43 protein-coding genes are annotated in these 53,553 nt (G+C 57.0%); 23 read left to right on the top strand and 20 right to left on the bottom strand.

Going from position 1 to position 53,553, the window contains the following annotated elements; translation table 11 throughout:
* Nucleotides 1–607: thiamine pyrophosphate-binding protein (locus PFH44_RS06180; protein WP_283824577.1), on the bottom strand; the 607-nt coding region annotated here is incomplete at its 3' end.
* 152 nt (nucleotides 608–759) lie between these two features.
* Between PFH44_RS06180 and PFH44_RS06185 the strand changes: the two genes are divergently transcribed.
* A complete protein-coding gene (locus PFH44_RS06185; RefSeq protein WP_045854626.1) occupies nucleotides 760–1,194 on the top strand; it encodes a DoxX family protein in 435 nt (144 codons plus the stop codon).
* Nucleotides 1,195–1,240: 46 nt separating this feature from the next.
* On the opposite strand, the gene hcr is transcribed toward PFH44_RS06185, so the two are convergent.
* The 4 genes from hcr to aqpZ form a co-directional block, all read right to left on the bottom strand.
* A complete protein-coding gene (gene hcr, locus PFH44_RS06190; protein WP_283824578.1) occupies nucleotides 1,241–2,209 on the bottom strand; it encodes an NADH oxidoreductase in 969 nt (322 codons plus the stop codon).
* Between the two features lie 11 nt (nucleotides 2,210–2,220).
* On the bottom strand, nucleotides 2,221–3,873 hold the full coding sequence (hcp, locus tag PFH44_RS06195; protein ID WP_045855434.1) for a hydroxylamine reductase: 1,653 nt from the start codon (nucleotides 3,871–3,873) through the stop codon (nucleotides 2,221–2,223).
* A 145-nt stretch (nucleotides 3,874–4,018) separates the two neighbouring features.
* Nucleotides 4,019–4,918, bottom strand: coding sequence for a LysO family transporter (locus PFH44_RS06200; RefSeq protein ID WP_283824579.1), 900 nt, complete (start codon nucleotides 4,916–4,918; stop codon nucleotides 4,019–4,021).
* 127 nt (nucleotides 4,919–5,045) lie between these two features.
* On the bottom strand, nucleotides 5,046–5,741 hold the full coding sequence (aqpZ, locus tag PFH44_RS06205; RefSeq protein ID WP_041144770.1) for an aquaporin Z: 696 nt from the start codon (nucleotides 5,739–5,741) through the stop codon (nucleotides 5,046–5,048).
* 392 nt (nucleotides 5,742–6,133) lie between these two features.
* On the opposite strand from aqpZ, the gene PFH44_RS06210 reads away from it, so the two are divergent.
* The 3 genes from PFH44_RS06210 (at nucleotide 6,134) to macB (ending at nucleotide 10,952) form a co-directional block, all read left to right on the top strand.
* Nucleotides 6,134–7,792 (top strand): ATP-dependent endonuclease, encoded by a 1,659-nt coding sequence (locus tag PFH44_RS06210; RefSeq protein ID WP_045854630.1) that lies wholly within the window; start codon nucleotides 6,134–6,136, stop codon nucleotides 7,790–7,792.
* Nucleotides 7,793–7,893: 101 nt separating this feature from the next.
* On the top strand, nucleotides 7,894–9,009 hold the full coding sequence (macA, locus tag PFH44_RS06215) for a macrolide transporter subunit MacA (RefSeq protein ID WP_283824580.1): 1,116 nt from the start codon (nucleotides 7,894–7,896) through the stop codon (nucleotides 9,007–9,009).
* Nucleotides 9,006–10,952, top strand: coding sequence for a macrolide ABC transporter ATP-binding protein/permease MacB (gene macB, locus PFH44_RS06220; RefSeq protein ID WP_283824581.1), 1,947 nt, complete (start codon nucleotides 9,006–9,008; stop codon nucleotides 10,950–10,952). Before macA ends, macB begins: the two co-directional genes overlap by 4 nt.
* Nucleotides 10,953–11,020: 68 nt before the next feature.
* Here macB and cspD read toward each other — a convergent pair whose 3' ends face one another.
* On the bottom strand, nucleotides 11,021–11,242 hold the full coding sequence (gene cspD, locus PFH44_RS06225; RefSeq protein WP_004860015.1) for a cold shock-like protein CspD: 222 nt from the start codon (nucleotides 11,240–11,242) through the stop codon (nucleotides 11,021–11,023).
* 325 nt (nucleotides 11,243–11,567) lie between these two features.
* Here cspD and clpS point away from each other — a divergent pair, with 325 nt between their 5' ends.
* A complete protein-coding gene (clpS, locus tag PFH44_RS06230; RefSeq protein WP_041144775.1) occupies nucleotides 11,568–11,885 on the top strand; it encodes an ATP-dependent Clp protease adapter ClpS in 318 nt (105 codons plus the stop codon).
* Nucleotides 11,886–11,915: 30 nt separating this feature from the next.
* Complete coding sequence (clpA, locus tag PFH44_RS06235; RefSeq protein ID WP_283824582.1) at nucleotides 11,916–14,195, top strand: ATP-dependent Clp protease ATP-binding subunit ClpA; 2,280 nt, start codon at nucleotides 11,916–11,918, stop codon at nucleotides 14,193–14,195.
* 136 nt (nucleotides 14,196–14,331) lie between these two features.
* Here clpA and infA read toward each other — a convergent pair whose 3' ends face one another.
* The 5 genes from infA to trxB form a co-directional block, all read right to left on the bottom strand.
* Entirely contained in the window at nucleotides 14,332–14,550 is a 219-nt protein-coding gene (gene infA, locus PFH44_RS06240) for a translation initiation factor IF-1 (RefSeq protein ID WP_002211347.1), read from the bottom strand.
* 512 nt (nucleotides 14,551–15,062) lie between these two features.
* Complete coding sequence (aat, locus tag PFH44_RS06245) at nucleotides 15,063–15,767, bottom strand: leucyl/phenylalanyl-tRNA--protein transferase (protein ID WP_283824596.1); 705 nt, start codon at nucleotides 15,765–15,767, stop codon at nucleotides 15,063–15,065.
* Between the two features lie 144 nt (nucleotides 15,768–15,911).
* Nucleotides 15,912–17,633, bottom strand: a complete 1,722-nt coding sequence (gene cydC, locus PFH44_RS06250; RefSeq protein ID WP_283824583.1) for a heme ABC transporter ATP-binding protein/permease CydC — start codon at nucleotides 17,631–17,633, stop codon at nucleotides 15,912–15,914.
* On the bottom strand, nucleotides 17,634–19,400 hold the full coding sequence (gene cydD, locus PFH44_RS06255; protein WP_045854635.1) for a heme ABC transporter permease/ATP-binding protein CydD: 1,767 nt from the start codon (nucleotides 19,398–19,400) through the stop codon (nucleotides 17,634–17,636). It lies immediately after the preceding gene.
* A 113-nt stretch (nucleotides 19,401–19,513) separates the two neighbouring features.
* Complete coding sequence (gene trxB / locus PFH44_RS06260; RefSeq protein ID WP_045854636.1) at nucleotides 19,514–20,482, bottom strand: thioredoxin-disulfide reductase; 969 nt, start codon at nucleotides 20,480–20,482, stop codon at nucleotides 19,514–19,516.
* 531 nt (nucleotides 20,483–21,013) lie between these two features.
* On the opposite strand from trxB, the gene lrp reads away from it, so the two are divergent.
* The 9 genes from lrp to PFH44_RS06305 all read left to right on the top strand — a co-directional run bounded on the left by lrp (nucleotide 21,014) and on the right by PFH44_RS06305 (nucleotide 34,651).
* Complete coding sequence (gene lrp, locus PFH44_RS06265) at nucleotides 21,014–21,508, top strand: leucine-responsive transcriptional regulator Lrp (RefSeq protein WP_000228469.1); 495 nt, start codon at nucleotides 21,014–21,016, stop codon at nucleotides 21,506–21,508.
* A gap of 135 nt (nucleotides 21,509–21,643) precedes the next feature.
* Nucleotides 21,644–25,615 carry a DNA translocase FtsK gene (gene ftsK, locus PFH44_RS06270; RefSeq protein WP_283824584.1) on the top strand — a complete coding sequence of 1,324 codons (3,972 nt, stop codon included), beginning with the start codon at nucleotides 21,644–21,646 and terminating at the stop codon, nucleotides 25,613–25,615.
* 132 nt (nucleotides 25,616–25,747) lie between these two features.
* A complete protein-coding gene (gene lolA / locus PFH44_RS06275; RefSeq protein ID WP_041144781.1) occupies nucleotides 25,748–26,359 on the top strand; it encodes an outer membrane lipoprotein periplasmic chaperone LolA in 612 nt (203 codons plus the stop codon).
* Between the two features lie 8 nt (nucleotides 26,360–26,367).
* The gene (gene rarA / locus PFH44_RS06280) at nucleotides 26,368–27,711 is read left to right on the top strand and encodes a replication-associated recombination protein RarA (RefSeq protein ID WP_045854638.1); all 1,344 of its coding nucleotides are present in this window, start codon (nucleotides 26,368–26,370) and stop codon (nucleotides 27,709–27,711) included.
* A 92-nt stretch (nucleotides 27,712–27,803) separates the two neighbouring features.
* Entirely contained in the window at nucleotides 27,804–29,096 is a 1,293-nt protein-coding gene (gene serS / locus PFH44_RS06285) for a serine--tRNA ligase (RefSeq protein ID WP_283824585.1), read from the top strand.
* A 201-nt stretch (nucleotides 29,097–29,297) separates the two neighbouring features.
* Entirely contained in the window at nucleotides 29,298–31,736 is a 2,439-nt protein-coding gene (dmsA, locus tag PFH44_RS06290; RefSeq protein ID WP_283824586.1) for a dimethylsulfoxide reductase subunit A, read from the top strand.
* Between the two features lie 10 nt (nucleotides 31,737–31,746).
* Nucleotides 31,747–32,364 (top strand): DMSO/selenate family reductase complex B subunit, encoded by a 618-nt coding sequence (locus PFH44_RS06295; protein ID WP_041144785.1) that lies wholly within the window; start codon nucleotides 31,747–31,749, stop codon nucleotides 32,362–32,364.
* A gap of 1 nt (nucleotide 32,365) precedes the next feature.
* A complete protein-coding gene (locus PFH44_RS06300; RefSeq protein WP_283824587.1) occupies nucleotides 32,366–33,229 on the top strand; it encodes a dimethyl sulfoxide reductase anchor subunit family protein in 864 nt (287 codons plus the stop codon).
* Between the two features lie 273 nt (nucleotides 33,230–33,502).
* A complete protein-coding gene (locus tag PFH44_RS06305) occupies nucleotides 33,503–34,651 on the top strand; it encodes an MFS transporter (protein ID WP_045854642.1) in 1,149 nt (382 codons plus the stop codon).
* A gap of 37 nt (nucleotides 34,652–34,688) precedes the next feature.
* Here the strand turns inward: PFH44_RS06305 and PFH44_RS06310 are convergent, their stop codons facing one another.
* From PFH44_RS06310 to PFH44_RS06330, 5 genes are read right to left on the bottom strand one after another with little or no spacing between them, the layout of a single operon-like run.
* Nucleotides 34,689–35,129, bottom strand: coding sequence for a PTS sugar transporter subunit IIA (locus PFH44_RS06310; RefSeq protein ID WP_283824588.1), 441 nt, complete (start codon nucleotides 35,127–35,129; stop codon nucleotides 34,689–34,691).
* 48 nt (nucleotides 35,130–35,177) lie between these two features.
* Entirely contained in the window at nucleotides 35,178–36,089 is a 912-nt protein-coding gene (locus tag PFH44_RS06315) for a transketolase family protein (RefSeq protein WP_283824589.1), read from the bottom strand.
* Nucleotides 36,089–36,886, bottom strand: coding sequence for a transketolase (locus PFH44_RS06320; RefSeq protein ID WP_283824590.1), 798 nt, complete (start codon nucleotides 36,884–36,886; stop codon nucleotides 36,089–36,091). The genes PFH44_RS06315 and PFH44_RS06320 overlap by 1 nt, the downstream gene beginning before the upstream one ends.
* Before the next feature lie 11 nt (nucleotides 36,887–36,897).
* A complete protein-coding gene (locus PFH44_RS06325; RefSeq protein WP_045854645.1) occupies nucleotides 36,898–38,163 on the bottom strand; it encodes a PTS ascorbate transporter subunit IIC in 1,266 nt (421 codons plus the stop codon).
* Nucleotides 38,164–38,180: 17 nt separating this feature from the next.
* Entirely contained in the window at nucleotides 38,181–38,456 is a 276-nt protein-coding gene (locus tag PFH44_RS06330; protein ID WP_045854646.1) for a PTS sugar transporter subunit IIB, read from the bottom strand.
* 122 nt (nucleotides 38,457–38,578) lie between these two features.
* Between PFH44_RS06330 and PFH44_RS06335 the strand changes: the two genes are divergently transcribed.
* Entirely contained in the window at nucleotides 38,579–39,427 is an 849-nt protein-coding gene (locus PFH44_RS06335; protein ID WP_283824591.1) for a MurR/RpiR family transcriptional regulator, read from the top strand.
* 73 nt (nucleotides 39,428–39,500) lie between these two features.
* Here PFH44_RS06335 and pflA read toward each other — a convergent pair whose 3' ends face one another.
* From pflA to ycaO, 4 genes are all read right to left on the bottom strand, one after another.
* A complete protein-coding gene (gene pflA, locus PFH44_RS06340) occupies nucleotides 39,501–40,241 on the bottom strand; it encodes a pyruvate formate lyase 1-activating protein (protein WP_283824592.1) in 741 nt (246 codons plus the stop codon).
* Nucleotides 40,242–40,593: 352 nt separating this feature from the next.
* The gene (gene pflB, locus PFH44_RS06345; RefSeq protein WP_045854649.1) at nucleotides 40,594–42,876 is read right to left on the bottom strand and encodes a formate C-acetyltransferase; all 2,283 of its coding nucleotides are present in this window, start codon (nucleotides 42,874–42,876) and stop codon (nucleotides 40,594–40,596) included.
* 51 nt (nucleotides 42,877–42,927) lie between these two features.
* The gene (gene focA, locus PFH44_RS06350; protein ID WP_283824593.1) at nucleotides 42,928–43,785 is read right to left on the bottom strand and encodes a formate transporter FocA; all 858 of its coding nucleotides are present in this window, start codon (nucleotides 43,783–43,785) and stop codon (nucleotides 42,928–42,930) included.
* A gap of 383 nt (nucleotides 43,786–44,168) precedes the next feature.
* Entirely contained in the window at nucleotides 44,169–45,929 is a 1,761-nt protein-coding gene (gene ycaO, locus PFH44_RS06355; RefSeq protein ID WP_133597072.1) for a 30S ribosomal protein S12 methylthiotransferase accessory factor YcaO, read from the bottom strand.
* A 138-nt stretch (nucleotides 45,930–46,067) separates the two neighbouring features.
* Here ycaO and PFH44_RS06360 point away from each other — a divergent pair, with 138 nt between their 5' ends.
* From PFH44_RS06360 to PFH44_RS06390, 7 genes are all read left to right on the top strand, one after another.
* On the top strand, nucleotides 46,068–46,760 hold the full coding sequence (locus PFH44_RS06360; protein WP_045854651.1) for a DUF421 domain-containing protein: 693 nt from the start codon (nucleotides 46,068–46,070) through the stop codon (nucleotides 46,758–46,760).
* 310 nt (nucleotides 46,761–47,070) lie between these two features.
* Nucleotides 47,071–48,159, top strand: a complete 1,089-nt coding sequence (gene serC, locus PFH44_RS06365) for a 3-phosphoserine/phosphohydroxythreonine transaminase (RefSeq protein WP_041144793.1) — start codon at nucleotides 47,071–47,073, stop codon at nucleotides 48,157–48,159.
* A gap of 71 nt (nucleotides 48,160–48,230) precedes the next feature.
* The gene (gene aroA / locus PFH44_RS06370) at nucleotides 48,231–49,514 is read left to right on the top strand and encodes a 3-phosphoshikimate 1-carboxyvinyltransferase (RefSeq protein ID WP_283824594.1); all 1,284 of its coding nucleotides are present in this window, start codon (nucleotides 48,231–48,233) and stop codon (nucleotides 49,512–49,514) included.
* A gap of 193 nt (nucleotides 49,515–49,707) precedes the next feature.
* Nucleotides 49,708–50,391: a (d)CMP kinase gene (gene cmk, locus PFH44_RS06375; RefSeq protein ID WP_283824597.1), complete on the top strand. Its 684-nt coding sequence runs from the start codon at nucleotides 49,708–49,710 to the stop codon at nucleotides 50,389–50,391.
* Nucleotides 50,392–50,526: 135 nt separating this feature from the next.
* Entirely contained in the window at nucleotides 50,527–52,200 is a 1,674-nt protein-coding gene (rpsA, locus tag PFH44_RS06380; RefSeq protein WP_004860074.1) for a 30S ribosomal protein S1, read from the top strand.
* A 151-nt stretch (nucleotides 52,201–52,351) separates the two neighbouring features.
* On the top strand, nucleotides 52,352–52,639 hold the full coding sequence (gene ihfB / locus PFH44_RS06385) for an integration host factor subunit beta (RefSeq protein ID WP_004100704.1): 288 nt from the start codon (nucleotides 52,352–52,354) through the stop codon (nucleotides 52,637–52,639).
* A gap of 209 nt (nucleotides 52,640–52,848) precedes the next feature.
* A partial coding sequence (locus PFH44_RS06390; RefSeq protein ID WP_283824595.1) for a ComEC/Rec2 family competence protein occupies nucleotides 52,849–53,553 on the top strand: 705 nt, incomplete at its 3' end.

Below are 53,553 nucleotides of genomic sequence, written 5' to 3' on the forward strand. Positions count from 1 at the left end.
TGCTGGAGTAGCGCAGCAGCTGCGCCAGGCGGGCGATCTCTTCCGCCGGCGGCGTCACCTCCGGCAGCGGGGCGGAGTACCAGTGGCTGCTGGCACCTTCCGGGGCGGCCTTCAGCGCCACGTCTCCCGGCAGCACCACCACCGAAACGCCGCGGTTGAGGACCGCTTTGCGCATGGCGATGGCCAGCACCTGCGGGATCTGTTCCGGGGTGGAGACCAGCTCACAATAGTGGCTGCATTCGCGGAACAGCTCCTGGGGATGGGTTTCCTGAAAATAGCCGCTGCCGATTTCGCTGGAGGGAATGTGGGCGGCGATGGCCAGCACCGGGACGTGGTTGCGGTGACAGTCAAAAAGGCCGTTGATCAGATGAAGGTTGCCCGGGCCGCAGGAGCCCGCGCATACCGCCAGCTCGCCGGTAAGCTGGGCTTCGGCACCGGCGGCAAAGGCGGCAACTTCTTCATGGCGCGTCGGCATCCAGTCAATGGTGCCCATGCGGTTCAGGCTGTCGCTCAATCCGTTGAGTGAGTCGCCGGTGACGCCCCAGATGCGCTTCACGCCGGCCTGTTCAAGAGTTTTCGCTACGTATGCGGCCACGGTCTGTTTCATGGTTCTCCATCTCCTTTATGTGATAACGCTTACAAGCTTAGATGAAACTCATCGTTACGCCCGCATCACCCTCCCATTTTCAGCTGGTATTTTTGTGCGAAAATTCCGCATAATCTGTTTACCACTAAAAGGGTAAACAGGAATCATTTCAGATGGTTAAATCACTGTTAAATGCTGTTAATAAAATGCTAACTCACGACGATTTTGGCAAACTCTTGTTACGACTTGCCGTGGGTGGGCTGATGTTGTTCCACGGGCTGCATAAGCTGTTTGACGGCGTGGCGGGCATCAGCGGGATGCTGGTGGCTAAGGGGCTACCGGGGTTTATTGCCTACGGCGTGCTGGTGGGTGAAGTGCTGGCGCCGTGCCTGCTGATTCTGGGGATCCTCACCCGGCCGGCGGCGCTGGTGCTGGCGTTTACCATGGTGGTGGCGTGGCTGATGGTCGGTACGGGAGAAACCTGGCAGCTGGACAAAACCGGCGCCTGGGCGATTGAGAGCCTGGTCTATTTCTTTATTGGCGCGCTGGCGATTGCCTTTATGGGCGCCGGCCGCTATTCGCTGGTAAAAGACCCGGCGTGGAAATAAAAAAAGCCCCGCCGGGGCGGGGCTTGTCGTTGAGGATGATTCTCCGCTAGGCCAGAACCAGATCGCCCTGCGGATGGCAGGAGCAGGCCAGCACGTAGCCGTCGGCGATCTCCTGCCCGGTCAGCGTCATGGTGCTGCTGACCGTATAGTCGCCGGCAACGACTTTGGTTTTGCAGCAGCCGCAGACGCCGGCACGGCAGGCGACGGTAACCGGAACCTTGTTGCTTTCCAGCGCCTCCAGCAGGGTGGTGCCTACCGGCGCATAGAACTCCTGCGCCGGCTGCAGTTTGGTAAACTTCAGCCCGCTGGTGGCCGCCTGGGCAACCGGCGTAAAGAACTTCTCTTTAAAGAAGCGCGTGACGCCCAGCGCGCTGACCTCCCGCTCAACCATTTCCATATAAGGCGCAGGCCCGCAGGTCATCACGGTACGCGAGGCCAGGTCCGGCACGCTTTTCAGCAGATCGGCGGTCAGGCGGCCGGCAACAAAGCCGTGGGTGGCGTTGTTTTCCGCCACCAGGGTTACCGCATACTGGCGCCACTCTTCGGCGAAAATGACGTCCTCAGGCGAACGCACGTTGAAAATGACCTGCACATCCGCCTCGGGGCGGTACTTCGCCAACCAGCGACGCATCGACATAATCGGCGTCACGCCGCAGCCGGCTGCCAGCATCAGGAAACGGTCCGCCGGCTTATCTGCACAGGTAAAATCACCCATCGCATCGGACAGCCAGATGTAGTCACCGCGCTTGACGTCACGGGTTAACCACTGAGAGCCGGCACCGTCATCAATACGACGCACGGTCAGCGTAATGTACTCGCTGATGCCCGGCGTAGAGGAGATCGTGTAGGCGCGCAGCGTATCCGCCGAGTTGCGTACGCTGACCAGTGCATACTGCCCGGCCTGATAGGGATAGTAGTCGTGGCACAGCAGCGATACCGTCCAGACGTCCGGGGTTTCCTGATGGATGTGGTGTACCTGCATCCGCCATGGGCACTGCTGGGTTGGCATAGTCATTCGATCGCTCCTTACGCGCTCAACAGTTGCTGCATGTCTTGTTCAACGGTAGTCACGGAGCGCAGGCCAAATTTCTCGTTGAGGATTGCCAGCAGATCCGGGGTGAAGAAGCCCGGAGCGGTTGGGCCGGTGACGATGTTTTTCACGCCGAGTGAGAGCAGGGTCAGCAGGATAACGATCGCTTTCTGTTCGAACCAGGAGAGCACCAGCGACAGCGGCAGGTCGTTCACGCCGCAGCCCAGTTTTTCCGCCAGGGTGACGGCCAGAATAATCGCCGAGTAGGCGTCGTTACATTGGCCGGCATCCACCAGGCGCGGCAGGCCTTCGATGTCGCCGAAGTCCAGCTTGTTGAAGCGATATTTACCGCAGGCCAGGGTCAGGATCAGGCAGTCGTCCGGAACGCTGGTCGCGAAGTCGGTGAAGTAGTTGCGCTCGCCGCGCGCGCCGTCGCAGCCGCCGACCAGGAAGATATGGCGCAGTTTTTCACGGCTGACCAGGTCGATCAGCGTATCCGCCGCGCCCAGCAGGGTCTGACGGCCGAAGCCAACGGTGATCAGGTGCGGAATTTCGCTATACGGGAAGCCGGCCATCTGCTGCGCCTGGGCGATCACCGGCGCGAAGTTTTCGCCTTCAAGGTGGCTCACGCCCGGCCAGCCGACGATGCTGCGGGTCCAGATACGGTCGTCATAGGCGCCAACGGTCGGATCGATGATGCAGTTAGAGGTCATCACGATAGGGCCAGGGAAGCGGGCAAATTCAACCTGCTGATTCTGCCAGCCGCTGCCGTAGTTACCGACCAGGTGTTTGAATTTACGCAGCTCAGGGTAGCCGTGCGCCGGCAGCATTTCACCGTGGGTATAGACGTTAACGCCGGTGCCTTCGGTTTGTTCGAGCAGGCTATACAGATCTTTCAGGTCGTGGCCGGAGATCAGGATGCACTTACCTTCAACGGACTTCACGTTGACCTGTGTCGGGGTCGGGTGACCGTATTTGGTGGTTTCACCGGCGTCCAGAATGCTCATCACTTTGAAGTTCATCTGGCCGATTTCCATTGAGCACTCCAGCAGAGCGTTCAGGTCGGCAGGCCAGGTGCCCAGCCACGCCATAATTTTGTGGTACTGAGCGTAGATGTCGTTGTCGTACTGACCCAGAACGTGAGCGTGCTCCATATAGGCCGCGGCGCCTTTCAGGCCGTACAGGCACAGCAGACGCAGGCCGAGGATGTTCTCGCCGATGTCCGGTTTGTCTTTATTCGGGGTAAATTCAGCCGCCTGACGCTGCAGGTCGCCCAAATCGTCGCTAACCAGCTGCAGGCTGGCCATCGGGTTGTCTACCGCCGCGCCGGCGTCAATGTTCAGGCACTGGGCCTTCAGCGCATCGCGCATCGCGATGGCCTCACGCGCGTAGCCAACGATGCGCGGAGAGTCGAAGTTAACGTTGGTCAGCGTGGAGAAGAAGGCACGCGGCGCAAAGTTATCAATTTCATGGTCAACGATGCCATATTCACGAGCCTTAACGGCCCAGGCGGAGAGGCCCTGCAGGGAGGCAATCAGCAGATCCTGCAGGTCGGAGGTTTCGGCCGTTTTACCGCACATACCCTGCGCGTAAGAGCAGCCGTTCCCTGCGGGGGTACGGATGGTTTGTTCACATTGCACACAAAACATGGTCACACCTTTTTTAAAGTTATATTTAATATACATGTTTAAGGTTATGCCCGGGCGCGCAGGGATTAAAGGTATTTCTAATACAATTTACAGGGAGATTGATTTAGCGCAATTTTGGCGGTAGATGACTACCGCCACAGGGGTATTAAGCGGAGAAAAAGGCCATCAGTATGGGCACCAGCAGGCTGAGAATAAAGCCATGAACAATCGCCGCCGGCACGATTTCAACGCCGCCGGAGCGCTGTAATACCGGCAGCGTAAAGTCCATCGAGGTCGCGCCGCAGAGGCCTAAAGCCGTTGAGCGGCTGCGGCGAACCAGGCCGGGAATAAGCATAATCGCCAGCAACTCACGGGCAAGATCGTTAAAGAACGCGGCGCTGCCAATAACCGGCCCGTAGGATTCGGTCAGCAGGATCCCTGAGAGCGAATACCAGCCAAATCCTGAAGCCATTGCCAGCCCGGTTTTTAGCGGCAGGTCGAGAATAAAGGCGTTGATCATCCCGCCGAGTAATGAGCTGACCATGACGACGACCGCCACAATCATTCCCCGGCGATTAAGCACTATTTGCCGCAGGGTCATGCCGTTATTGCGCAGCTGAATACCAATCAGGAACAGCAGGAAGATCAGCGTATATTCGCTGGCTTCGGTGGCGTGCTGCAGAAATGACAGACCGCTTAAGCCAATCAGAAAACCAATAAGCACCACGCCGCACAGCTGCAGTGATTCCATTGCCATCGCCACGCGCGAAGGTAATTTCTCCTGCCGATGCTGGCTGCGCCACGGCATCTTCTGCTCGAGCCACATTAATGCCGCAATATTACACAGCATAATAACGACGACGCTTACCGCGGCGTAATGAAGAATGGAAAGCAGGTTGCTGGCTAAATTGTCGAGGAAGGCGAGGCTGATCCCCATGAAAAAGAGGATAACGTAGACAATCCAACTTAAAAGTCGCGCGATGACTTTAAGCGCTACCGGCTGACGAAGTGGAACGATATAGCCGATAATCAACGGCAGCAGAATGATTAATAATCCCGAAAACATGAACGGCCTGGTCCTTGCAGAATGAAAATAGCGGCACTGACACTACCCAAATCATTGTACCGAGTAAAGCCGTCACCAAAAAGAAAGGCCCGGCATAGCCGGGCCTGAGCGCGAGTCTACGGTGAGACTAGCTGCGTTTTTCCAGCAGCGTGCGGTAGAGCACGCCGCCGAGGATCCCGCCGATGATTGGCATAACCCAGAACAGCCACAGCTGCTGCAGCGCCCAGCCGCCCTGGAAGATAGCGACTGCGGTGCTACGCGCCGGGTTGACGGAGGTATTGGTTACCGGAATGCTGATGAGATGAATTAAGGTCAGCGCGAGGCCGATAGCGATCGGTGCAAAGCCCGCCGGGGCGTTTTTATCCGTTGCGCCGTGAATAACCAGCAGGAAGCCGCAGGTCAGCACAATTTCGATGACAATCGCCGAAAGCATTGAGTAGCCGCCCGGAGAGTGTTCGCCAAAGCCGTTGGACGCAAAGCCGCTGGCCGCTGCGTCAAAGCCCGCTTTACCGCTGGCAACCACGTACAGAACGCCGGCCGCAATAATACCGCCAACCACCTGGGCGATAATATAGCCGATCACGTCTTTGGCCGGGAAACGGCCGCCGGCCCACAGGCCTAAGGTCACCGCCGGGTTAAAGTGCCCGCCGGAAATATGCCCCACGGCAAACGCCATCGTTAATACGGTTAAACCAAAGGCCAGAGCGACCCCGGCAAACCCTATTCCCAGCTCCGGGAAGGCTGCTGCAAGAACTGCGCTACCGCAGCCACCGAACACAAGCCAGAATGTACCAAAACATTCCGCTGCTAATTTTCTAAACATAACCACCTCAAATAATAATGTTAATGAGCACGATTTAACGTGCCGATCTTTATTTATCAACTAAAGGATGAAGATAAAAATAAAGCGTCGCTATTCTATGGACGATCGCCATCCCGTAACTAGTTAAATAAATAGATGTAGTTTGATTTAGGGCAAGGTGATGTTAATCCTTATACCATTCATTGCGCAAGAAAAGAGTAGTACAAAAATAATAGATGTAACCGCTGCAGTGAATGAATTATTTTTTAAACAAATACCCTTATCAATAATCATATTGAAAACGTTATTTTTCGCCTCTGCTGATATTGGCGTTTACGGCAGTGTCATGTTCCAGCATGTGTCGCTATACTGCTGATAACTGAAGGAGAAAGTGGTGACTGAGCGGAGGGGATATGCTTCTTGAACGCGTGGAGATCGTCGGTTTTCGCGGTATCAATCGTTTATCATTGATGCTGGAGCAAAATAACGTGCTGATCGGCGAGAATGCGTGGGGAAAATCCAGCCTTCTGGATGCCCTGACGCTGCTCTTGTCGCCAGAGTTCGAGCTTTATCATTTTGTCCGGGATGATTTCTGGTTCCCGCCCGGCGACGTGCAGGGACGCGAGCACCATCTGCACATCATTCTGACCTTCCGCGAGAGCGAGCCTGGCCACCATCGGGTGCGGCGCTTTCGCCCGCTCAGCGACGGCTGGGTCCCCTGTGATGACGGCTATCAGCGAATTTTCTATCGTCTGGAGGGCGAGCTGGCTGATGATGGCAGCGTCATGACGCTGCGCAGCTTTATTGACGGCAAAGGGGAAGCGCTGGAGCTGGAGGATATTGACGAGCTCGTGCGCCATCTGGTGCGCCTGATGCCGGTCCTGCGCCTGCGCGACGCCCGCTTTATGCGGCGCATCCATAACGACAGCGTGCCGCACTCTCCGCAAATTGAAATCACCGCCCGCCAGCTGGATTATCTCTCCCGGGAGCTGGTGAGCCATCCGCAAAATTTAACCGACGGTCAGATTCGTCAGGGGCTGTCGGCCATGGTGCAGCTCCTTGAACACTATTTTGCTGAGCAGAGCAGCGTGCAGTCCCGCAACCGCCTGATGCGCCGCCATTCCCACGATGAACAGCGCAGCTGGCGCTATCTGGATATCATCAACCGGATGATTGATAAGCCCGGCGGGCGAAGCCACCGGGTCATCCTGCTCGGGCTGTTCTCTACTCTGCTGCAGGCCAAGGGCACGGTCCGGCTCGACCGCGACGCGCGGCCGCTGCTGCTGATTGAAGATCCGGAAACCCGGCTGCACCCGATTATGCTCTCCGTCGCCTGGCATCTGCTCAACCTACTGCCGCTGCAGCGCGTGACCACCACCAACTCCGGCGAGCTGCTGTCGCTGACCCCCGTTGAGCACGTCTGCCGCCTGGTGCGCGAATCGTCGCGCGTCTCGGCCTGGCGGCTTGGGCCGGGAGGAATGAATGCCGAAGACAGCCGGCGCATCGCCTTCCACATTCGCTTCAATCGCGCCTCGTCGCTGTTTGCCCGCTGCTGGCTGCTGGTGGAAGGGGAGACCGAAACCTGGGTTATCAACGAACTGGCCAGACAGTGCGGGCATCACTTTGATGCGGAAGGGGTGAAGGTGATTGAGTTTGCCCAGTCGGGACTAAAGCCGTTGATTAAGTTCGCCCGCCGGATGGGCATTCAATGGCACGTCCTGGTCGATGGCGACGAGGCGGGGAAGAAATACGCCGCGACGGTGCGCAGCCTGCTTAACGACGATCGCGACCTGGAGCGCGACCATTTAACGACGCTGCCGGCGCTGGACATGGAACACTTTATGTATCGCCAGGGCTTCAACGATGTTTATCATCGGGTGGCGCAGCTGCCGCCAAACGTGCCGATGAATATGCGGCGGGTGATCACCAAAGCTATTCATCGCTCATCAAAGCCGGACCTGGCGATTGAAGTGGCGATGGAAGCCGGAAGGCGCGGGATTGAATCCGTGCCGACGCTGCTGAAGAAAATGTTCTCCCGCGTGCTGTGGCTGGCGCGTGGCCGGGCGGATTAAGTGCGCTTGCGGTAAGGATGCAGCAAATTCAGGGTTATGTTTTCGCTATCTCCAGATAGAATCATCGGCTTGCGCTGCGGTTTAAAACATCAGGAATTTTTATGAAGCTCAATGGAAAACGCAGGAAAGTCTGGTGGCTACTGGCCATTATCGTACTGGCTCTGGCCATCTGGGGATGGCGGGTGCTGAATGCGCCGCTGCCGCAGTATCAGACTCTGGTGGTGCGTAAAGGCGATCTCCAGCAGAGCGTGCTGGCGACCGGTAAGCTGGACGCGGTACGTAAAGTCGACGTTGGCGCGCAGGTGAGCGGGCAGCTGAAAACGCTGCGCGTGAGTATCGGCGACAAGGTACAGAAGGATCAGCTGCTGGGGGTTATCGATCCCGAACAGGCGGAGAACCAGATTAAAGAAGTTGAGGCGACGCTGATGGAGCTGCGCGCGCAGCTGAATCAGGCCCGCGCCGAGCGTCAGCTGGCCGCCGTGACCTTAGCGCGTCAGCAGCAGCTGGCGCAGCGCCAGCTGGTTTCGCGTCAGGAGCTGGATACTGCGGCCACCGATTTAGCGGTCAAAGAGGCGCAGATTGGCACCATCGAGGCGCAGGTTAAGCGCAACCAGGCCACGCTGGATACCGCGAAAACTAACCTAGATTACACTAAAATTGTGGCCCCGATGTCCGGGGAAGTGACGCAAATCACCACCCTGCAGGGGCAGACGGTGATTGCCGCCCAGCAGGCGCCGAATATTCTGACCCTCGCCGATCTCAGCACCATGCTGGTGAAGGCGCAGGTCTCTGAGGCGGACGTGATCCACCTTCGCGCCGGGCAAAAGGCGTGGTTCACCGTGCTTGGCGACCCGCTTACCCGCTACGAAGGGAGCCTGAAGGATATTTTACCCACTCCGGAAAAGGTGAACGACGCTATCTTCTACTACGCCCGCTTTGAGGTCCCGAACCCGCAGGGGATCCTGCGCCTCGACATGACGGCTCAGGTCCATATCCAGATGGCGGAAGTGAAAAATGTGATCACCATTCCGCTGAGCGCGCTGGGGGATGCCATCGGCGAAAACCGCTATCGCGTGCGGCTGCTGCGCACCGGCGAGGTTAAAGAGCGCGAGGTCACCATCGGCGCGCGCAACGATATCTATGTGGCGATAGTCAAGGGCCTGGACGAAGGCGATGAGGTCATCGTCGGGGAAAGCGCGCCCGGGACGGCTAAATGACGGCGCTGCTCGAACTGCGTGATATACGCCGCAGCTATCTTTCCGGCGACGGGAGCGTTGATGTCCTGAAGGGGGTCACGCTGAGCATCAACGCCGGAGAGATGGTCGCTATTGTCGGCGCTTCCGGCTCCGGTAAATCGACCCTGATGAACATCCTCGGCTGTCTCGATAAGCCGAGCAGCGGCACCTATCGGGTGGCGGGCACCGACGTATCGCGGCTCAACGGTGACGAGCTGGCCCGGCTGCGGCGAGAGCATTTTGGCTTTATCTTCCAGCGCTACCATCTGCTGTCGCACCTGACGGCGGTACAGAACGTCGAGGTGCCGGCGGTCTACGCCGGCACTGAGCGACGGGCTCGCCTGGAGCGCGCGCGTGAGCTGCTGGTGCGGCTGGGGCTTGGCGATCGGGCGGAGTATCAGCCTTCGCAGCTCTCCGGCGGCCAGCAGCAGCGGGTGAGCATTGCCCGTGCGCTAATGAACGGCGGGGAAGTTATTCTGGCGGATGAGCCGACCGGCGCGCTGGACAGCCATTCCGGCGAAGAGGTGATGGCTATCCTGCATCAGCTGAAATCGCAGGGGCATACGGTAATTATCGTCACCCACGATCCGCTGGTGGCGGCGCAGGCCGAGCGGATCGTTGAGATCCATGACGGCGAGATCGTGCGTAATCCGCCGCCTAAGGGCGCGAGCAGCGCCGGCGTTATTCGCCAGAGCCCTGCGGCCGAACCCTCCGCGTGGCGTCAGTTCAGCAGCGGCTTTCGCGAAGCGCTGGTGATGGCCTGGCGGGCAATGACCGCCAACAAAATGCGCACCCTGCTCACCATGCTCGGTATTATTATCGGCATCGCTTCGGTGGTGTCGATTGTGGTGGTGGGCGATGCGGCGAAGCAGATGGTGCTGGCGGATATTCGCGCCATCGGCACTAACACGATTGATGTCTATCCCGGGAAGGATTTCGGCGATGACGATCCCCGCTATCAGCAGGCGCTGAAGTATGACGATCTGCTGGCTATTCAGAAGCAGCCCTGGGTCAGCTCGGCGACGCCTGCGGTATCGAAAAACCTGCGCCTGCGCGCCGATAATATCGACGTTGCCGCCAGCGCCGAGGGCGTCGGGGCGCAGTATTTTAACGTCTACGGCATGACCTTTAGCGAAGGCAATACCTTCAATGAGCTGCAGCTAAGCAGCCGGGCGCAGGTGGTGGTGCTGGACAGCAATACCCGACGCCAGCTCTTTCCGCACAAGGCGCGGGTGGTGGGCGAAGTTATTCTGGTTGGCAATATGCCCGCGACGGTGATTGGCGTGGCGGATGAGAAGCAGTCGATGTTCGGCAGCAGCAAAATCCTCCGGGTCTGGCTGCCTTATACCACTATGGCCGGGAGGGTGATGGGGCAGTCGTGGCTGAACTCAATCACCGTGCGGGTGCATGAAGGATACGATAGCTCAACCGCCGAACAGCAGCTGTTACGTCTGTTCGAGCTGCGGCACGGCAAAAAAGATGTTTTCACCTGGAACATGGACAGCATCTTGAAAACGGCGGAACGGACCACACATACACTACAGCTGTTTCTGACTTTGGTGGCGGTTATCGCGCTGGTGGTTGGCGGTATTGGCGTGATGAATATTATGCTGGTATCGGTCACCGAACGGACCCGCGAGATAGGCATCCGCATGGCGGTCGGGGCGCGGGCCAGCGACGTGCTGCAGCAGTTTCTGATTGAGGCTGTTTTAGTCTGTCTGGTGGGCGGCGCGCTCGGCGTGACCCTATCGCTGATGATTGCCTTTGTGCTGCAGCTCTTTTTACCCGGCTGGGAGATTGGCTTCTCACCGCTGGCGCTGCTGACGGCGTTTTTATGTTCGACTCTAACCGGCGTGCTGTTTGGCTGGCTTCCTGCGCGAAACGCCGCACGCCTTGACCCGGTGGATGCGCTGGCTCGCGAGTAGCGCTAAAAAAATGCCAGTCAGAAGGACTGGCATTTTACTGGCGGGATGTACACAATGAAGCGAAAGAGTTATGCAGCCGCTTCCGCTTCTACAGGAACAATCACGCTGGCGTGATTACCTTTCGGTCCCTGGTGAACATCAAACCGAACGGCTTGTCCGGCTTTTAGCGTTCTGTAACCATCCATCTGGATGGTGGAGTAATGGGCGAAAATGTCTTCGCCTCCGCCCTCAGGGCAAATAAAACCAAACCCTTTGGCATTGTTGAACCACTTAACAGTACCCATTTCCATACTTCGACATCCTTCGTAATTCTTTATAAGTAAGATGGAATGAACCGGTAGTGGAGTGACGAGTTGTTCAAATGCTCGCCAACTCTCGCCAGTACAATTTAGAGAAATAGGAAAAGGCGTCAAGCGATTGACGCCAGGGGAAGGCGAAAAATGCGTCAAAATTTGAAGCAGTTAACGCTATTGCCGGGGAATGTGACGGACATCGCGGATGGAAGTAATAGATGATAGTTATCTATGATCTATTGTAGATTTGTGATGAGCATAACTTTTGGTCATCGACAGGCCACCGCCTGTTGGCAACAGCAACCGATGATGAATACTGACGATGAGTAAGAGAGATTGGCTGGACTTCGATCAGCTGGTAGAAGACGAAGTGCGTAATGAGCTTAAACCACCATCGATGTATAAAGTGATATTGCTCAATGATGACTACACTCCAATGGAGTTTGTTATTGACGTGTTACAAAAATTCTTTTCTTATGATGTAGAACGTGCAACGCAGCTGATGTTGACGGTTCACTATCAAGGTAAAGCGATTTGTGGTGTATTTACCGCAGAGGTTGCGGAAACCAAAGTTGCGATGGTGAGCCAGTATGCGAAGGAGAACGAGCATCCATTGCTGTGTACGCTAGAGAAAGCCTGAAGACAGGCAAGAAAATTGGGGGAGGTGCCTATGCTCAATCAAGAACTGGAACTCAGTTTAAACATGGCTTTCGCCAGAGCGCGCGAGCACCGTCATGAGTTCATGACCGTCGAGCACTTGCTGCTGGCGCTGCTCAGCAACCCTTCGGCCCGCGACGCGCTGGAAGCGTGTTCCGTGGACCTGGTGGCGCTGCGTCAGGAACTTGAAGCCTTCATCGAACAGACCACGCCTGTTCTACCCGCTACGGAAGAAGAGCGCGACACTCAGCCGACGCTGAGCTTCCAGCGCGTACTGCAGCGTGCCGTCTTCCACGTACAATCCTCTGGCCGCAGCGAAGTGACCGGTGCCAACGTTTTGGTCGCTATTTTTAGCGAGCAGGAGTCGCAGGCGGCCTATCTGCTGCGTAAACATGAAGTCAGCCGCCTTGATGTGGTGAACTTCATCTCTCACGGTACGCGTAAAGACGAGCCGAGCCAGCCTTCCGATAACAGCGGAAGCCAGCCCAGCAATGAAGAGCAAGCAGGCGGGGAGGATCGTATGGAAAACTTCACCACCAATCTCAATCAGCTTGCTCGCGTTGGCGGAATCGATCCGCTGATTGGTCGCGAAAAAGAGCTGGAGCGTGCCATTCAGGTTCTGTGCCGCCGTCGTAAGAATAACCCGCTGCTGGTGGGTGAGTCCGGCGTGGGTAAAACCGCGATTGCCGAAGGGCTGGCATGGCGAATCGTGCAGGGCGACGTGCCGGAAATCATGGCCGATTGCACGATCTATTCGCTGGATATCGGCTCCCTGCTGGCAGGGACAAAATACCGCGGCGATTTTGAAAAACGTTTCAAAGCGCTGCTGAAACAGCTGGAGCAGGATACCAACAGCATTCTGTTCATCGATGAAATCCACACCATCATCGGTGCGGGCGCCGCATCCGGCGGCCAGGTCGACGCCGCCAACCTGATTAAACCGCTGCTCTCCAGCGGCAAGATTCGGGTGATGGGGTCGACGACCTACCAGGAGTTCAGCAATATCTTCGAAAAAGACCGCGCGTTAGCCCGGCGTTTCCAGAAGATAGACATTACTGAACCTTCGGTAGAAGAGACGGTACAGATTATTAACGGCCTGAAGCCGAAGTACGAAGCGCATCACGACGTGCGCTACACGGCGAAAGCGGTGCGTGCGGCGGTTGAACTGGCGGTGAAATACATTAACGATCGTCATCTGCCGGACAAGGCGATAGATGTTATCGACGAAGCGGGCGCTCGGGCGCGGCTGATGCCGGCCAGCAAGCGTAAGAAAACGGTTAACGTGGCGGATATCGAATCGGTGGTGGCGCGCATTGCCCGCATCCCTGAGAAGAGCGTCTCCCAAAGCGACCGCGATACGCTGAGAAATCTTGGCGATCGGCTGAAAATGCTGGTCTTTGGTCAGGGCAAGGCGATCGAGGCTTTAACCGAAGCCATCAAGATGGCGCGTGCCGGACTGGGCCACGAGCATAAGCCGGTGGGCTCCTTCCTGTTCGCCGGACCAACCGGCGTCGGGAAAACCGAGGTCACCGTACAGCTGGCCAAGGCGCTGGGTATCGAGCTGCTGCGCTTTGATATGTCCGAATATATGGAGCGTCACACCGTGAGCCGTTTGATCGGTGCGCCTCCGGGCTACGTTGGTTTCGATCAGGGCGGGCTGCTGACCGATGCGGTCATTAAACATCCGCACGCGGTGCTGCTGCTTGATGAGATTGAAAAAGCGCACCCTGATGTCTTTAACCTGCTGCTGCAGGTGATGGACAACGGGACGCTGACCGACAACAACGGCCGCAAGGCGGACTTCCGCAACGTGGTGCTGGTGATGACCACCAACGCCGGCGTGCGCGAAACCGAGCGTAAGTCGATTGGCCTTATTCATCAGGATAACAGTCCGGATGCGATGGATGAGATCAAGAAGATCTTTACGCCGGAGTTCCGTAACCGCCTCGACAACATTATCTGGTTCGATCACCTGTCAACGACGGTAATCCATCAGGTGGTGGATAAGTTTATCGTCGAGCTGCAGGTTCAGCTGGATCAGAAAGGCGTGTCGCTGGAAGTGAGTCAGGAAGCGCGAGACTGGCTGGCAGAGAAAGGCTATGACCGGGCAATGGGCGCGCGTCCAATGGCGCGGGTGATTCAGGATAACCTGAAGAAACCTCTGGCCAACGAGCTGCTGTTTGGTTCGTTAGTTGACGGCGGCCAGGTGACCGTTGCGCTGGATAAAGAGAAGAGTTCGCTGACCTATGATTTCCAGAGTGCGCAGAAGCACAAACCGGAAACGGCGCATTAATTCTTACTCTGAAACGTCAAAAACCGGCCTGCGGGCCGGTTTTTTTATATCCGCAGTCGCTTAGCGGAGCGGGGATGTAAAAAGACCGGGAATTATCCCGGCCTTTTGCATCTGACGCCACGAGGGCGGAAAACTATCAGCGACTACGGAAGACAATGCGGCCTTTGCTCAGGTCGTACGGGGTCAGCTCAACAGTCACTTTGTCGCCCGTCAGAATGCGGATGTAGTTCTTACGCATTTTACCGGAAATATGCGCAGTTACCACGTGACCGTTTTCCAGTTCTACGCGGAACATTGTGTTAGGCAACGTGTCAAGTACGGTGCCCTGCATTTCAATATTGTCTTCTTTGGCCATCTAGTCCTCTGGGGTATCACTACCGTAGTTTTGAACCGGCAAGATAATGCCGAAGTTCAGCGAGTAAGTAAAGTTTTACGTTTGTACCCGTCACACTTCGCGTTGCGTCCACGTTGGCTGCGTTCTTCGATTCCGGCTACTTTTTTTCAGTAAGCGCTGGGGATCCGTTCACTTGCCGCCCGCCTGCAACCCGAGCTGTTGCGAGTCTATATACTTTATCTTTCTGGCTGCCTTAGTTCTCACGGTCACATAGTTATTGATGCTGCCTGGCGTTTGGTTTGTCGTCCCGGCGCATCATGAATAAGTTTGGGTTTAAATCACTGAAGTAGTTTTGGCGCATTGCCCGGAACGCACGCGGATAAACCGCACGACAGGCGCAAACGTAAAGGGGGGAGTGACAGAACGATGGGCGTTATCTGACTCTTATTATTCCCAAACGGCGGCGGGGCAACGGGCAGAAGCTACTCTACCGCGCAATTATACCATCCCGGCGAAGAATGTGCTGAAAACATTTACACATTGCCGGTAAATAGCACCCTCGGCACCCAAAATCTTTCCGGTAAACGCTGGCTGCGCAATTGCGCCAGCCGGTCGAGATAGTCGCGGCGGGGAATTTCAACGGCGCCCAGCGACGCGGTGTGGTTATTTAGCACCTGGCAGTCAATTAACTGGCCACCGTCGCGCATAAATGCCTGGCAGAATACCAGCAGGGCCGTTTTCGACGCGTTTTCCGCCTGGCTGAACATCGACTCGCCGCAAAACAGCGCCCCCTGAGCCACGCCGTACATGCCGCCAACCAGCGTCTTATCGCGCCACACCTCGATTGAGTGCGCGTGCCCGAGTTCGTGCAGCTGGTGATAGGCCTTGACGATGCTGGCGGTTATCCAGGTGCCCTCATCGCGATTGGCGGCGCAGCCTTCAATCACCTCGCCAAAGGCATGGTTCAGCGTCACGCGATAGGGAGAGTGCTGGTGGAAGCGTTTCATGCTGCGGCTGAGATGAAACTGCCCGGGCCACAGAACCGCGCGGGGATCGGGAGACCACCATAAAATAGGATCTCCCGGTGAAAACCACGGAAAGATGCCGTGCTGATAGGCCATAAGCAGGCGCGCGGGGCTAAGATCGCCACCCAGCGCCAGCAGGCCGTTCGGTTCACGCAGGGCGCCTTCCGGCGCGGGGAAGGCAATGGACTGACGGGAGAGCTGAACCAGACGCATTTTAACCTCAATACGCACCAGCAATTGTCCAGTATATTCGCTGTCTTTCAGGCGTCAGCGCAGTATGCGCGTACCTGAAACTCATAGAGTATATACACAAAATCATTCGGGATGCCCGGCGGCAATGGCCCGATAACGATTGACCTACAGGCGCTGCTTAAACTGGTAGTAGCGCCCCTGTTGAGCCAGCAGTTCTGCGTGACTACCTTGCTCAATAATCTTGCCGTTGTCCATGATAATTATCTGATTAAAACGCGCCAGCCCGCGCAGGCGGTGGGTGACCATCAGCACAGTTTTTTCTTTCATCACTTCGGCCAGTAAATCAAGGATTTGGCTTTCGGTTGTGGCGTCCAGGCCTTCGGTCGGCTCATCAAGCAGCATCAGCGGCGCGTCGTGAAGCAGGGCGCGGGCAATGGCTAATCGGCGCAGCTCGCCGCCGGAAAGCTGGCGACCGCCTTCTCCCAGCCAGCCGTTGAGGCCGCTGTCGTCGAGTAGCTTGCCGAGCCCAACGCGCTCGAGGATGTTGACCAGGTGCGCATCGCTCGCCTGCGGTGCCGCCAGCAGCAGGTTGTCGCGCAGCGTTGCGCTAAACAGGTGCACGCGCTGAGGAACCACGCTCATTGCCCGGCGCAGGGTCGTCTCGTTGAGCTGCGCAAGCGGCTGGTCGTTGATTAAAATCTCGCCCTGGGCCGGATCCCAGGCGCGGGTAAGCAGCTGCAGCAGGGTCGATTTCCCGCAGCCGGTGCGTCCGAGAATAGCGATGTGATCGCCGGCAGCAACCTGTAGCGAGAGATTCTCCAGCGCCGCGGTGGGCTGCTGCGGATAGCTAAAGGTGACCTGATTCAGCGTCAGCGCCACGCGTGAGAAGGTCTGGTCCGCGCTCTGCGCAAAGGAGACTTCCGGCAGCTGCTCGGTGATTTGCGTAATCCGCCGCGCGGAGGCGATGACCTGCCCGAGGTGCTGGAACGCGCCGGTGACCGGCGCCAGCGCCTCAAACGCCGCCAGGGCGCAGAAAACAAAGAGCGCGATCAGCGCGCCCGGCTGGCTATTGCCGCCCACGCCGGCGGAGGTCAGCCACAGCATCGCAATCACCGCAACGCCGCCAATCAGCAGCATCAGCGCCTGGGAAAGCGCCGTGAGTTCGGCCTGACGTCGCTGGGCATCCTGCCAGCGCTGTTCGGTTTTCTCCAGCTGCTCGCGGTAGCGATCGCTGGCGTTAAACAGCATCAGCTCCGCCTGGCCCTGCAGCCAGGCGGTGAGCTGCTGGCGATACTGGCCGCGCATTTGGGTTATGCACTCACCGGCGGGTTTACCGGCCCGGTAAAACAGCGGCGGCAGTATCAGCACGGTCAGCAGCATGATGCCGCCCAGCGTTAGGGCCAGGGTGACGTCCAGAATACTCAGGCCGGCGGTGACCACCAGAATGACCACCAGCGCCCCCACCAGCGGCGAGATAACCCGCAGATAGAGGTGATCCAGAGTATCGACGTCGGCAACGATGCGGTTAAGCAGCTCGCCCTGGCGAAAACGCGCCAGTCCGGCAGGGGAGAGCGGCAGCAGCTTGCTGAACGTGAAAACGCGCAGATGCTGGAGGACGCGGAAAGTCGCGTCGTGGCTCACCAGGCGTTCAAAGTAGCGCCCGGCGGTACGAATTATCGCCGCGCCGCGCACGCCGGCGGCGGGCAGCATGTAGTTAAAGCTGTAGATACCGGCAACGCCGACGACGGCCGACGCCGAGAGGAACCAGCCCGACAGCGTCAGCAGCCCGATGCTCGCCAGCAGGGTGACGATCGCCAGCACCACGCCGAGCATCAGCAGCCATATGTGCCGCTTGTACAGCGCCAGGTAAGGTAATAATGCGCGCATTTAAATCTCCTCCTGACGATGGGCCAGCAGGGTCGCGAAGGGCCCTTCGGCGGCGGCAAGCTGTGAATACTCGCCCTGTTCGACAATCTGTCCGTTTTGCATCACCCAGATAGCGTCCCAGCCGGCTATACCTTCGAGCTGGTGGGTAACCATCAGCGTGGTTTGCTGCGAAGAGGCGTTTGACAGGGCCTGCATCACCCGCTGCTCGCTGTGGGCGTCGAGGCTGGCGCCAGGCTCATCGAGCAGCAGCAGACGGCAGGGAACCAGCAGCGCGCGCGCGACGGCGATACGCTGCGCCTGGCCAACCGATATGCGGGCCGCCTGATCGCCCACCGGCGTATTAATGCCCTGCGGCAGCTGCGAGATAAATTCGCTGACCCAGGCCTTATCCAGCGCCAGCTGAAGCTGCGCCTCGGTCGCTTCAGGCCACGCCAGAAGTACGTTTTCACGCAGCGTAGCCGCCGGCAGCTGCGGGTTTTGTCCAACCCAGCTCAGCATCCGATGCCAGCGCTGGCTATCAAGATCGCGCAGCTCAACGCCGTTGACCATCAGCGAACCGTCATAGGGCAGAAAGCCCGCCAGCGTATTCAGCAGCGAGCTTTTGCCGGAACCGCTTTGCCCAACCAGCACCACCCGCTTACCGGCGGGCAGGGAGAAGTTCAGCGGCCCTGCCAGCACCTTGCCTTCCGGTGATTTGATCCGCAGATCGCGCGCTTCAAGACTCACCAGCTCGTTGTCGCTAAGCACCTTCTCGCCGCGCTCGGCCTGCGCCAGCGGCGTTTCCATAAAGCTTTTCAGGCTGTCCGCCGCGCCGATAGCCTGCGCCTTAGCGTGGTAGAAGGTACCCAGATCGCGCAGGGGCTGGAAAAACTCCGGCGCGAGGATCAGGGTCAAAAAGCCGGCCATCAGGGTAACGCCTGCGCCGTAATGACCAAAGTTCAGCTCGCCCAGGTAGGAGAAACCGAAATAGACCGCCACCAGCGCAATGGAGAGGGAAGTGAAAAATTCCAGCACCCCGGAGGAGAGGAAGGCAAGACGCAGGACGTCCATCGTGCGCTGGCGGAAATCCTGCGAAGCCTCGCGAATATTGTCGGTTTCCGCGGCGCCGCGGTCGAAAATACGCAGCGTTTCCATGCCGCGCAGGCGGTCGAGGAAGTGGCCGCTCAGCCGCGCCAGCGCCTGGAAGTTGCGGCGGTTTGCATCCGCGGCACCCATTCCGACCAGCGCCATAAACATCGGGATCAGCGGCGCGGTGCCGAGAAGGATCAGCGCCGCCGCCCAGTTAATCGGGAAAATAGTGATAACGATGAGCAGCGGCACGCACGCGGCCAGCGTCATCTGCGGCAGATAGCGCGCATAGTAATCGTGCATATCGTCGATTTGCTCGAGGATAAGCGTGGCCCAGCTGCCCGCAGGCTTGCCCTGGATCCACGCCGGACCGGCCTCCTGCAGGCGGTCGAGCACCTGGCGACGGATCTCATAGCGGATATGCTGCCCGGCATAAAAGCCTACCCGCTCGCGCAGCCATACCACCCACGCGCGGAGGACGAAAATCAGCACCAGCACGGTAAACGGCAGCACCAGCGCCGTCGCCGGAATATTCTCCATGATCATGCGGTGAAGGATCCGCGCCAGCAGCCAGGCCTGAGCGACGATCAGCAGCCCGCTAATGACGCCCAGCGCGCGGGAAATCATCAACCAGCGACGGGAGAGAATGCTCTGTTCTTTTAACCAGCGGGTTAACTCTTGTTGACGGGTTTTATTCATTGCGCACTTAGCAGGTGGAGTTATAGGTTTTTGGGCACGGCAATGTTACAACGCGGAAAAAATAAAGGCGACTTTTCGTCGCCTTCTTTACCTTTGTTACTGACTTGTAAAGATTATTTGCAAGCGTCAGCCAGGCCGTCGAGATAGCGCTCGGCGTCCAGCGCGGCCATGCAGCCGGTGCCGGCAGAGGTAATAGCCTGACGGTAGATATGGTCCATCACGTCGCCGGCGGCGAAGACGCCAGCCACGCTGGTTTGGGTCGCGTTGCCGTGAATGCCGGACTGAACCTTGATATAGCCGTTTTCCAGCTCCAGCTGACCGGCAAAAATCGCCGTGTTCGGGCTGTGGCCGATAGCGACAAACAGGCCCGCGACTTCCAGCGATTCAACGTTGTCCGCATTCTGCGTATCGCGCAGGCGCAGGCCGCTGACGCCCATCTGGTCGCCGGTCACTTCTTCCAGGGTGCGGTGGGTATGCAGCACGATGTTGCCGCTTGCCACTTTGTCCATCAGGCGCTTGATGAGAATTTTTTCAGCGCGGAAGGTGTCGCGACGGTGGATCAGGTGGACTTCAGACGCGATGTTAGAGAGATACAGCGCTTCTTCAACCGCGGTGTTGCCGCCGCCGATAACCGCGACCTTCTGGTTACGGTAGAAGAAACCGTCGCAGGTGGCACAGGCGGAAACGCCGCGGCCCTTAAAGGCTTCTTCAGACGGCAGGCCGAGATAGCGTGCGGAAGCGCCGGTCGCGATAATCAGCGCGTCGCAGGTGTATTCGCCGCTATCGCCGACCAGGCGGAACGGACGGTTCTGCAGATCGACGCTGTTGATATGATCGAAAAGAATTTCGGTTTCGAACTTGGCCGCATGCTCGTGCATACGTTCCATCAGCAGCGGCCCGGTCAGATCGTTCGGATCCCCAGGCCAGTTTTCCACTTCCGTGGTGGTGGTCAGCTGACCCCCTTTTTCCATCCCGGTAATCAGCACCGGATGCAGGTTTGCACGTGCGGCATAGACCGCAGCGGTGTATCCCGCAGGTCCAGAACCAAGAATTAGCAGCTTACTGTGTTTGGCCGTGCCCATGAGAACCCCATAATTTATTGGCATACATTGGGCTGGATTGTAGGGAATTTGTTGTCGTAAAAAAAGAGCATAGCGATTTTGTTAACGATATGTGCAATAGCACCCGCCGATGAGCTGGCGATTTAACGAACGGAGAATATAACTAATTCTACTGTCAGCAGCACAATTATAAGAGGAAAACATGAGAATCAACGGGGGGGGATAATGAATATCTGGCATCTTGTACTAAAAATCGATGTTTTGCTTTGACAATCCCCTGTGCTTTTGCGAAAACATTCATGGAAGAAGAAAAGCAGCGTTTTGCGTGTGGCGAATTTTCATGCATGCAAATGCCATTTTTATCCGGGTTAGCGAAATCTACGCATGGTGTGGACAGACGCCATGCGTGATGTCGGTGGCTGCCGTCAGGCAACGGGCTTCTCACGTACCCCTGGGTTACTCAAGTCGTACGGGTAAGAACAGGATGGGCTCTGGCAGTGAAGGCTCAGAGTCAGAACAGGAGTAGGGAAGGAATACAGAGAGACAATAATAATGGTAGATAGCAAGAAGCGCCCTGGCAAAGATCTCGACCGCATCGATCGTAACATTCTGAACGAGTTACAAAAAGATGGACGTATCTCTAACGTCGAACTTTCTAAACGGGTGGGACTTTCTCCGACGCCTTGCCTTGAGCGCGTGCGTCGACTGGAAAGACAGGGTTTTATTCAGGGCTATACGGCGCTGCTTAACCCGCATTATCTGGATGCATCACTTCTGGTATTTGTTGAGATTACTCTGAATCGTGGCGCGCCGGATGTGTTTGAGCAATTTAACGCCGCTGTGCAAAAACTTGAAGAAATTCAAGAGTGTCATCTGGTATCCGGCGATTTCGACTACCTGTTGAAAACTCGCGTACCGGACATGTCAGCGTATCGTAAACTACTGGGCGAAACCCTGCTGCGCCTGCCGGGCGTAAACGACACCCGTACCTACGTGGTAATGGAAGAGGTCAAGCAGAGCAATCGTCTGGTAATTAAGACGCGCTAACACGGAACAGGTGCAAAATCGACGTAGTTTGATTACACTCCTGTTAATCCATACAGCAACAGTGCCGGGGAGACCCGGCACTGTTGTCCGTTTTAGCAGCAGGCAGGAAACAGCCTGATACCTGGAGAGCCTTTTTTGAGCCAGGAATACACCGAAGACAAAGAAGTCAAACTGACGAAGCTAAGCAGCGGGCGCCGACTCCTTGAGGCGTTACTTATCCTTTGCACCCTTTTTGCTATCTGGCTGATGGCGGCCTTACTCAGCTTTAATCCCTCGGATCCAAGCTGGTCGCAAACGGCCTGGCACGAGCCTATCCACAACATCGGCGGCACGCCGGGAGCCTGGCTTGCCGATACGCTATTTTTCATTTTTGGCGTAATGGCTTACACCATTCCCGTGATTATCATCGGCGGCTGCTGGTTTGCCTGGCGCAATCAAACTAACGACGAGTACATCGACTATTTCGCCGTTTCGCTGCGCCTGATTGGCGCGCTGGCGCTGATCCTCACCTCCTGTGGCCTGGCCTCTATCAATGCCGATGATATTTGGTATTTCGCCTCGGGCGGGGTCATTGGCAGCTTGCTGAGCACCACCCTGCAACCGCTGCTGCACAGCAGCGGCGGAACTATTGCGCTGCTCTGCATCTGGGCGGCGGGTTTAACCCTGTTTACCGGCTGGTCGTGGGTCAGCATTGCCGAAAAACTCGGCGGCGCGATCCTGTCCGTCCTCACCTTTGCCAGCAACCGTACCCGTCGGGACGACACCTGGGTTGATGAGGACGACGATGAATATGAAGATGATGAAGACGACGAAACCGCGAAACCGCAGGGCTCGCGTCGCGCGCGAATTTTACGCAGCGCTTTAGCGCGTCGCCAGCGTCTGGCAGAGAAATTCTCCAATCCGCTGGGGCGCAAGACCGACGCCGCGCTGTTTTCCGGTAAGCGCATGGATGATGCCGAGGAAGAGGTTCAGTTCAGCGCCAACGGCGCGCCGGTTGCGGCAGACGATGTGCTGTTTTCTGGCGCCAGCGCCGCGCGCCCGGCAGATGCGGACGATGTCTTATTCTCCGGTGCCAGCGCAACGCGTCCGGGGGACTTTGACCCCTACGATCCGCTGCTGAACGGCCATAGCATTGCCGATCCTGTTAGCGCGGCTGCGGCAGCCACCGCGGCGCCGCAGGCGTGGGCTGAGCCGGTAGCCGGTCAGATTCCACAGGCCGGCTGGCAGCCTGAGGCACAGGTTTATCAGCCGGAGCAGGTTCCGGTACAGCAGCCTCACTACCAGCCTGAAGCCGCATATCAGCCGCAGCAGGCGTATCAGCCAGAGCAGGCTCCGGTGCAGCAGCCTCATTATCGCCCTGAGCCAACGTATCCGCCGCATCAGGCTTATCAGCCTGAGCAGGCGCCGGTACAGCAGCCTCATTACCAGCCGGAAGCCGCATATCAGCCGCAGCAGGCTTATCAGCCTGAGCAGGCGCCGGTGCAGCAGCCTCACTACCAGACTGAGGCCGCTTATCAGCCGGAACCTTATGCCGCCTCGCCTGCTATTGAGCCAGAAGCGCCTCAGGAAGAGGTCAAGCCGCAGCGTCCGCCGATGTACTATTTCGAAGAGGTTGAAGAGAAGCGCGCGCGTGAGCGCGAACAGCTTGCCGCCTGGTATCAGCCAATTCCTGAGCCTGCGAGTCCGGTTGCGACCAGGCCTATCTCGCCGCCGCCATCTTCTCCTGTTGATGCCGCTGCGGTGACTACGCTCGCCGCCAGCGTACATCAGGCCGCGGGCGCTGGTGCAACCGCCGCCGCGGTGGTCTCCGCTGCGTCATCCGCCGAGCCGCTGTTCAGCCCGGCTACGGGCGGGCCGCGCGTGCAGGTCAAAGAGGGCATTGGTCCGAAGCTGCCGCGTCCTAACCGCGTTCGCGTACCGACGCGCCGTGAGCTGGCATCGTATGGCATTAAGCTGCCTTCTCAGCGCATCGCGGAAGAGCGCGCCCGCCAGGCGGAGCTTGATCAAAATTATGACGATGAGCCGCTCACCGATGAAGAAGTTAACGAACTGGAGCAGGGCGAGCTGGCGCGTCAGTTTGCCGCCACCCAGCAGCAGCGCTACGGTGAGGTCTATCAGGCTGACGACGGCGGAGATGACGATTTAGCCGCCGAAGCCGAGCTGGCTCGCCAGTTTGCCGCCACCCAGCAGCAGCGCTACAGCAGCGAGCAGCCGCGCGGGGCGAACCCGTTCTCTCCGGCTGATTATGACTTCTCGCCGATGAAAACGCTGGTGGACGACGGCCCGAGCGAGCCGCTGTTTACGCCGATGCCGGAGGTTCAGCCGTCGGCACCGCAATACCAGCAGCCGGCGCAGCATCAGCCGGTACAGCAGCCGCAGCAGGTACAACCGCAGCCCGTGCAGCACTATCAGCAGCCGACGCCGCAGCCTGCTTACCAGCAGCCTCAGGCTCAGCAGCCGGTACAATCTGCGCCAGCGGCGCAGGGCTACCAGCCGCAGCAGGCCCCTCAGGCCCCGATGCAGCCGTCGGTCCAACAGCCGGCGCCGCAGCCGCAGGAGAGCCTGATTCACCCGCTCCTGATGCGTAACGGCAACAGCCATCCGCTGCAGCGGCCGACGACGCCGCTGCCGTCTCTGGATCTGCTGACGCCGCCGCCGAGTGAGGTAGAGCCGGTTGATACCTTCGCGCTGGAGCAAATGGCGCGCCTGGTGGAAGCTCGCCTTGCCGATTTCCGTATTAAAGCGGATGTTGTGAACTACTCGCCAGGCCCGGTTATCACCCGCTTTGAGCTGAACCTGGCGCCGGGCGTTAAGGCCGCGCGTATTTCGAACCTGTCGCGCGACCTTGCCCGCTCGCTCTCCACGGTTGCCGTGCGCGTCGTGGAAGTGATTCCCGGCAAGCCGTACGTGGGCCTGGAACTGCCGAATAAGAAACGTCAGACCGTCTACCTGCGCGAAGTGCTGGATAACACCAAGTTCCGCGATAACCCATCGCCGCTGACCGTGGTGCTGGGCAAAGATATCGCCGGCGATCCGGTCGTCGCCGACCTGGCAAAAATGCCGCACCTGCTGGTAGCCGGTACCACCGGCTCCGGTAAATCGGTCGGCGTCAACGCCATGATCCTCAGCATGCTCTACAAGGCGCAGCCGGAAGACGTGCGCTTCATTATGATCGACCCCAAAATGCTCGAACTGTCGGTCTATGAAGGGATCCCGCACCTGCTGACGGAAGTGGTTACCGACATGAAAGACGCCGCCAACGCTCTGCGCTGGAGCGTGAACGAGATGGAACGCCGCTACAAGCTGATGTCAGCGTTGGGCGTGCGTAACCTGGCGGGCTACAACGAGAAGATTGCCGAGGCGGCGCGCATGGGGCGCCCAATTCCGGATCCGTACTGGAAGCCGGGCGACAGCATGGATGCGGTTCATCCGGTGCTGGAAAAACTGCCTTACATCGTGGTGCTGGTGGATGAATTCGCCGACCTGATGATGACCGTGGGTAAGAAAGTAGAAGAGCTGATTGCTCGTCTGGCGCAGAAAGCGCGTGCGGCGGGTATTCACCTCGTACTGGCGACCCAGCGCCCGTCGGTTGACGTGATCACCGGCCTGATTAAGGCCAATATCCCGACGCGTATTGCGTTCACCGTGTCGAGTAAAATTGACTCGCGTACCATCCTTGACCAGAGCGGGGCTGAATCGCTGCTGGGGATGGGGGATATGCTCTACTCCGGGCCGAACTCCACGATCCCGGTGCGCGTTCACGGCGCATTCGTACGCGATCAGGAGGTCCATGCGGTAGTCCAGGACTGGAAAGCGCGCGGGCGTCCGCAGTATGTCGACGGCATCACTTCGGATAGCGAAAGCGAAGGCGGCGGCGGCGGCGGCGGTGGATTTGACGGCGGGGAAGAGCTGGATCCGCTGTTCGACCAGGCGGTCAGCTTCGTGACCGAGAAGCGTAAAGCCTCTATCTCCGGGGTTCAGCGTCAGTTCCGTATCGGCTATAACCGCGCCGCGCGCATCATTGAGCAGATGGAAGCGCAGGGCATCGTCAGCGAGCAGGGCCATAACGGCAACCGCGAAGTGCTGGCGCCGCCGCCCTTCGAGTGAGTGCAAAGTTGGGTAAATAAGAGCAAAATCAGCCTATTCTTCTGTCCCGCCGCGCCAGGCGGTCCTACATTAGGGGCAGAAGAGGCTCCCGCGCAGGGAGCGACGCACATTGACGGACATTAAGGAATAACAATGAAAAAACTCGCAATCACCTGTGCATTACTGTCTGGATTTGTTGTCAGCCAGGTTTGGGCTGACGCCGCCGGCGATTTGAAAAGCCGTCTGGATAAGGTGAGCAGCTTCCACGCCAGCTTCACGCAGAAAGTGACCGATGGCAGCGGCAATGCGGTACAGGACGGACAGGGCGATCTGTGGGTCAAGCGGCCGAATCTGTTCAACTGGCACATGACCCAGCCGGATGAAAGCATTCTGGTCTCTGACGGCAAAACGCTGTGGTTCTATAACCCGTTCGTTGAGCAGGCGACCGTCACCTGGCTGAAAGACGCCACCAGCAACACGCCGTTTATGCTGATTGCGCGTAACCAGTCTAACGACTGGCAGCAGTACAATATTAAGCAAAACGGCGATGACTTTGTCCTGACGCCGAAAAGCGGCAGCGGTAACCTGAAGCAGTTCACCATTAACGTAGGGCGTGATGGCACCATTCATCAGTTCAGCGCGGTAGAGCAGGACGACCAGCGCAGCAGCTATCAGCTGAAGTCGCAGCAAAACGGTGCGATAGACGCATCTAAGTTTACCTTTACGCCGCCGCAAGGGGTTACGGTGGACGATCAACGTAAATAGAGGCGAATGTGGGCAATCTGTCGCTCGACTTTTCCGACAATGCGTTTCAACCTCTGGCCGCCCGTATGCGGCCAGAAAATTTAGCGCAGTACATCGGCCAGCAGCATTTGCTGGCACCGGGTAAACCTTTGCCGCGGGCAATTGAGGCCGGGCATCTTCATTCGATGATTCTATGGGGCCCGCCGGGCACCGGAAAAACAACCTTAGCGGAAGTGATTGCTCGCTATGCCAGCGCCGACGTCGAGCGTATTTCGGCCGTGACCTCCGGCGTGAAGGAGATCCGTGAAGCCATCGAACGCGCCCGGCAGAACCGTAACGCCGGTCGGCGCACCATCCTGTTTGTCGACGAAGTCCACCGCTTCAATAAAAGCCAGCAGGACGCGTTTCTGCCGCATATCGAAGATGGCACCATCACCTTTATCGGTGCGACGACGGAAAATCCCTCTTTTGAACTCAACTCCGCGCTGTTATCGAGAGCGCGCGTTTATCTGTTGAAATCACTCACCACGGAAGATATCGAGCAGGTGCTCACGCAGGCGATGAGCGATGCGGGCCGCGGCTACGGCGGACAAAATATTGTGCTGCCTGACGACACGCGTCGGGCGATCGCCGAGCTGGTAAACGGCGATGCGCGCCGGGCGCTCAACACGCTGGAGATGATGGCCGATATGGCCGAAACCGACGCCGCCGGTCAGCGGGTGCTTAAGGCCGAACTGCTGACCGAAATTGCCGGCGAGCGCAGCGCGCGCTTTGATAACAAGGGCGATCGCTTTTACGATTTAATTTCGGCGCTGCACAAGTCCGTGCGCGGCAGCGCGCCGGACGCCGCGCTGTACTGGTATGCGCGGATCATTAGCGCCGGCGGCGATCCGCTGTACGTTGCCCGCCGCTGCCTGGCGATTGCCTCAGAAGACGTCGGCAACGCCGACCCTCGGGCCATGCAGGTTGCTATCTCTGCCTGGGACTGCTTTACCCGAGTCGGCCCTGCGGAAGGCGAGCGGGCGATTGCGCAGGCTATTGTGTATCTTGCCTGCGCGCCGAAGAGCAACGCGGTTTACAGCGCCTTTAAGGCCGCGATGGCCGATGCCCGCGAACGTCCGGACTACGACGTGCCGGTCCATTTGCGCAACGCGCCGACGAAGCTGATGAAAGAGATGGGCTACGGCCAGCAGTATCGCTACGCCCACGATGAGCCCAACGCCTATGCCGCCGGCGAGGAGTACTTCCCGCAGGAAATGGCGCAAACGCGCTATTATCGGCCAACAAATCGAGGGCTTGAGGGGAAAATTGGCGAAAAGCTCGCCTGGCTTGCCGAACAGGATCAAAATAGCCCCACAAAACGCTACCGCTAACAGAGGCGTTGCGGTAAGGTTACCAGGATATTCCGGTGGTCGTAGTCTGCGGCCACTTTTCATTTTATTAATTCGATAAGCACAGGATAAGCATGCTCGATCCCAATCTGCTGCGTACCGAGCCAGACGCAGTCGCTGAAAAACTGGCACGCCGGGGCTTTAAGCTGGATGTAGATAAACTGCGCGCTCTGGAAGAGCGTCGTAAAGTTCTGCAGGTTGAAACTGAAAATCTGCAGGCGGAGCGTAACTCCCGATCGAAATCCATTGGCCAGGCGAAAGCGCGTGGGGAAGATATCGAGCCGTTACGCCTGGAAGTGAACAAGCTTGGCGAACAGCTGGATGCGGCGAAAACCGATCTGGACGTGCTGCTGGCCGAGATCCGCGATATCGCGCTGACCATTCCTAACGTCCCGCATGACGACGTTCCGCTGGGTAAAAGTGAAAACGACAACGTCGAAGTGAGCCGCTGGGGAACCCCGCGCGAGTTCGATTTTGACGTACGCGATCACGTGACCCTGGGCGAAATGCACGGCGGGCTGGACTTCGCTGCGGCGGTTAAACTGACCGGCTCGCGCTTTGTGGTCATGAAGGGCCAGCTGGCTCGTCTGCACCGCGCGCTGTCGCAGTTTATGCTGGATCTGCATACCGAACAGCACGGCTACAGTGAAAACTATGTCCCGTATCTGGTAAATCAGGAAACGCTGTATGGCACCGGCCAGCTGCCGAAATTCGCCGGCGACCTGTTCCATACTCGTCCTCTGGAAGAAGAAGCGGATAGCAGCAACTACGCGCTGATCCCGACCGCCGAAGTTCCGCTGACTAACCTGGTTCGCGATGAGATCATCGATGAAGACGATCTGCCGATCAAAATGACCGCGCATACGCCGTGCTTCCGCTCTGAAGCGGGATCCTACGGTCGTGATACTCGCGGTCTGATCCGTATGCACCAGTTCGATAAAGTTGAGATGGTGCAGATCGTCCGTCCGGAAGATTCCATGGCGGCGCTGGAAGAGATGACCGGCCATGCGGAGAAAGTTCTGCAGCTGCTGGGTCTGCCATACCGTAAAGTGGCGCTCTGCACCGGCGATATGGGCTTCAGCGCGTGCAAAACCTACGATCTGGAAGTGTGGGTGCCGGCGCAGAATACCTACCGCGAAATTTCGTCCTGCTCGAACGTCTGGGATTTCCAGGCGCGCCGCATGCAGGCACGCTGCCGCAGCAAGTCTGATAAGAAAACGCGCCTGGTCCATACGCTGAACGGCTCTGGCCTGGCAGTGGGTCGTACCCTGGTTGCGCTGATGGAAAACTATCAGCAGGCCGACGGCCGTATTGAAATCCCGGAAATTCTGCGCCCGTATATGCGCGGCCTTGAGTTCATCGGCTGATTTTGCTACCCCCTTCTCAAAAGCGCCTACGGGCGCTTTTTTTTCATCTCCTTCTTGATGCCGGGCAATAACCCGTCCGTTCAATACCTACATACTCCCTTGGTGTTAAAGCAGCATAAAAAACCAATAAAAGCTAATTTCGTTATATATAAATCTATATAACGATTGTCGGTAAATTGTGAGCAACCCAAGCGAGTACCCATGAAAATTAAAGCCCCCGATGCTTTACTGGCTGCCGAAGTAAGCCGGCGTGGTTTAATGAAAACCACGGCGATTGGCGGTCTGGCAGTGGCCAGTAACGCATTTACTCTACCCTTCACGCGCATTGCCCATGCCGCAGATACCCTGTCACCGGCAGGCGAAACGGTGACCTGGAGCGCCTGTACCGTTAACTGCGGTAGCCGCTGCCCGCTGCGCATGCACGTCGTTGATGGTGAAATTAAATACGTTGAAACAGACAATACCGGTGACGATAGCTACGATGGCCTGCACCAGGTGCGCGCCTGCCTGCGCGGGCGCTCGATGCGTCGTCGCGTCTACAATCCCGATCGTCTGAAGTACCCGATGAAGCGCGTAGGTAAACGCGGCGAAGGGAAATTTGAGCGCATCAGCTGGGAAGAGGCGTTCGATACCATTGCCGGCAATATGCAGCGCCTGATCAAAGACTATGGCAACGAATCTATCTACCTGAACTACGGCACCGGAACCCTGGGCGGGACCATGACCCGCTCCTGGCCGCCGGGAAAAACGCTCATTGCCCGCCTGATGAACTGCTGCGGGGGCTATCTTAATCACTACGGCGACTACTCCTCCGCGCAGATCGCCGCCGGGCTGAACTACACCTACGGCGGCTGGGCCGACGGCAACAGCCCGTCGGATATTGAAAACAGCCAGCTGGTGGTTCTGTTTGGCAATAACCCGGGCGAAACGCGGATGAGCGGCGGCGGGGTGACCTACTATCTGGAGCAGGCGCGACAAAAATCCAATGCGCGGATGATCATTGTCGATCCTCGCTATACGGATACCGGGGCCGGTCGTGAGGACGAGTGGATCCCGATTCGCCCGGGTACCGACGCGGCGCTGGTCTCCGCGCTGGCGTGGGTGATGATTAGCGAAAACCTGGTCGATACCCCGTTCCTCGATAAATACTGCGTTGGTTACGATGAAAAAACGCTCCCTGCCGATGCGCCGGCAAACGGCCACTATAAGGCCTGGATCCTGGGCCAGGGCAGCGACGGTATCGCCAAAACGCCCGAGTGGGCGTCAACCATTACCGGCATTCCGGCCGATCGCATCGTGAAGCTGGCGCGCGAGATTGCCGGCGCGAAGCCCGCCTATATCAGCCAGGGCTGGGGGCCGCAGCGCCACGCTAACGGTGAAATTGCCACCCGGGCGATCTCGATGCTCTCTATTCTCACCGGCAACGTCGGCATTAACGGCGGCAACAGCGGCGCGCGCGAGGGCTCATACGATCTGCCGTTTGAGCGTATGCCGACGCTGGAAAACCCGGTTGAGACCAGCATCTCCATGTTTATGTGGACCGACGCCATCGAGCGTGGTCCGGAGATGACGGCGCTCCGTGACGGGGTTCGCGGCAAAGACAAGCTCGATGTGCCGATCAAGATGATCTGGAACTATGCGGGCAACTGCCTGATTAACCAGCACTCTGATATCAACCGTACCCATGAAATTCTGCAGGACGACAGGAAGTGCGAGATGATCGTGGTGATCGATTGCCATATGACCTCGTCGGCAAAATATGCCGATATCCTGCTGCCGGACTGCACCGCCTCCGAACAGATGGACTTCGCGCTGGATGCCTCCTGCGGCAACATGTCGTACGTTATCTTCACCGATGAGGCGATTAAGCCGCGCTTTGAATGCAAAACGATTTATGACATGACGACGGCGCTGGCGAAACGCATGGGTGTGGAGCAGCAGTTTACGGAAGGCCGTAGCCAGGAAGGCTGGATGCGCTATCTGCACGAGATCTCCCGCAAAGCGATCCCCGACCTCCCGGACTTTGAGACCTTCCGCAAGCAGGGGATCTATAAGCAGCGTGACCCGGAAGGCCATCACGTTGCCTATAAGGCGTTCCGTGAAAATCCGCAGGCTAACCCGCTGACCACGCCGTCGGGAAAAATCGAAATCTATTCGCAGGAGCTGGCAAAAATTGCCGCCACCTGGGAGTTACCCGAAGGGGACGTTATCGATCCGCTGCCGATTTATACCCCCGGCTTTGAGAACTATAACGATCCGCTGACCGAGAAATTCCCGCTGCAGCTGACCGGCTTCCACTATAAATCTCGCGTGCACTCGACCTACGGCAACGTAGACGTGCTGCAGGCGGCCTGTCGCCAGGAGATGTGGATTAACCCGCTTGATGCGAAGACGCGAGGTATCGCCAACGGCGACCGAATTCGTATTTTCAACGCCCGCGGTGAGGTGCATATCGAAGCCAAAGTGACGCCGCGTATGATGCCGGGCGTTGTCGCGCTGGGTGAGGGCGCCTGGTATAACCCGGACGCAGGCCGCGTGGATCAGGCGGGGAGTATCAACGTGCTCACCACCCAACGCCCGTCGCCGCTGGCGAAAGGAAATCCGTCGCATACCAACCTCGTCCAGGTTGAAAAGCTGTAAGGAATAACCGATGACAACTCAATATGGATTTTTTATCGATTCCGCCCGTTGCACCGGTTGTAAAACCTGCGAACTGGCTTGTAAAGACTATAAGAACCTGACGCCGGACGTCAGCTTCCGCCGCATTTATGAGTACGCGGGCGGCGACTGGCAGGAGGATAACGGCGTCTGGCAGCAGAACGTGTTTGCCTACTACCTCTCTATCGCCTGTAACCACTGCGAGGATCCGGCCTGCACCAAGGTCTGTCCGAGCGGCGCCATGCACAAGCGCGATGATGGCTTTGTGGTGGTGGATGAAGACGTCTGTATCGGCTGCCGCTATTGCCATATGGCCTGCCCGTACGGCGCGCCGCAGTACAACGCGGCGAAAGGGCATATGACCAAGTGCGACGGCTGCCACGAGCGCGTCGCCGTTGGTAAAAAACCGATCTGCGTCGAGTCCTGCCCGCTGCGGGCGCTGGACTTTGGCCCAATCGAAGAGCTGCGGCAGAAGCACGGCAAGCTGGCCGCCGTTGCGCCGCTGCCGTCGGCGCATTTTACGCAACCCAGCATTGTCATTAAACCGAACGCCAACAGTCGTCCGTGTGGCGATACAACCGGCTATCTGGCCAACCCGAAGGAGGTGTGAGATGGGAAGTGGATGGCATGAATGGCCGCTGATGATCTTCACGGTCTTTGGTCAGTGCGTGGTAGGGGGCTTCATTGTCCTGGCGCTGGCGCTTATGAAAGGCAGCCTGTCGCGTGAGCAGCAGCAGCGCGTGGTGCTGAGCATGTTTGGCCTGTGGGTGCTGATGGGGATTGGGTTTATCGCCTCGACGCTGCACCTGGGGTCGCCGATGCGGGCCTTCAATTCGCTCAACCGCGTCGGCGCCTCGTCGCTGAGTAACGAAATCGCCAGCGGAGCGCTCTTCTTCGCCGTCGGCGGTATTGGCTGGCTGCTGGCGGCGGTTAAGAAGCTGCCGGCCGGGCTGCGCAGCCCGTGGCTAATCGTCACGATGGTGCTGGGCGTCATCTTCGTCTGGATGATGGTTCGGGTGTACAACACCATTGATACGGTCCCGACCTGGTATAGCGTCTGGACGCCGCTGAGCTTCTTCCTGACGCTGTTTATCGGCGGACCGCTGCTGGGCTATCTGCTGCTGCGCGCGGCCGGCGTGAACGGCTGGGCGATGCGCCTGCTGCCCGCCGTCACGCTGGTGGCCCTGGTGGCGAGCGTGGCCGTGGCGCTGATGCAGGGAAGCGAGCTGTCGACTATCCACAGCTCTATCCAGCAGGCGTCTGCGCTGGTGCCGGACTACGGCTCGCTGATGGCGTGGCGAGTGGCGGCCCTGGCGCTGGCGCTGGCGTGCTGGGTTGCGCCGATGCTTAAAGGATATCAGCCGGCGCTGCCGCTGCTGGGCCTGGCGTTCGTGCTGGTGCTGGTGGGTGAGATGGTCGGCCGCGGGGTCTTCTACGGTCTGCATATGACGGTGGGCATGGCGATCGCCAGCTAAGCCGCTATTCGCGCCGGAACTTCGCGGTTCCGGCGCGATAAAAAATGCGCTCTCTTCATGAAATATTTCAACTGATATTCCCGCCCGTTAATTCCAATAAATTAATAAAAACAATGGAATAATATAAAGAATAATTCTGCCGCCTCGCCGATGGATAAAAAACTTCAATCGTTGCCCGAGAAACCGCGTCCTGCCTGATTTCAGGTGGATTGACAATGTTTATAGCGGTGGCATGATGCGCACGAAATCCGAACTTCCTCACGGTTTATATCCATGTCCATCTACACCCGGCCGGTGCAAATGTTGCTCTGCGGCCTGCTTTTGTTGACGCTGGCGATAGCGGTTTTAAATACCCTCGTCCCGCTTTGGCTCGCCCATGAAAACATGCCTACCTGGCAGGTCGGGATGGTCGGCTCATCCTATTTCACCGGTAACCTGGTCGGAACCCTGCTGGCCGGATGGGTCATTAAACATCTGGGATTTAACCGCAGCTACTATCTTGCCTCGCTGATTTTTGCCGTTGGCTGCGTTGGGCTTGGCGTCACCATTGGCTTCTGGACCTGGTTTAGCTGGCGTTTTATCGCCGGCGTAGGCTGCGCAATGATTTGGGTGGTGGTGGAAAGCGCGCTGGTGTGTAGCGGAACCACCCGCAGCCGCGGCCGCCTGCTGGCGGCGTACATGATGGTTTACTACGTCGGTACCGTGCTGGGCCAGCTGATGGTGAGCAAGCTGCCGACGGATCTGATGAGCGTTCTGCCCTGGGTGACCGGGCTGGCGCTGGCCGCGATCCTTCCGCTGCTGTTTACGCGCGTGGTCAATCAGACGGACGAGCCGCACGAGCCGGCCCGCATCTGGCCAATGCTCAGGCTTCGCCAGGCTCGCCACGGCGTTAACGGCTGCATTATTTCCGGGATCGTCCTCGGCTCGCTGTACGGGCTTATGCCGCTGTGGCTGAACCATCAGGGAGTGAGCGACGCCGGGATTGGCTTCTGGATGGCGGTGATGGTGAGCGCCGGGATCCTCGGCCAGTGGCCGGTGGGTCGCCTGGCGGATCGCTATGGCCGCCTGCTGGTGCTGCGCGTTCAGGTGTTTATCGTTATTCTCGGCTGTCTGGCGATGCTTAGCCAGGCCGCGATGGCGCCCGCGCTGTTTATCCTTGGCGCCTCCGGCTTTACGCTGTATCCGGTAGCGATGGCCTGGGCATGCGAAAAAGTTGAGCGCCATCAGCTGGTGGCGATGAACCAGGCGCTATTGATGAGCTACACCATCGGCAGCCTGCTTGGGCCAACGCTTACCGCGATGCTGATGCAGAATTTCTCCGATAACTTGCTGTTTATTATGATCGCGAGCGTGTCCTTCATCTACCTGCTGACGCTGCTGCGTAAAGCGGGGCACCACCCGACGCCGGTGGCCCACGCCTGATGTTCTCAAGCCATAGCCGGCGGGATACCTCCGCAGGCTATGGCTGAGAAGCAATAAGCGCCGCAAGCTGGCTGCGCTCCTCAATCGCAGCGAGCCGCTGCAGCCGGTCCTCCTCATCTAACCAGCAGACTAATCGCTGGATCGTGTGAATATGCTGTTCGCTATCCGCTGCCGCCAGCACGACTATCAGCCGGATTGCGGGATGGCCGGGAAACTCAACGCCTTCCCCGCAACAGAGCAGCGAAAGCGCGCTGCTGTGGCTTAACACCCCGTCTTCCGGTCGCGCGTGCGGTAGCGCAAATTCAGGGCTCAGTATGTACCAGGGACCGTGCTGTTCCGTGGCGCTGATAATCGCCTGTGCGTATTCCGCGGTGACCTTTCCCTGCAGCTCTAAAGGCTGACAGGCGAGCCGAACGGCGCTGCGCCAGTCGAGAGCGTACTGCGCATACTGGCTGGCAGCAAAAAGCGTGTCGTCCATATCGATTCCTCAGATAACGAGCCGGCCGCGGCCGGCCCTTACTGCGCCTTAGCTCAGTGCGTGATACAGCGCCTCGCCGGAGATGCCATATTTTTCTTTTAGCTGACGGCTATTGCCGGATTCGGTGAAGGTATCCTGAGTACCCAGGCGTATCAGACGCGCCGGGTGGGCCGCCTGCGCCATCGCTTCGGCAATCTGGCCGCCGAGGCCCCCGTTTACGCTATGATTCTCAAGGGTGGCGATGAGCGGGCAGTCGGCAACCAGCGCAGCGAACGCCTTATGGTTGAAGGGTTTGAGCTGCGCCACGTGAATCAGCCTGCCTTTTTTACCGCTGGCGAGCAGCTTCTCGTAGCCATCGGTGGCCTGCTCCAGCACCGTACCCTCGAAGAGAATGGCAAAATCATTCCCGCTGCTGGCGATGGCCGCGATATCGGTAACCCGCGGAATCATGCTCTTATCGCGAACCGGCATCGGCTCGCGGGCGACGCGGATATAGACCGGACCCGTAATATTGGCCGCCTGTTCGAAGGCTTCCGCAATTTCTTCGGCATCCGCAGGCGTCAGGACCGTTAATCCCGGCAGCACGCGGGTCAGGGCGAGATCTTCCAGCGCATGGTGCGAGGCGCCGTCCGGTCCGTCATCCATACCGGGATGGCTGCCGACTAGCTTGACGTTAGCTTTGGCATAGCAGGCCTGCCGCAGCTGAGTCCAGGCGGTGCCCGTTACAAACATCGCAAAATTGACGTAGAAGGGCATAAACCCCTCAAGCGCCTGGCCGGTAGCGAAGCTCATTGCCGAGCCCTCCGCAATACCCATTTCGAAAAACGCCTCGGGATAGAGGGCCTGAAACTGGTCCGTGCGGGTTGAGCTGGCTAAGTCGCTGTCGATGGCAACCACGGGATATCCCTTTTGTTTCAGGGCGATCAGCGCGTTACCGATTTCATCACGTGGGGCTTTCATCACTGTAACTCCTCCATTGCCTGCTGATACTGTTCCCGGGTGGGGGTTTTTGAGTGCCAGTCGCCGTTATTTTCCATATAGCTAACGCCGGAGCCTTTGGTGGTATGCGCAATAATAGCCACCGGCTTGCCTTTGAGATGGCGGGAGAGCATCAGGGTATCGGCAACCTGGTGCATGTCATTGCCGTTAAGAAGCTCCAGCACATGCCAGCCAAAACAGCGGATTTTGTCAGCCAGCGGCTCGAGGTTGACCACCTCATTGACCGGATCGTGTGACGAGAAGCGGTTGTAATCGACGATGGCGACCAGGTTGTCCATTTTCATATGAGCGGCCTGCTGCAGGGTTTCCCAGATTTGTCCTTCGTGCATCTCGCCGTCGCCGAGGATCGCGAATACCCGATGGGGATCGTTACGGCGCTTTTTCGCCGCCGCCATCCCCAGGGCAACCGACAGACCCTGGCCGAGCAGGCCGGTGGTGGCATCGACGTCGGGTAGCGCCTTGATGCTGGGGTGGCCCTGCAGGCGGGAATCGATCTGGCGGAAGGTGCTGAACTCCCGGCGTTCAATCTTGCCCATCTGATAAAGCATGGCGTACTGGGCGGCGACGGCATGGCCTTTACTCATGACGATGCGCGAACGGGGGGAGCGACTGAGGTCCACTTCCTCGTAGTAGAGCCAGGTCAGAATATCGATGATTGACAGGGCGCCGCCCGGATGGCCGATCCCTGACTCATAGATCATGCTAACGATATCGCGTCGTGCAACGAGCGCGTGGGACTTTAGTTCTGCAATATTCACGTTTTTTCCTCCTATGGCAGCATTTTGCCGATGTAGTACACGACCAGACCAAGCGCGACGAAATCCGTTTCCGGGAAGCTGGTTCCCGACAGACCAACGGACTCCATAATCGGGTAGATCAGGGCCGGCCCGATGCCGATGAGGATCCCGGTGATAAAGCTCCCGGCAATCGCGCCCTTCCAGCCGCCGGACGCGTTACCAAACACCGCGGCGGTGGCGCCGATAAAGAAATAGGGGATGGCGACCGGGATAATGACGGTTTGACCGAGGATCGCGAGGAACCCCATCACCACCAGCCCGCCGATAAATGAAGAGATAAATCCCAGCACCGTAGCGGTTGGCGCGTAGGGGAAGACCACGGGACAGTCGAGCGCGGGTTTGGCGTTAGGAATGAATTTCTCCGAAATACCGAGGAACGCGGGGACGATTTCGGAGAGCAGCAGGCGTACGCCGGTAATAATGATGTACAGCGAAGCGGTGAACGTCAGCGACTGAAACAGCGGGTAAACCAGCCAGTGCATCCCGCCGGCCGCTGCCGTTACGGCCTCTTTTCCGGCCGCGAGAGCGGCGATGTAGTAGAAGATACTGACCGAGATCGACACGGAGACAATATAATCTTTAAAGATCCCCAGCCAGCCGGGCAGATTCAGCTTCTCCGTCGACTGTTTCGGATCGCCGACTTTCGAACCGATCCATCCGGATGCCGCGTAGGCCAGCGTAACGTAGTGCCCCATGGCGATTTCGTCATTGCCGGTGATTTTTCTCATCCAGGGTTGGGCGATGGCCGGATAAAGGCACGCGGCGAGGCCAAGCAGAACTGAGCCGACAATAATCGTGGTCATATCGCTATAGCCAAGCGCTTTCAGCGTGACGGTAAGCAGGGCCGAGAGATAGAGATTATGCTGCCCGGTGAGAAAGATGTACTTAAACGGGGTGACGCGAGCAAAGAACAGATTCCAGCCAAAACCGATGACCATAATCAGCGATACGCACATCGCGAATTTAGTCTGCGCCAGCCCGGTGAGCGCTTCCGCCAGCGGCATCACGCCTTTCAGACCAAACCCATCGCTGAACAGCGTCTGAAAGTTGCCAAGCGAGGTTACCGCCAGCCCGGCGCCGCCGGCAAAAACCAGAAACCCGACGATAGTTTTGAAGGTGCCGGAGAGCACCTTTTCAATCGGTTTGCGTTGAATTAACAAGCCAATTAATGCGATAAAACCAACTAAAAGTGGGGTAACGCCCAGAATGTCGAATACAATAAATCTGAGGAAATCCATATTGCCTCCGGGAGAATTTAGTTGCCCTGGATGACGCTGATGAGCGCAGATTCCATCTCTTCGCTGTTCATCAGATCGGTTATCCCGATGGCCCTGAACCCAGCGGCTTCGACTTCATCGGTGAGATCGCGCATAGTGATAACGAAATCGATATCTCGCCAGGTCCTCAGGCCGGAGAGTACGTCATGTTCCAGTTCGACATCCCAGCGGTGCTTATCGATGATTTTTTGTGCTTTTATTTTGAGCATCAGAGAGCTGCCCATACCGGTACGACAGACGATGAGACCTTTCATTAGATGTTCTCCTGTTTGTAAAAATAATTATTTTTATTTTGTCTTGTGAGATAATAATTATTATCCTCGATGTGAGATGAAAGATGTGACTGTGTTTGCATTTTGAGCAATAAAGGCGAAAAATGAGCCATATAGACAGTAATTTATTGATAAACATAAGAAATGAGTCTGCAGGCCTTAGCCCGATACTGGAAAAGGTCGGCCGCTTTATCACCGAAAATCCTGATTTTGTGATGCGGCATACCATTTCGGAACTGGCCGACTCCGTCGATACCAGCGAGGGCAGCATTACGCGTTTTTGCCGGGCGTTTGGCTTTAAAGGCTTTTCTGATTTCAGAACGGCGCTGGCGATTGAGCAGGGGGCGACGCGATCGGAGGACGGCGGTAATGAAGAGATAGCTCCCGTGCTGGCAAGCATTCGTGATAGCAACGCTATCATTGACGCTCAGGAGCTTCAGGCTGCGGCAATTTGGCTTAATTCGCTGAATAATATTGCAATTTATGCGGTAGGCACGGCGGTGCCGGTGGCGCTATTTCTCCAGATGAACTTAATCAACATGGGGAAAGCCGCTAGTTTTGTCGACCGCTCTTACCCGGCGGCGCTGCCGATGTCGTCTGATAGTCAAAAAACCGGGATTATCGTTATTCATACCGAGCAGGCATCGGCGGATATGATGCAGGCACTATCGCTGGCGAAGCAGCAGGGGGTTAAAATACTGGCGCTGACTCGCGGTACGTTTGCGCCCCTGGTGCGCCTCTCTGACTGGAATCTACAGGCAGCCGTGGCTTTACAGGGGGAGGGGGAATCAGGGTTTGCCGAGATTGCGGGGGCAATGATGGTGGCCGATCGGATCCTTAGCGCGCTGGAGGAGCAGGACGAGCGCTACGCTGAGTACCGTAAAGCGCATCAAAAACGTATTTTCTCAATTGAGAGCGTGACCAGCAAGCTGTCGCAATACTTTATGTCCTGATGCCGCTGAAGAAAGGCCTGGCCCGGATAGGACCTCCAGCGTCGTTATCCGGGGCTCTTGCTAAGAGGCAGGCTTAGTACATCACCTTATGACCATACTGCTCGAGAATGCTTTTTACGCGCTCCATGGTCTCTTTCTTCGGCGGATGCACGCCGTCAAGCTTGTACTCTTCACCCATCGCCACCCATTTATGCTTGCCCAGCTCGTGATACGGCAGCAGCTCGATTTTTTCGACGTTGCCCATATCGCGGGTAAACTCGCCGAGGCGGTGCGCGGAATCATCATCATCTGACCAGCCGGGTACCACCACGTAGCGGATCCAGACGTTAATGTTTTTGTTCGCCAGATAGCGGCAAAACTCCAGCGTGCGGTGGTTAGAGACGCCGACCAGATTTTGGTGGATTTCATCATTCATCTGCTTAAGGTCAAGCATCACCAGATCGGTCACTTCAAGCAGCTCGTCAATCACCGGATCGTAGCGACGAACGAAGCCGTTGGTATCGAGGCAGGTATGGATGCCCTCTTTGCGGCAGGCGCGGAACCAGTCGCGCACGAATTCAGCCTGCAGGATAGCCTCGCCGCCGGACGCGGTCACGCCGCCGCCGGATGCGTTCATAAAGTGACGATAGGTGACAACCTCTTTCATCAGGCTTTCGACGGTGACTTCGGTACCGCCGTGGGTATCCCAGGTATCGCGATTATGGCAGTACAGGCAGCGCATCAGGCAGCCCTGGAAGAAGGTGATGAAGCGGATCCCTGGCCCATCGACGGTGCCACAGGATTCAAAGGAGTGAATGCGACCAATAGTTGACATTGCGGTGGTATCTCCAGATTCGGCCCGTCCGGGACCTGTGATGCACAGCTCAAACCGGCTGTGTTTAAGAGCCAGTCGCATTAGGCTATTTTACTTGCCATTTTGAACCTGGGCAGTGCTCACAATCCTCACGTACTACGTGTACGCTCCGGTTGCTGCGCGCTGTCCGTGTTCAAACTGGCTGCGACAATTACGCCTAATGGGATAGGCTCTAAGTCTGTTTTGGCAGTTATCCATTAAGTATAGATAGCGGACAAAAGAGACTGGGGGCAGGGAGGTATTATTAAAAAGGCCCCACTTGCGTGGAGCCTTTATTGTACGCTTTTTATATCGCGATTTCAGTCAAAACCCGTTACATGGTCTGAGTGAAGGTACGAGTGATAACGTCCTGCTGCTGCTCTTTAGTCAGGGAGTTAAAACGTACTGCATAGCCGGATACGCGGATGGTCAGCTGCGGATATTTTTCCGGGTTTTCCATCGCGTCGAGCAGCATTTCACGGTTCATAACGTTGACGTTCAGGTGCTGACCGCCTTCGATAGACGCTTCGTGGTGGAAGTAACCGTCCATCAGACCGGCCAGGTTAGTTTTACGAACTTCGTCGTCTTTACCCAGAGCGTTAGGAACGATAGAGAAGGTGTAAGAGATACCATCTTTAGCGTACGCAAACGGCAGTTTTGCAACGGAGGTCAGAGAGGCAACGGCACCTTTCTGGTCACGACCGTGCATCGGGTTAGCACCCGGTCCGAACGGAGCGCCAGCGCGACGACCGTCAGGGGTGTTACCGGTTTTCTTACCGTACACAACGTTAGAAGTGATGGTCAGAACGGACTGAGTCGGGATAGCGTTGCGGTAGGTGTGCAGTTTCTGAATTTTCTTCATGAAACGTTCAACCAGATCGACCGCCATGTCATCTACGCGAGAGTCGTTGTTACCAAACTGCGGGTATTCGCCTTCGATTTCGAAGTCGATAGCCAGACCGTCTTCGTCACGAATCGGTTTAACTTTCGCATATTTGATAGCGGACAGGGAGTCAGCGGCAACGGACAGACCGGCGATACCGCATGCCATGGTGCGAACAACGTCACGATCGTGCAGCGCCATCAGAGAAGCTTCGTAGCTGTACTTGTCGTGCATGTAGTGGATGATGTTCAGCGCGGTGACGTACTGTTTAGCCAGCCAGTCCATGAAGTGATCCATGCGATCCATAACTTCATCAAAGTTCAGAACGTCGCCTTTGATCGGTTCAGACTTAGGACCAACCTGCATTTTCAGTTTTTCATCAACGCCGCCGTTGATAGCGTACAGCATGGTTTTCGCGAGGTTAGCGCGAGCGCCGAAGAACTGCATTTGCTTACCAACAACCATCGGGCTTACGCAGCAAGCGATAGCGTAGTCATCGTTGTTGAAGTCAGGACGCATCAGATCGTCGTTCTCATACTGCAGAGAAGAGGTATCGATGGAGACTTTAGCCGCGTATTTTTTGAAGCTCAGCGGCAGTTTTTCAGACCACAGAATAGTGATGTTCGGCTCCGGAGACGGCCCCATGGTGTACAGGGTGTTCAGGAAGCGGAAGCTGTTTTTGGTGACCAGAGTACGGCCATCAACGCCCATACCACCGATTGATTCAGTTGCCCAAATCGGGTCACCGGAGAACAGTTCATCATACTCAGGAGTACGCAGGAAGCGAACCATACGCAGCTTCATGACCAGGTGGTCAATCATTTCCTGCGCGTCCTGCTCGGTGATTTTACCGGCTTTCAGGTCGCGTTCGATGAAGATATCCAGGAAGCTGGAGGTACGGCCGAAGGACATTGCCGCGCCGTTCTGAGACTTAACGGCAGCCAGGTAACCGAAGTAGGTCCACTGGATAGCTTCCTGCGCGGTTTTTGCCGGAGCAGAGATATCGCAGCCGTATTTGGCCGCCATTTCTTTGATCTGGCCCAGCGCACGGTACTGCTCGGAGATCTCTTCGCGCAGACGGATGGTTGCTTCCAGATCTTCGCCGTTTTCCAGTCTTTCTTGCAGAGACAGGAACTGAGCGTATTTGTCTTTCATCAGGAAGTCGATGCCGTACAGCGCAACGCGGCGGTAGTCACCGATGATACGGCCACGGCCGTAGGCATCCGGCAGACCGGTCAGCACGCCGGATTTACGGCAGTTCAGGATGTCTTTGGTGTAAACGTCAAAAACGCCCTGGTTGTGAGTTTTACGGTACTCGGTGAAGATTTTTTTCAGCATCGGGTCCAGCTCGCGATCGTACGCTTTGCAAGAACCTTCAACCATTTTAATGCCGCCGAACGGGATAATCGCACGTTTCAGCGGAGCTTCAGTCTGCAGACCAACGATTTTCTCGAGCGCTTTCTCGATGTAGCCTGCGTCGTGAGAAGTGATGGTGGATGCAAGGGAAGTGTCAAAATCAACAGGCGCGTGAGTGCGGTTTTCCTGTTTAACGCCTTCCATTACGTTGTCCCACAGCTTGGTGGTCGCGTCAGTTGCGCCAGCCAGGAAGGACTCGTCACCTTCGTACGGGGTATAGTTTTTCTGGATAAAGTCACGGACGTTGACTTCGTTCTGCCAGTCACCTTTCGCAAAACCTTCCCAGGCTGTGGCTAACTTTTCATTAAGCTCGGACATGTAACACCTACCTTCTTAAGTGGATTTTTTATTTACTGCCTGAAACAACCCTTAGTGATGGTCGTCGCCACGCAGGTAAATGACCCAGTATGTCAACCCAACCAGCAGACCACCGCCAATAATGTTCCCGATAGTTACCGGAATCAGGTTATCAGTGATGAAGTTCATGACGGTCAGGTGAGAGAAACTTTCCGGAGTTGAACCAACGGCGGTCCAGAATTCCGGGCTTGCAAAGTCGCGGATTACGATACCCATCGGGATCATAAACATGTTAGCGATACTGTGCTCAAAGCCGCTGGCAACGAACATGGCGACGGGCAGAACCATAATCATTGATTTATCCATCAGGCTGCGGCCGGAGTAGCTCATCCACACCGCGAGGCAGACCATCAGGTTCGCCAGGATGCCCAGGGAGACGGCTTCTATAAATGTATGATGCATTTTGTGGTCAGCGGTTTGCAGGACGTTGAGCCCCCAACCGCCGTTAGCGGCCATATATTCACCCGATAGCCACATCAGCAGCACGAACAGCAGCGCGCCTATCAGGTTACCAACATAGACGTTGAGCCAGTTTATTGCCAGTTGACCCCAGGTAATCCTGCCGCTGGCTTTCGCCACAACGATAAGCACGGTGGAGGTAAACAGGTCAGCACCGCAGATGACGCACAGAATCAGGCCGAGTGAAAAGCAGATCCCCCCAATAAGCTTGGCAATACCGAAAGGCATCGCGGCAGTACCGGTCGTCGCGGTGATGTAGAAGACAAAAGCAATGGAGATAAAGACACCAGCGGTAATCGCCAGATAAAAGGTCTTCATCGGGTGCTTTGTCGCTTTATAGACACCCGCTTCTTCGGCGACTTTCGCCATCGCAGCGGGGAGTAATAGATCGAAAGGGTTGTCAGCTTTCACACTAACTCTCTCTTTATATAAGTTGGCGGTGAGATACTAACAAAGCATTATAGAAGGGAAATTGATGTAGATCATATCCTACCGGAACTATAAGCCCGTTTAGCGTATGGTTTTTGCGGCAATTGATTATAACTTCATGTTTATTAAGGAGAAAATAAAGTTTAATATTTACAAATTATGTTGATTTTTTTCATTTTAGGGCACCGATAGCGGTTAATTAAAATGGGGTATTTTTATTAAAATTAACATCTCCAAACTGTTGCGCGATCAATTTTCACCGTAAGTTAACTTCACAACTACAAATTATTGGTCCCGTGAATAAAATATAAAAAAACGGAGCCGTAAACGACTCCGTGACAGGACACTTCAGGCGGCGCTAAAGGCTATTTAGCCCAGTACGCCGCTTTAGCACGCTGCAGCTTCTCGTAGGCTTTCAGTAAGGACTGATGGGCCGGGAAAGCGTGCAGATCGCTATCTACCGCCTGCAGGCCGTAGAACGGCGCTTCACCGCTTAGCGCAGCGCTGGCGGCTTCCACCGCATCTGCGCCGTACATGCGTACAAAGGCGTTCAGGTACTGCAGCGGCTGACGCTCTTCTTCCTGGCTCAGCAGCAGCAGCGTTTGCAGGCAGCGGTAGTAGTTGGCGCGCTCTGCGCTGAAGATTGACGCATTGAACTCGATCGTCCACTCCGTCCAGATCAGCGCCTGCTCCAGATCGCCGCCGGCCAGCGCCAGCATCGCTTTCAGCTCGCCAATACGCAGCGTATACCAGCCGTTGTCTTTGCCCGTTGCCAGGCCCAGCAGTTCGCGAACGCGGGTGAAGTCGTCATTACCTTCATCGTCCAGCTGCTCAATCAGCGCCAGATAGTCCTCTTTCTCCCACTCGCTACCCGGCAGAGAGAGGAGCGTTTCGCGCAGATGGCTGCCCATGCTGTTGTTCGCCAGCCACAGGTCTTCTGCCGGATAGATATCCGACATCCCCGGAACGATAATCCGGCAGGCGTAGACGCTCAGGTGCTCGTAATCGGCGATGTAGACCTCTTTATCTTCTTCCTTAAAGATGGCCATCAGGGTGGCGAACTCTTCTTCCGTGGTACCGGAGAAGCTCCAGTCGACGAACGGATAGTCGGCATCCTGTTTGAACATATCCCAGGAGATCAGGCCGCTGGAGTCGATAAAGTGGGTCTCAAGGTTGGCGTGTTCAGCCACTTCTTCGTCATCGAAGGTTGGCGGCGTGAAGACGTCGAGATCCTTCAGGCTGCGGCCCTGCAGCAGCTCGGTGACGGTGCGCTCCAGCGCGACGCCGAAGTCAGGGTGTGCGCCGAAGGAGGCGAAGCAGGTTCCGTTTTCCGGGTTAAACAGCACCACGCAGATCACCGGATACTTGCCGCCCAGCGAGCCGTCGTAAGCAAAAATCGGGAAACCTTCCGCTTCCAGCTTATTAATCGACTCCACCACGCCCGGATAGCGGGCCATCACTTCGGCAGGGATTTCCGGCAGGCTGATGCTTTCAGCAATGATGCGGTTCTTGATATGGCGCTCAAAGACTTCCGACAGGGCCTGAACGCGCGCTTCGTTCGCGGTGTTCCCCGCGGACATCCCGTTAGAAACGTACAGGTTGCCAACGATATTCATCGGAATATAAACGGTTTCGCCGTCGGACTGGCGGGTGAACGGCAGGCCGCAAACGCCGCGATCGTCATTACCCGACTGCAGGTCAACCAGCATGCCGGCGGTCAGCTGATCGTCAGGATCGTAAAAGGCGCGCAGGCGAGGATCGAGCAGCCCCTGCGGAACTTCGTCATCTTCGGTCAGCGGGAACCATTTTTCGTTTGGATAGTGAACAAACGGCCCGTTAGCGATGGTTTCGCCTAACCAGAAGTCGGCGAAGAAATAGTTGGTCGACAGACGTTCGAAGTACTCGCCCAGCGCGGAGGCCAGCGCCGCTTTTTTGGTCGCGCCTTTGCCGTTGGTGAAGCACAGCGAGCAGGCTTTATCGCGGATATGAACTGACCACACGTGCGGTACCGGATTCAGCCACGAGGCCTCTTCAATATCAAATCCGAGGTCGAGCAATTTCTGCTGGAAGCGAGCGATGGAATCTTCCAGGGCGGCGTCTTTGCCGGGGATAAACGTTTGAGTCATAGCGGTCACTTTTTTCGTACGTAAAGCGCGCAATGATACGGGGTTTGTGTGTCAGGCGCTATCTTCGTGAAGGTCCCGGCGAAAATAAAAGCCTGGGCTATGCTTACAGGCAGTAACCTACTGTTAAGGCATTAAAAAATGAAAGCGTTCGATCTTCATCGCATGGCGTTTGATAAAGTGCCGCCGGAGTTTTTAGGGGAGGTCGCGCTGCGCAGCCTCTATACCTTCCTGCTGGTTTTCCTGTTCCTTAAAATTACCGGACGGCGCGGCGTCCGCCAGATGTCGCTCTTTGAAGTGCTGATCATTTTGACGCTAGGCTCGGCGGCCGGGGACGTCGCCTTTTATGACGACGTGCCGCTGATCCCGGTATTCGTCGTGTTTGTCACCCTGGCGCTGCTCTACCGCCTGGTCATGTGGCTGATGTCAAAAAGCGAGAAGCTGGAAAACCTGCTGGAAGGGAAGCCGGTGATCATCGTCGAAGAAGGGGAGCTGGCGTGGGAGAAAGTCAACAGCGCCAACATGACCGAGTTCGAGTTTTTTATGGAGCTTCGCCTCTACAGCGTGGAGCAGCTCGGCCAGGTTCGGCTGGCGATAATGGAAACTAACGGCCAAATCAGTATGTACTATTACGCTGATGAAGAGGTTAAGCCGGGGCTATGTATTCTGCCGGAGGGCTGCTATGAACGTTTTGTGACCATTCCTGAGACCGGCGAATACGCCTGCGTGCGCTGTAGCCAGGTGATCGTCATTCAGGCCGGTAAAAAGCAATTATGCCGGCGCTGTCAAAATCCAGAATGGGCGAGGGTTAGCCGAGCGAAACGCATCACCTGACAGCCTTTTTGTCGGTTTTGTTACGGAGGGCTAGTGAATTGTTTTGTGTGAAGCCGATCATATTTTTCCGCTCATAAGTTTTAGGCATTGCGATGCGTGTCGCTGAATGATAAAACCGATGTACCCGTCATACTTCAGGCTGCATGTGCGCTGGCCGCACTCGTGCAAGCCGGCCGCTGACTTCAGCAGGCGCCAGCGGAAGAATCCACTGGTCGCCCGTCCGCAGCTCGAATTATCATGGTCAGATACCGGAATAACTTATGCACGCGACGGTTCGCGGGCAAATAACATAGCAACGTGGTGAGGGGAAATGGCTCAGGTCTATAACTTTAGTTCGGGCCCGGCAATGCTGCCGGCGGAAGTTCTCAAACTGGCTCAGCAGGAGCTTTGCGACTGGCAGGGTCTGGGAACGTCGGTAATGGAGATCAGTCACCGTGGTAAAGAGTTTATCCAGGTGGCCGAGGCGGCAGAGCAGGATTTTCGCGATCTGCTCAACATCCCCTCCAACTACAAAGTTTTATTCTGCCATGGCGGCGGTCGCGGCCAGTTCGCCGGCGTCCCGCTGAACCTGCTCGGCGATAAAACCACCGCTGACTACGTTGACGCTGGCTACTGGGCAGCAAGCGCCATCAAAGAAGCGAAAAAATACTGTTCGCCAAATACCATTGATGCCAAAGTCACCGTTGATGGCCTGCGGGCCGTCCGGCCGATGAGCGAATGGCAGCTGACGCCGGGCGCGGCGTACCTGCACTACTGCCCGAATGAAACCATCGACGGCATCGCCATTGACGAAACGCCGAACTTCGGTGATGACGTCGTTGTTGCCGCCGATTTCTCTTCGACTATTTTGTCTGCGCCGATCGACGTCAGCCGCTTTGGCGTTATCTACGCCGGCGCGCAGAAAAACATTGGCCCGGCAGGGCTGACGCTGGTGATCGTTCGCGAAGACCTGCTGGGCAAAGCGAACGTCGCCTGTCCGTCAATACTCGATTACTCCGTGCTTGATGCTAATGATTCCATGTTCAACACGCCGCCGACCTTTGCCTGGTACCTCTCTGGCCTGGTATTCAAATGGCTGAAAGAGCACGGCGGCGTGGCGGCAATGGATAAAATCAACCAGCAAAAAGCCGATCTGCTCTACGGTACGATCGACGGCAGCAGCTTCTATCGTAACGACGTGGCGGCGGCCAACCGCTCGCGCATGAACGTTCCGTTCCAGCTGGCCGACAGCGCGCTGGACAAGCTGTTCCTCGAAGAGTCCTTCGCCGCTGGCCTGCATTCACTGAAAGGGCACCGCGTCGTGGGCGGCATGCGCGCATCTATCTATAACGCAATGCCGCTGGCGGGCGTGCAGGCGCTGACCGACTTTATGCAGGACTTTGAACGTCGTCACGGCTAATCATTGTTGTGCTTTTCATCCCCGCGGCCGGTCTGCGGGGTTTTTATTCCGTTTTTTGAGAGTTGAGTTTGATGGAATCCCTGACGTTACAACCCATCGCGCGCGTGGATGGCACCGTGAACCTGCCTGGGTCTAAAAGTGTCTCTAACCGCGCTTTGCTGCTGGCGGCATTAGCCCGTGGCACCACGGTGCTGACCAACCTGCTGGACAGCGACGATGTTCGCCACATGCTGAATGCCCTGAGCGCCCTGGGAGTTCATTACACCCTGTCCTCCGATCGTACCCGCTGCGAAGTGACCGGCAACGGTGGTCCGCTGCGGGCGAATAGCGCGCTGGAGCTGTTCCTCGGCAACGCCGGGACCGCCATGCGTCCGCTGGCGGCAGCCCTGTGCCTGGGCAGCAACGATATCGTGCTGACCGGTGAACCGCGGATGAAAGAGCGTCCGATTGGTCATCTGGTTGATGCGTTACGTCAGGGTGGCGCCCAAATTGAGTATCTGGAGCAGGAAAACTATCCGCCTCTGCGCCTGCGCGGCGGCTTTGCCGGCGGCAGCGTTGAGGTTGACGGCAGCGTTTCCAGCCAGTTCCTTACCGCTCTGCTGATGGCCGCGCCGCTGGCGCCGCAGGACACCGTTATCACCATTAAAGGCGATCTGGTTTCCAAACCGTATATTGATATTACGCTGCACCTGATGAAGACCTTCGGCGTGGACGTTGAAAACCAGTCCTATCAGCGTTTTGTCGTTCGCGGCAACCAGCATTATCTCTCCCCGGGCGACTACCTGGTTGAGGGCGACGCCTCTTCGGCATCCTACTTCCTCGCGGCGGGCGCCATTAAGGGCGGTACGGTGAAAGTCACCGGCATCGGCCGTAACAGCGTGCAGGGCGATATCCGCTTTGCCGACGTGCTGGAAAAAATGGGCGCTATCGTCAGCTGGGGCGATGACTATATTGCCTGTACCCGCGGCGAGCTGAACGCCATCGATATGGATATGAACCATATTCCGGATGCGGCAATGACTATCGCCACCGCGGCGCTGTTTGCCAAAGGCACCACCACGCTGCGTAATATTTATAACTGGCGGGTAAAAGAGACCGATCGTCTGTTCGCGATGGCCACCGAGCTGCGCAAAGTCGGCGCGGAAGTAGAAGAGGGCGAGGATTACATCCGCATTACGCCTCCGCTTGAGCTGCAGTTCGCTGAGATTGGCACCTATAACGATCACCGCATGGCGATGTGCTTCTCGCTGGTGGCGCTTTCCGACACGCCGGTGACGATCCTCGATCCGAAGTGTACGGCAAAAACCTTCCCTGACTACTTCGAGCAGCTGGCGCGAATTAGCACCCTGGCGTAAGCGCCTGCGGTTGCGCCAACGTAAAGCTTTGTCATCTGCGGGCTGATATGCCGTCAGCCCGCTATAATTGCGCAATTATTCTGCATTTCATTTCCGGTCGTCCGTATTTTGCATCCAATGCTCACTTTCCGTCGTATAGATGCGTATAATGCGCGGCGTTTATATTCTATGCGCCTTGCTGAAGGAGAAAAAGATGACGGCAGCTATTCCGGTAATCACCATTGATGGGCCTGGCGGTGCGGGTAAGGGAACGTTGTGCAAGGCGATGGCGGAAGCGTTAGGCTGGCATTTGCTCGATTCCGGCGCTATCTATCGCGTTCTGGCGCTGGCCGCGCTGCATCATCACGTGGACGTCGAGTCTGAAGAAGCCCTGGTGCCGCTGGCCGCGCACCTGGACGTGCGCTTTATTTCCACCGATGGCAGCCTCGAAGTTATCCTTGAAGGTGAGGACGTTAGCGCAGCAATTCGCACGCAGGAAGTGGCGAATACCGCTTCGAAAGCCGCGGCTTTTCCCCGGGTGCGTGAAGCTCTGCTGCGCCGTCAGCGCGCGTTTCGCGAACTGCCGGGCCTGATTGCCGACGGACGAGATATGGGCACCGTGGTGTTCCCCGATGCGCCGGTGAAAATTTTCCTTGATGCGTCCGCGAAAGAACGTGCGCATCGGCGCATGCTGCAGTTGCAGGAAAAGGGCTTTAGTGTTAACTTTGACCGCCTTTTATCCGAGATAAAAGAGCGTGACGACCGCGATCGCAATCGCAGCGTGGCGCCGCTTGTCCCGGCTGCCGATGCTTTAGTTCTCGATTCTACTGAACTAAACATTGAGCAAGTAATTGAAAAAGCGCTACAATATGCGCGCGAGAAATTGGCAGCCGCTTAGCCGTTACCGGCAAAGCGCAGCGGCCTCCGAATTATAGCAGTACCCCCGCAGCAACGGAGTGTTAGCGGGTATGTTAAACAACCCCATCCGGCACGGAGCCAGGTGGACGTTAAATATGAAACCTGAAGATTAAACATGACTGAATCTTTTGCTCAACTATTTGAAGAATCCTTAAAAACAATCGAAACCCGTCCGGGTTCCATCGTTCGTGGTGTTGTTGTTGCTATCGACAAAGATATCGTACTGGTTGACGCCGGTCTGAAATCTGAGTCCGCCATTCCGGCAGAGCAGTTCAAAAACGCCCAGGGCGAGCTGGAAATCCAGGTCGGTGACGAAGTTGACGTTGCTCTGGATGCAGTAGAAGACGGCTTCGGTGAAACCCTGCTGTCCCGTGAAAAAGCTAAACGTCACGAAGCTTGGATCACGCTGGAAAAAGCTTACGAAGAAGCTGAAACTGTAGTCGGTGTTATCAACGGCAAAGTTAAAGGTGGCTTCACTGTTGAGCTGAATGGTATTCGCGCGTTCCTGCCGGGTTCCCTGGTTGACGTTCGTCCGGTTCGCGACACGCTGCACCTCGAAGGCAAAGAGCTTGAGTTCAAAGTAATCAAGCTGGACCAGAAGCGTAACAACGTTGTTGTTTCCCGTCGTGCCGTTATCGAATCCGAGAACAGCGCAGAACGCGATCAGCTGCTGGAAAACCTGCAGGAAGGCATGGAAGTCAAAGGTATCGTTAAGAACCTCACTGACTACGGCGCATTCGTTGATCTGGGCGGCGTCGATGGCCTGCTGCACATCACCGACATGGCGTGGAAACGCGTTAAGCACCCGAGCGAAATCGTAAACGTTGGCGACGAAATCACTGTTAAAGTGCTGAAGTTCGACCGCGAGCGTACCCGTGTATCTCTGGGCCTGAAACAGCTGGGCGAAGATCCGTGGGTAGCTATCGCTAAGCGTTATCCGGAAGGTACCAAACTGACCGGTCGCGTGACCAACCTGACCGACTACGGCTGCTTCGTTGAAATCGAAGAAGGCGTTGAAGGCCTGGTTCACGTTTCCGAAATGGATTGGACCAACAAAAACATCCACCCGTCCAAAGTTGTTAACGTTGGCGACGTAGTGGAAGTTATGGTTCTGGATATCGACGAAGAACGTCGTCGTATCTCCCTGGGCCTGAAGCAGTGCAAAAACAACCCATGGCAGCAGTTCGCGGAAACCCACAACAAGGGCGACCGTGTTGAAGGTAAAATCAAGTCTATCACTGACTTCGGTATCTTCATCGGCCTGGACGGCGGCATCGATGGCCTGGTTCACCTGTCTGACATCTCCTGGAACGTTGCAGGCGAAGAAGCAGTACGTGAATACAAAAAAGGCGACGAAATCGCAGCAGTTGTTCTGCAGGTTGACGCAGAACGTGAGCGTATCTCTCTGGGCGTTAAGCAGCTCGCAGAAGATCCGTTCAACAACTGGGTTGCACTGAACAAGAAAGGCGCAATCGTAAACGGTAAAGTCACTGCAGTTGACGCTAAAGGCGCAACCGTAGAACTGGCTGACGGCGTTGAAGGTTACCTGCGTGCTTCTGAAGCATCCCGTGACCGCGTTGAAGATGCGACTCTGGTTCTGAGCGTTGGCGATGACGTTGAAGCTAAATTCACCGGCGTTGATCGTAAAAACCGCGCAATCAGCCTGTCCGTTCGTGCGAAAGACGAAGCTGATGAGAAAGATGCAATCGCAACTGTTAACAAACAGGAAGATGCAAACTTCTCTAACAACGCAATGGCTGAAGCTTTCAAAGCAGCTAAAGGCGAGTAATCTTAGTCTTTCGGGTTACAACAACCTGAATTACGACGAGTTTACTTGACAGATTGCAGGATTCGTCCTGTAATCAAGCACAAAGGGCGGCTACGGCCGCCCTTGTTTAAAGCTGTTAGCTAATCTGGCCCTGAAGGAAACCGGAGGAAAAATGACCAAGTCAGAATTGATAGAAAGACTTGCCAGCCAGCAATCCCACATTCCTGCGAAAGCGGTTGAAGATGCTGTTAAAGAAATGCTGGAACATATGGCCTCAACGCTTGCTCAAGGTGAGCGCATTGAAATCCGCGGTTTCGGCAGCTTCTCTTTGCATTACCGAGCACCTCGCACCGGGCGTAACCCGAAAACTGGCGATAAAGTCGAGCTGGAAGGCAAGTACGTTCCGCACTTTAAGCCTGGGAAAGAATTACGCGACCGCGCCAATATTTACGAAGAGTAAGTTTCGCTGAACGGCGTTAACGTACTCCGAAGATAAAAAAAGCACCTGAGGGTGCTTTTTTTATGCCCGCAATCCGACCTTCCTCGCAAACCTCTGTCTGCTTTAGCGCAACGCGCCGATATTCCCGGAAGCCGGCACCCGCGCCGCGACGCTGCTGGATGACTATCGACTAGCCTGACGCGATACTTCCCTTAAACAGGGAGGTTGGCATGCGTTTACCCCAGCTTGCGGGTTGTGCGATCGTCGGAATCTTGCCGCTGCTGCTGCTCGCGCGGCTGCCCGAGCTGGCTACCCTGTGGTGGCTGGCGGGCCCGGCGTTTGCTGCGTCGCTGTTCCGCTGGCGGCCCTTGCGCTTCGCGGCGCTGACGCTGCTTTTTTTCCTCTGGGGCGTGCTGAGCGCTCACCAGGTCATCTGGCCGACGCACGCCTTACCCGGTAGTCCGCGGCGAGTAGAGGTTGAGCTGACGGCGCCGGACGAGGGGACCCGCCATCAGGCAAATATCATCCGGGTGGAGGGGCGGCGGCTGTTCCCGGCGCCGGGGATCGCGCTCTACGGCCAGACGTTTCCCGAACCGCCGTGCGCGGGACAGCGCTGGATGATGACGGTTCATATTCGCCCGGTGCACGGCCAGCTTAACGACGGCGGTTTTGACAGCCAGCGCTATGCCCTGGCGCAGTCTCGCCCCGTGACCGGACGCTTCACGTCCGCAGAGGCTCTCGACCTGCGCTGCAGCCGACGCGCGGCCTATCTGCGCTCGTTGACCCGCAGCCTCGATGCGCTGCCGTGGCGGTCGGTGATATTAGGATTAGGGATGGGGGAGCGGCTGGTTGTACCGAAGGAGATCAAGCTCCTGATGCAGCAAACGGGGACCTCCCATCTGATGGCCATCTCCGGTTTACATATTGCGTTGGGT

Source organism: Klebsiella sp. Ech2A, from assembly GCF_030078455.1.
In the GTDB taxonomy this organism is placed as follows: domain Bacteria; phylum Pseudomonadota; class Gammaproteobacteria; order Enterobacterales; family Enterobacteriaceae; genus Klebsiella; species Klebsiella terrigena.

Coding starts and splice junctions, on each gene's coding strand:
- PFH44_RS06310 (WP_283824588.1), bottom strand. CDS start 35,129: ATGGACGACACGCTTTTTGCTGCCAGCCAGTATGCGCAGTACGCTCTC.
- PFH44_RS06315 (WP_283824589.1), bottom strand. CDS start 36,089: ATGAAAGCCCCACGTGATGAAATCGGTAACGCGCTGATCGCCCTGAAA.
- cmk (WP_283824597.1), top strand. CDS start 49,708: ATGACGGCAGCTATTCCGGTAATCACCATTGATGGGCCTGGCGGTGCG.
- PFH44_RS06325 (WP_045854645.1), bottom strand. CDS start 38,163: ATGGATTTCCTCAGATTTATTGTATTCGACATTCTGGGCGTTACCCCA.
- lolA (WP_041144781.1), top strand. CDS start 25,748: ATGAAAAAACTCGCAATCACCTGTGCATTACTGTCTGGATTTGTTGTC.
- PFH44_RS06210 (WP_045854630.1), top strand. CDS start 6,134: ATGCTTCTTGAACGCGTGGAGATCGTCGGTTTTCGCGGTATCAATCGT.
- dmsA (WP_283824586.1), top strand. CDS start 29,298: ATGAAAATTAAAGCCCCCGATGCTTTACTGGCTGCCGAAGTAAGCCGG.
- clpS (WP_041144775.1), top strand. CDS start 11,568: ATGAGTAAGAGAGATTGGCTGGACTTCGATCAGCTGGTAGAAGACGAA.
- pflB (WP_045854649.1), bottom strand. CDS start 42,876: ATGTCCGAGCTTAATGAAAAGTTAGCCACAGCCTGGGAAGGTTTTGCG.
- cspD (WP_004860015.1), bottom strand. CDS start 11,242: ATGGAAATGGGTACTGTTAAGTGGTTCAACAATGCCAAAGGGTTTGGT.
- clpA (WP_283824582.1), top strand. CDS start 11,916: ATGCTCAATCAAGAACTGGAACTCAGTTTAAACATGGCTTTCGCCAGA.
- PFH44_RS06200 (WP_283824579.1), bottom strand. CDS start 4,918: ATGTTTTCGGGATTATTAATCATTCTGCTGCCGTTGATTATCGGCTAT.
- PFH44_RS06185 (WP_045854626.1), top strand. CDS start 760: ATGGTTAAATCACTGTTAAATGCTGTTAATAAAATGCTAACTCACGAC.
- serS (WP_283824585.1), top strand. CDS start 27,804: ATGCTCGATCCCAATCTGCTGCGTACCGAGCCAGACGCAGTCGCTGAA.
- lrp (WP_000228469.1), top strand. CDS start 21,014: ATGGTAGATAGCAAGAAGCGCCCTGGCAAAGATCTCGACCGCATCGAT.
- hcr (WP_283824578.1), bottom strand. CDS start 2,209: ATGACTATGCCAACCCAGCAGTGCCCATGGCGGATGCAGGTACACCAC.
- macA (WP_283824580.1), top strand. CDS start 7,894: ATGAAGCTCAATGGAAAACGCAGGAAAGTCTGGTGGCTACTGGCCATT.
- ihfB (WP_004100704.1), top strand. CDS start 52,352: ATGACCAAGTCAGAATTGATAGAAAGACTTGCCAGCCAGCAATCCCAC.
- ycaO (WP_133597072.1), bottom strand. CDS start 45,929: ATGACTCAAACGTTTATCCCCGGCAAAGACGCCGCCCTGGAAGATTCC.
- PFH44_RS06335 (WP_283824591.1), top strand. CDS start 38,579: ATGAGCCATATAGACAGTAATTTATTGATAAACATAAGAAATGAGTCT.
- pflA (WP_283824592.1), bottom strand. CDS start 40,241: ATGTCAACTATTGGTCGCATTCACTCCTTTGAATCCTGTGGCACCGTC.
- PFH44_RS06330 (WP_045854646.1), bottom strand. CDS start 38,456: ATGAAAGGTCTCATCGTCTGTCGTACCGGTATGGGCAGCTCTCTGATG.
- rpsA (WP_004860074.1), top strand. CDS start 50,527: ATGACTGAATCTTTTGCTCAACTATTTGAAGAATCCTTAAAAACAATC.
- aqpZ (WP_041144770.1), bottom strand. CDS start 5,741: ATGTTTAGAAAATTAGCAGCGGAATGTTTTGGTACATTCTGGCTTGTG.
- aroA (WP_283824594.1), top strand. CDS start 48,231: ATGGAATCCCTGACGTTACAACCCATCGCGCGCGTGGATGGCACCGTG.
- PFH44_RS06295 (WP_041144785.1), top strand. CDS start 31,747: ATGACAACTCAATATGGATTTTTTATCGATTCCGCCCGTTGCACCGGT.
- hcp (WP_045855434.1), bottom strand. CDS start 3,873: ATGTTTTGTGTGCAATGTGAACAAACCATCCGTACCCCCGCAGGGAAC.
- PFH44_RS06300 (WP_283824587.1), top strand. CDS start 32,366: ATGGGAAGTGGATGGCATGAATGGCCGCTGATGATCTTCACGGTCTTT.
- trxB (WP_045854636.1), bottom strand. CDS start 20,482: ATGGGCACGGCCAAACACAGTAAGCTGCTAATTCTTGGTTCTGGACCT.
- aat (WP_283824596.1), bottom strand. CDS start 15,767: ATGCGTCTGGTTCAGCTCTCCCGTCAGTCCATTGCCTTCCCCGCGCCG.
- cydD (WP_045854635.1), bottom strand. CDS start 19,400: ATGAATAAAACCCGTCAACAAGAGTTAACCCGCTGGTTAAAAGAACAG.
- infA (WP_002211347.1), bottom strand. CDS start 14,550: ATGGCCAAAGAAGACAATATTGAAATGCAGGGCACCGTACTTGACACG.
- macB (WP_283824581.1), top strand. CDS start 9,006: ATGACGGCGCTGCTCGAACTGCGTGATATACGCCGCAGCTATCTTTCC.
- PFH44_RS06305 (WP_045854642.1), top strand. CDS start 33,503: ATGTCCATCTACACCCGGCCGGTGCAAATGTTGCTCTGCGGCCTGCTT.
- PFH44_RS06360 (WP_045854651.1), top strand. CDS start 46,068: ATGAAAGCGTTCGATCTTCATCGCATGGCGTTTGATAAAGTGCCGCCG.
- cydC (WP_283824583.1), bottom strand. CDS start 17,633: ATGCGCGCATTATTACCTTACCTGGCGCTGTACAAGCGGCACATATGG.
- serC (WP_041144793.1), top strand. CDS start 47,071: ATGGCTCAGGTCTATAACTTTAGTTCGGGCCCGGCAATGCTGCCGGCG.